Raw genomic sequence first — 57,671 nt, 5'->3', positions numbered from 1 at the left:
TATCTCCTAGAGAGATAAGCGTTTTTTTATCTTTTATCCAAACTATATTCTGTATACCTTATATGTAAGTGCCCGTAGCGATTATCGCAGTAATAACTTGGGCAGACTCAGCAAGTTTAACTTGAATGATACTTGAATATGATCTTGTGCAAATTCCATTTGATTCACATTGACGATAGCTGGGAAGTATTTGGTCAATGATATGGTAATCGGTTCGATCCAAGCTCCACTAAAATCTCCATGTCGAACATGAGTGGCTTGATGATCTAGAACTAAGCGATTTTCTTCACGTTTAATATGAAAGTCTAGCAAGGCTCCAAAAGGAATTCCCCAATATGTCCCTCTTAGATCAGCAGTGACGTTCTGGTTATGCAATGTAAATTGTGCACCGGTCAGTTTGAGTCCCAAAGGAAATTCATGTTGGCGATCTAGCAATTCTTGCTTTGCCAATTGATTGAATTCATCTTGTGAAATAGTGGTTTCTAGCTTTTTCGTTTCGACCATACTGATGATTTTGGCTGTGGTATCTACATCCGTATACTCCAAATTCAATGGACGCTCAGGTGCCGCAATCCAGTATAACGTTCCTGCTCCAATGATTAGTAATGCTATAATTCCACTTAATATGCAAATGATCCACAAACGGATACGAACCGCTTTAGAACGTGTAATGGACATATAAGCTGCCCCTTTATCCAATATAATGGTGTAATTCTGGTAGGATGTATTTATTTTATATTTTTGGGTTCCACATGAACATGAACATAGCGAATATTATGAACCTGTTCCATTTTGGCTTCAATTTCATCGGTAATATCATGACTTTCAATAATGGTTAAGTCCGGTTGTACCTCAATAACGACATCAAGCAACGTCTGACTTCCATTTACACGAGCTTTGATATCTTTGATATGTTCTACCCCGTCGATTGATTCAATCGTTTGACGTAAACCGGGCAATTCTTTTTCATCAAAGCCATCTGTTAAACGGTGCATCGATTCACTTAGAATTTCCCATGCTGTTTTGCAAATAATCAATCCTACTGCCAGAGCAGCCACAATATCTAACCACGGCATCCCAAATTGAGACCCAATAATTCCTACTGCTGCTCCTATACTAACCAGAGCATCGGATAGATTGTCTTTAGCCGCCGCTTTGAGCGCTTGACTGCCTGTCTGCCGGGAAAGCTTGATATTATAACGATACACAAAATACATCACTACAGCACATAGTACAGCGACTCCTGCTGTCCATAATGCAGGGGATTCTTCTCGACCTGCAAATAAAGATTGTACTCCATCTACTAACACCTGCACTCCAACCATCGCCATAATAAATGAAGCGATCAGCGCGGCTACTGTCTCTGCACGAAAATGTCCATACGCATGATCAGAATCAGGCGGTTTTCTCGAAATCTTCAGCCCGATCAGTACAGCTAATGAAGCTACAATATCAGTTAAATTGTTAAGACCATCTGCTTTGAGTGCGCTGGATAGAAAAAGATAGCCAATGGTCAATTTGAAAGAGGATAAGATGAGATAACTGATAATGCTAACCCATGCCCCGCGTTCCCCTGCTTTAATATTCTGATATACATCAACCATTTTGTTCCCCCTGCTATAAAAGTAAGCATTTGAAAATGCTGAGATTACACTGATCACAAATTTTACCTAGCTAGCCACATTGAGCGTCCGTTCATCTTATCAAATGAATGTATAGTGGGTCTAGAGAAACGTTGTAGGTTAGATCAAACGTTGTGAGACCAAGCAAATGTTGTATGACTGACGAAATCTTGTAATGATTGTCCAACATTTTTGCCCACAGGAAAAATAAGCCGAATCATTTCGCATCTTTATCTACCTTTGCGAAATCATTCTGCTCTGGGCACAAATAAAAAACGGCTCTCCGTAAAGAGCCGCTGTTTCACTCTAATCTTATATTTACACTTGTACTGGATACATACGTTCGCGCATTTCTTTAACTTCTTTATTTTCCAAATATTCATCATAGCTCATCATACGATCAATCAGACCTGTTGGTGTGATCTCAATAATACGATTTGCAATCGTTTGGATAAACTGATGGTCATGAGAAGTAAGCATAATCGTACCATCGAAATCAGTCAAACCATTGTTCAATGCTGTAATAGATTCCAAGTCCAAGTGATTGGTAGGCTCGTCTAATAGTAGAACGTTACCGCCCATCAACATCATACGAGATAGCATACAACGTACTTTTTCTCCTCCAGACAAGACGTTTGCTTTTTTAAGCGCTTCGTCGCCTGAGAATAACATACGTCCTAAGAATCCACGTAGGAAAGATTCGTCTGGATCTTTAGAATACTGACGCAACCAGTCTACAAGTGAATCTTCTACGCCATCAAAGTAAGATGAGTTATCATTCGGGAAATACGCTTGAGACGTTGTAATTCCCCATTGGAATGTACCAGCATCTGGCTCGATTTCACCCATTAACAATTGGAATAATGTTGTTTTTGGCAATCCGTTTGGACCTACCAAAGCAATTTTATCGCCTTTGTTTACAGTGAAAGTCAAGTTGTCGATGATTTTTTCACCATCAATTGATTTCGTCAAACCGTCAACTAACAATAACTGTTTACCTGCTTCACGTTCACCTTTGAAGTTGATAAATGGATATTTACGGTTCGATGGACGAATATCATCCAAAGTGATTTTATCAAGCATTTTTTTACGAGAAGTCGCTTGTTTGGACTTCGATTTGTTCGCACTAAAGCGTAAGATAAAGGCTTGTAGTTCTTTAACTTTGTCTTCTTTTTTCTTATTCTGTTCACGACCCAATTGTAGCGCAAGCTGACTGGATTCGTACCAGAAGTCATAGTTACCTACATACATTTGGATTTTACCAAAGTCGATATCGGCAATATGCGTACATACAGTATTCAAGAAGTGACGATCATGACTGACTACGATAACAGTACCATCATAATCGGCCAAGAAATTTTCTAACCAGTGAATCGATTCGATATCCAAATGGTTGGTAGGCTCATCCAGTAACAGAATATTCGGATGACCGAACAATGCTTGCGCCAGCAATACGCGAACTTTCTCGTTACCGCCAAGCTCTTTCATTAATTTGGATTGCATTTCAGTGTTGATATCCAGACCGTTTAGCATTTCTGCTGCTTCAGATTCTGCTTCCCAACCGTTCATTTCAGCGAATTCAGCTTCCAATTCGCCTGCACGCATACCATCTTCATCTGTGAAATCAGCTTTGGCATACAATGCATCTTTTTCTTTCATAATATCGTACAGACGCTTGTGACCCATCATTACAGTCTCTAGCACCGGAAATTCATCATACTCAGATTGGTTCTGTTTTAGAATAGCTAAACGTTCGCCCGGTGTAATATGGATTTCGCCTTGGTTAGGCTCAATCTCACCAGAAAGAATTTTTAAAAATGTAGACTTACCTGCACCATTCGCACCGATTAGACCATAGCAGTTACCCGGCGTGAACTTGATATTTACATCTTCAAAAAGCGCGCGCTTACCATAGCGAAGCGTGACACCTGTTGTATTGATCATGTATTCATTACCATCCTTATCGTTAGTGAAGTATTTGTTGTAGAACATGTTGACCTTCATGAAAATAAGCATCGCTGTTTTCATAAAATTGCCGATGGCAATAGTATACCACACAACACCATCTAATCGAACAGCAGTATTGAGGAAACTGGAAAAAAATATGATCAACATTTTGGGATTGGATATATGATTTGAAATATCAAGTAAAGATAAGTTGTGATCTAGCAAAGTAAAAAACCGTTTAACTTTGGGTACGTTAAACGGTTGAATGTGTAGATTTAGCGTATTGAAATAGATCCATGTATCATTTAGTAGTATCAGCATTCCCATGAACGATTAAAGTCTCACCGTGAGCCAGAACACGAATACGCTCTTCAGCAATCTCAAGACGTTGGCGTTCCGCTTCTAAGCGATCCAATGCTTCACGGGCAGTATCGTCAGCAAGGCGGAATGTACCATAGTGCATCGGAATCATCGTCTCTGCATTCACATCGCAAAAGGCGCGAAGCGCTTCTTCAGGAGTGGTATGTTGCGAACTCATAAACCATTCCGGTTCATACGCTCCAATCGGCATCAACGTGATATGAATCTTGTATCGTTTACCAATTTCAGTGAAGCCCGGGAAATAACCACTATCTCCAGCAAAATAGATCGTTGGTGGTACTTTTTCTTCAGTGGAATGATCTGTTGGATGTTCTACCTCTTGTAACGTGACAGGATGATGAACAGGTTCGATAATATAACCGCCCCAATGTGATGTGTTGGTATCTAATAAGGTACGCCGACTCCAGTGTTGAGTAGGAACAAAAGTAATATGGATATCGCCTACTTTGAATGTTTCCCACCACTGCATTTCATGACAACGTGCAAATCCTTTACGTTTCATTTTGGCTTTGAGTCCTTGGGGAACAATAATAATCGTCGAACTACGGTAAAGCTGACGAATCGAACTGATATGCATATGATCGTAATGAGCATGAGACAGTAGAATAACATCAATAGGAGGCACATCTACAATCGGGATGCCCGGCTGTCCTATCCTTTTTTGAAAACCCATTCGGCTTGCCCACACCGGATCTGTGACGATATTCAATCCTTCATATTGGATAAAAAAGGTTGAATGCCCTACCCATGTAATCGAAGCATCTTCACGATTATTATGTAAATAATCGATCTCAGGGGGTTGATTAGGAACGATATAAGAATGATCTTTATTTTTGAGTCGTCGTTCTTCACGCCATTGCCGTAATTGCTTAAGCGTCTTATCTGTACTTATATTATCCATATTGTTATAACGAATTTTCGGCATGTGCTACTCACTCTCCTCAACGCTTTTCTTCTCCCATTATTACCCTATTTTCAAAAAAGCGTATCAATCTACGTCTGTTCAGTAATAGATAGAATAGACCAAATAAGCGCATCAGAGAACGATTCTTTTACAGACCTACACCTATTGGAATGAGATGTAATCCTGCTTCAGCATCATGCCGTACAAGCACTTCTACTCCATAGATATCCCGAATAAGATCGTGAGTAATCATATCGCCCGGTACTCCGCTGGCGATAATCGCACCTGCTTTCATCGCAATCAGACGATGACTGTAACGAATCGCTTGATTAATATCATGAAGCACCATCACGATCGTCAATTGATGTTCTTTATTCAGGCGATCGATCAATTCCATAATCTCTAACTGATAATACATATCGAGATACGTCGTCGGTTCATCAAGAAAAAGAATCGGAGTCCGTTGCGCAAGTGCCATAGCAATCCAGACCCGTTGCTGTTCTCCACCAGACAATTGATCTAATGTGCTGAATCTTTTTTCGTGTAAATTAGTACAATCTAACGCCCACTCTATCGCTTGCTCATCTTCTGCTTGTAGTGAACTAAATAGTGTACGGTGCGGTAATCGACCAAAGCTAACTAACTTTTCAATCGTCAGATCCGCAGGTGCCTCATTTTGCTGATGCACAACCGCTAATTTGCGTGCTAATTCTTTCGGTTTATATTGAGCAATGATTTTGCCATCTAATATCACCTGTCCAAGACGAGGTACCGCATTATTAGACATCACATGCAGTAAGGTGGACTTGCCGCATCCATTGGGACCGATAATTGTTGTAATTTTCCCTGGCTGAATCTGTGCATTGACTTGATGAAGACGATCAATACGACGATCATATGAAAAAGTAATATCGTTAACGTCCATAGATACGGTCACTCCTTGTAATAAGGAAAATAAGAAAAGGTCCACCAATAACCGCCATAATAATCGAAGCTGGAATTTCATTAGGAGCCAGTACCGTTCTTCCAAGCGTATCAGCAAGCAACAATAATAAAGCTCCTGCGACTGCGGAAAAAGGAATTAACCACTTATGATCCGATCCAACAAGTTGGCGTGCAATATGAGGGATCAATAATCCGATAAATACAATCACTCCTGCGATTGCAGTAGCTGTAGCCGCCAAAATAACCGCAATCACAGAGATCAACAATCGAGCACGGGTAACATGGAGACCTAGATTTTTGGCTGTTTTTTCTTGTAAGGCTAGAAAGTTACACCATGAATACACTAATATCGCAAGAATTAATCCTATTCCGCCATATATTAAAATGATCTCTACATCGACCCACTTTTTCATAGCTAATGTTGAAGTGGTGACTTGGTTAATACTGGTGACTGCATAACTTCCTCGATAATTAAACGATTGCCCCAGCCCTGAAAAAATAGCGTTCACCGCAACACCGATTAAAATCAATCGAATCGGATGCAGTCCCGATTTCCATGAAAACCCGTATACCATGAAACAAGCCAAAGCCCCACCAAAAAACGAAAATAAAGGCATCCAAAAATATAAGGTTGGAAATAGAGTCACTGCAATAAGTGACACGAATGCGGCTCCAGAAGATATGCCAATCACTCCTGAATCGGCTAATGGATTCTTCATCACTGCTTGCAATAATACACCAGCTACGGCTAGTGCTGCGCCTGCCATCATGGCTACAATAATACGAGGCAATCGTAAGTCTCGTACAACATTGACCTGATTATCAGTGCCTGTCCATAATCCTTGTATTAGTTGCCATATCCCTACTTTGAGACTGCCCGTCATCGCTGAATACAGCACAACTCCGATCAGTAGCGCACAGACAACTATAAAGCTCCATAGTCGCTTACGATTCTGATGAGTATACGCAGTCTGCTCACTTTTAGAAGAAGATGGATTTGAATATTCTGTAGATGGTTTAGCTATCATTTATAACATCCTTCTTGTCATAGATTAGGAAGAGGGATACATCATTTGCAGTAATTCATCTAATGCTTGAGGAGCAGACAGGCTGGCTGTAGTTCCAAACAAAGGTTCTGGCAGATCATAGACTTGTCCTGTTTTAACCGCATTAAAATGTTTCCAAATATCATTCGTCTTGAAATCTTCATCGAACATTTTTACCACTTCTTCAGGCATCCCATGAGCCGCTCGCAAAATAATATCTGGATTCGACTTTTGCAAATATTCTGTATTGGACGCTAAGTATTCAACACTTTCTCCTTGGACTACATTGGTTCCACCTGCAATCTTCACAAGATCACCGATATACGAATGTTCAGTAGCCACAAGATAACTTCCCGGTACACCTAGCAAAATCAATACTTTAGGAGAAGGTTTGTCTGCTACGGTCTTTTTCACTTCAGCTACTTTGGTCTTTAATGTATCTGTGACTGCTTTTGCTTTGGTTGTGCGATCAAATTGTGTTCCCATTTTCAAAATTTCATTTTCCATTTTTTCCAGACTTTCAAAATTCAAAAATTCAGCATTCATATTCAAATCTTTGAATTTGGGTTCCAGATCATATTGTAGCGTTGTGACCGACAATACATCTGTAGGTTGTAACGATAATACTTTCTCCATATCAGGGCTCATCGGGTTACCCACATCAGGAATATCTTTATATTGTGGAGGTAATGTCTTGGTACTGGTTGGTTTGCCGACTAATGGAAGATCCAGTGCAGCAGTAATCTCAGTAATAGCTACAGTTGTTGCTACAATTCGTGCAGACGAAGCGGTATTCATAGACGTATCGTGGGTAGCTGTAGATGGCCCTGCTTGAGCGCCTGTCGAACATCCTGCTAATACAAGAACAAGCATCCATAACCAAGCTAAACGTTTCACTTATTTCCCCTCTTTCTATGGTTACTGCCTTAAATGCCTACAAGTCCTGGCACAATTGCGCCAAGACTCACAGACTTTATTGCTTATCTTTATGAATTTACAGCTCTTTTTTACTGGATAGATCAAATTGGAATTGAACGCTATACCAGTGATCATAAGCCACACCACCGATAACTAAGCCCGGTACAATGACATGGGTGTATGCACTGATTTTTTGAGATAAATCATTCACTTCAAATTGCACCACACGCTGATCACCCGATGTTGAGATCACTTCTACATCTTGCAAAGTGCCATTTTGCTTCACTTGTAGAACAGGCATCCAGCTACTTTTATCCAGTGTAATTTGAGCAAATGTTTTACCGTCTTTTTGGATCAAAGTCGCTTGTTTGTTCACATAGTCATTCATAACGGATAATTCGTTGCTTTGATCTTTGTATACTTTATAAGCTATTTTGTATTTTTGTTCTGTTGGTTCTGCTGGTTGTGTTTCTTGAACAGGTGCGGTTACTGTGGGCTCCATTCCGTTTTCTTTGAGCGTATTGCGATCAAAGAGGATTTGCCCGCCCATTTTCTCATCGTTCAAATAACGATCCGGCATAGACACTTGACTGAAGATACTTAATTTTTGATCCAGATTAGGCACTTCAAATGTAACGGTACGTGCGTTACTTGTTGTTGTATTGGCTACAATCGTTGGATCGGTATATTTTCCTTCAAAATCAGTCTGGAATGTAGGTACAGCCTGACTATTTTCGATTGTAATTGTAGCGTAGACTTTGCCATTTTTTGCAGTCAGATGTGCCGTCTGATCTACATAATCAGCAAGGATAGAATCTTGTTCACTACCATTTTGTAAAATACGATATTGAGCGGTATACTCACCATCTTCGATAGTATTGGTTCCTTTTTCTACTGTGGTTGTCGTCTCGGTTGTATCTTTGGTGACCTTAGCCGTATCAAATTTAAATTCAAAATCATAGACTGTCTCATTGTTACTATCAGTAGGAGTACTTGCTATACTAACTCCACTGTTTGTCACTAACTGTGCAGCAATATTCTTTTTGAAATCTGCTACACTAAAACGCACCGTTTTGGTATTCGCTTGTTCATCTGTTGCTGTCACTTCTGCATCGGTATAGATGCCGTTGTTGCTAACACGTAATGCTTTGACTTCTTTGGCATCTTGAAGAGTTACGACCGCATAACGTTGATCTCCTTCAACCACGAATTGAGCTGGCTGATCTTTGGATATATAACGTTGTACAGGAGATACCTCATCCGAAGATGAGTTAGGTACAAGAACCTGGAATGGCATATTGTACTTCCCGTTGCTTAATTTATCGTAATCAAGCGGGATCAAAGGTGTAGATGTCGCCGAAGCTTTGGGTTCTTCATACGGCCCCAGTGAACCGAATTTGAAATCGACATTGTACGTATGATCGTATACCCCTAAACCTGCAACTTCACCTAATGGAATCACCACATGGGTATTGACTACGATTGTCTCTGACAAGTCTTTAACCGCAAATTGAACAACACGTTGATTGCCACTGGTCGAAATGACTTGTGCATCGCTACCGCCTACTTTAAATGTTTTGATCCAATCGCTTTCTTTTAAAGTAATCTGGACATACAGCTTGCCTGAACGCTTGATCACTGTAGCTGGTTTGAGTGTATATTCATCCATTACGGATAACGTTTTTTCTTTAAACTTATAAGCGGTAAAACCAGCACTATATTTCCCGTCTGCCATTTCATTCGGGTTGGTTGGTACTGTTGGTGTAGTTGGCTCTTCTGGTGTAGTCGGAACCAACGTCATATTAGCAAGATCGAACTTGAGGCGAATCGGATAATCGGCTTCGTATACGGAACCTGCATATGATGTTTTGATATGCACTTGAGCATTCAATGGACGACTCGGATCGGTCACAGGGAATGTAACAACTCTTGTATTTGCTGTTGTGTCTTCGCTGATCACCTCGGTATCCGTCAGTGTGCCATTTTGCTCTGTTTTGAACGCAGTAATCACCGAACTATCTTTGATCACATTGAGAGATGCCTGATATTTACCATCGACTGCGGTCAACGTGACTTTGGAATCAAAATAACTACCCATTGTCGATACAGCATCTGTGGTGGATTTTAATGTAGACATCGGGATCGTGTAGGTTCCATTGTCGATGAACACCGGTGTTGGTACTGTTGGTGTTGTCGGTTCTGGCAATTGAGTACTATCAAATTTGAATTGAATCGTATAGTAATGATCATAATCAGGTACAACTTCAGGTGGGATCACCACATGAGTATAGGCGTTTAACACAGGATTCGTTTTGGATAAATGACTGGCTTCAAATTGAATGACTCTTGTGTTCGCTGCTGAATCAGTCGAAATGACCGTGACATCGGTATAATTCTTGCCACCATTACCATCGACTTGTAACGATTTGATCCAAGCACTATTTTTCAGTGTGAGCTGGATATACTTTTTCTCACCTTTGGTAATCAATGTAGCTGGTTTTGTCACATATCCATCCATTACCGATATTTCGCTACTATTATCTTTAAATACTTGATAATTCAGTGTCGTTGAACTATCCGGTATAGGCGTGATCACTGGAGCAATCTTCGTTGTATCCCATTTGAATCGAATAGGATAATCCGATTCGTATACTGAACCTGCATATGATGTTTTGATATGCACTTTAGCATTCACTATACTTTCTAGATTGGCGATAGGGAATGTAACTACTCTTGTATTCGCTGTTGTATCTGCACTTACTATACTTGTTTCGGTGAATATTCCATTTTGCTCTGTTTGGAGTGATGTGATCACAGAACTATCTTTGATAATATTCAAAATCACTTCGTACTTACCGTTTTTGGAGACTAATGTAGCCGGACTACCAAAATAATTAGCCATAGAAGACGCATCATCTGTTTTTTCTTTTAGTGTCGCAAAAGTCAGACTGTATTGCCCATCTGCTAACGATAATGGAATCGAAGCTGGGTCAAAGCTCAATTGAACCGTATGCCATTCATCATAAGCACCCATATTCGGAATCGTGCCCGCTGGAATCACCACATGCACTTTGGCATTGATCACAGGATTGGTTTTGGATAATGAATTGGCTGCAAATTGTATCAATCTTGTATTCGTTACTGTGTCTGAAGAAATGAGATCAACATCCGTATAGTTGCTGTCTTTATCTACATCCGTCTGTAAAGCTTGAATCCAATTGCTATTTTTCAACGTCAGTTGAACATATTTTTGGGAGCCATTTGTGATTAGTTTAGCTGGTTTTTGCAAATAGCTATCCATCATCGATGTTGTAGTTGTTCCATCTTTTAATACCGTATATGCAATAGCAGTCTCCGTTCCTGTAGCCGGTTCAACCGGGATCACAGGCGGTGTCTTGTCTATAACTTTCAAAGTGGAAGGATTCAGAGTGAGACGTTCATTGTTAGACATTTCGTTAAATGTGTAGTTAATATTGATTTCTTTGGTTAGATCGTATACGTCAAATGCAACTGTACCTTTCGTTGTACTTCCAGATGCTAATGTGATCTGAGCATCATGAGTTTGCTCATTTTGAGTGGCTTTGAATTGGGTAAATAAATAAGCATTATTACTCTCGAAGGAGAAATGATAATGGCCGTTGTCTATCGTTAATTGACCCGGATTGGTCGCATTTTCTGAAGATTTGAATACATTGGATGCTACTACTTTTCCAGAAGCATTCGTACGCATTACTTGATATGCAATCGTATATTCGCCATCTGCATACGTATCATAGGTAGCAGACGTCACTGAAGGATCATGAGATTGTACAGTAAATAATGGTTTTGCTGTTTCTGTTGTAGGGGTTGTTGCCTGAGTTGTAGTCGTGGACGTTGTGTCTGAAGAAGAATACGTATCGCTAGTTACACTTGATCCTGTTGCACTGCTTGATGATGAAGAATCTGTCTCTTCTGCAAATACAGCTGATAACGTCGGAGATACCAACGATAACATCATCAAAAATACAGTACATACGATCAAATAAGTTCTAAATTGCCTTTTCAATGTATATGATCCCCCTGTTAATAAAATAGACTTCTCTGGAACAAGATTGTCCCAGAGAAGCAATATCCTTTTTTTCTATACATGATTCGTTAAAATGAATACTTATACGCTATCTTCATCAAACAAGTATTGAACGGTATACGTATGGTCATACGCAACACCTGCAACAGATGCTGGAACGACGACATGAATTTGTGCGTTCAATTTAGTAGATAAATTGCTCACCGGGAATTCAAATGTTTTGGTATCGCCACTTGTTGTTGTCGTAGCTTCAACATACGTACCATTTTGCTGTGTTTTGAACGATTTGATCCAGTCTTTGTGCTTCAATGTGACTTTGACTTTAGCTACGCCATTTTTGACAATCAAAGTCGCTGGTTTGACAGAGTATTCACCATTATCCATATAAGAAGCATTGTTCGTTCCATCCGCATATACGGTGTAATCAATACCATACGTACCATCTGGAATCGCTGCATGTGCCGATTTAGCAGATAACGGAGCTAGTACTGCGAATACTAGAGCCACCATCATTACCATCGTGATTACTTTTTTCAAAGAAAACTTCTCGACTGTATTTATCATCATATTCATAGTTCCATCCTCTTTTCTATCCATAATGTGATGTGAAAATAAATCCATATTTCGAACTATTCATGTTCATCTATGCTTATCTACTGCACCTTATATGCCAATAGAATAGTATAGCGTGACGCATTAGATGCTGTCTGTGTCAAATTGCAGTTGTACGTTATATTTACCTGTGTAATTAATCACAGGAATTTTGATTTCTGCATAAGCATTCACTTTGCTGTCCAAGTCAGCTACAGGGAACTCCACTACTCTTGTGTTCGCAGACGTATTCGTGCTTACTACAGTAGCATCTACCAATTGACCATTTTGTTCTACTTTAAAAGCTGTAATTAAGTTACTGCTTGTGATGGTCAAACGCGCTGTATTCACACCATTAACAACAGTGACTGTAGCAGGCTTCACTACATAGCTATCCAGACGAGACGTATTTTCTGTACCATCTGCTAATACTTTGTAATCTACGCTGTACGTGCCATTGGCTAGAGCTGCATGTGCCGATTTAGCAGATAATGGAGCCAATACTGCGAATACTAAAGCCACCAAGATGATCATCATAAATACCTTTTTAAAATCCATTTTTTCCATACGGTTCATAACTGCGTTCATTCTTCAACACTCTCCTATAGGTTTAATTTTATTTTTTGATCGCTTTCAGACTTTTTTGATCTAAAGCTAAGCGAATCGTATAGTCATGATCATAGTTGTACGAACTCACTGTTACATGAATTTTAGATACAATCGGATTTTTGATATCTGCAATCGGAAATTGCACAATCCGTGTATCTTTTTTACTGTTACTTTGAATGACTTTCGTATCCATTATTTTACCTTTGTATTTCACTTTGAATTGCGTTGTCCACTCACTATGATTGAGCTGCACTTGCATCGTCATTTTCCCATTTTTAACATATAACTTGGCAGGTTTTTCAAAGTAATCATTTGCCATCGACACCGAGTTATTCTCCGCCTTTAACACATCATACTTGAGGGTATATGTACCATTCGCCAGTCCTGAAGAAGAAGCTGCTTGTGTGATTGATACAGGCTTCATCCCTATCATAAACAGACTCACCATCAAGATTGAAAGTACAAGTACGGAATATCGTTTATACATATGGACAGCATTCCTCCTAATTATTTTAAATTTAATTGATTATCATTCTCAATTGAGAATTAAAAAAGAAGCTCGCTATGAGCTGTCGTCTCTCTCCTTTCACGATACAGAATCGCAAAACAAAGTGGATACAACTCCGATATTAGAGCAACCTTCCAGTGCTTGTCAATACGTTAATATCATCATAAAATGTGTGATATATGAATTTTAAGTATCTATTCTCAAAAAGCTTTTCCTATATATGCGATCAAATCAAGTCTGTATTTCATTTCAAAAATGTGGAAAAAAATTATATTTTACGTTGACAAGTTAATTGATATTCATTATCATTTAGTTAAAGTTTAATTGAAAATGATTATCATTTGCAGTGCGAATGGTAATTAGGAGGATACTCATGAAATCATCTTTACTCTGGTCATCTGCTGTTCTTCTACTGGCAGTAACCGGGTGTAGTTCATCTGCATCAACAAATGTCGCTACTCCTTCTGCTATTGCCGCTACTACACAGACGACTCAATTTACTATAACTGACTTTGCTCAACGACAGATTCCATTTGCTCAGTCACCACAACGTATTATTGCACTTAGTAATGGGGATATGGATATTATCTATGCGTTAGGTGGTCAAGTGGTCGGTCGACCCAATTCCAATGGCCCTGCGGTTGTTCCTACTGCTGAAGAAGTCGAACAAATTGGTTCCACTCATGAAGTCGATCTGGAAAAGATTACTTTTTTACAACCTGATGTAGTGCTTGGAAATCATCCAATGAATGAAAAAGATATTCCTGCCATCGAAGGAATCGGTTCTAAGCTTATCTTAACAGGTGCCAACTCGATTCAAGACATTCAGTCCCAAATTACATTGTTTGGACAACTATTACAACAAGAAGCAAAAGCCAAACAGCTCAATCAACAGATACAAGATCATATCCAAACATTAAGTCAGTCTGATTCTACTATTAAGCCTAAAGTATTGCTGGTCTATGGAGCACCTGGAACCTATATGGCGGCTCTACCCAATTCATTAAGTGGAAATATTCTTGAAGTGGCAGGTGGGAGCAATATTGCAGCCGATCTACCCGGTCTACAAAATTTCCCGCAATATGCACAGTTGAATACCGAACAGGTCGTTCAAAGTAATCCTGACTACATTATGATTATGACGCATGGGAATACAGATGAAGTTAAAGCAGGCTTTTTGAAAGAAATGCAAAACAATCCAGCATGGAGCAGTATCAAAGCCGTACAGAACAATCAGGTTGAAGTGCTTCCCTCTCATCTATTCGGGACAAATCCTGGCACCAAAGTAACAGAAGCACTGGATTTGATTCATCAAGCTTTGTATCCGGTATCTCCATAAGATGAACAAACAGCAACGTAATCGCAGGCGATGGCTTGTCGCTATCCTTTTGCCTATCTTATCGCTGATCGCTTGTCTGTACGGTGTCTTATATGGATCGATCTCTATTCCACTGCGTGAAGTAATGCCTATCTTATGGGGGCATGAACCATCGGCTTATCGCACCATCTTAATGGATCTACGTGTACCACGTGTCATCATTGGTTGGTTAGTCGGAGCTTGCCTGGCTACTGCTGGAGCACTGTTACAAGGTGTTATGAAAAATCCTTTAGCTGATCCAGGTATTATTGGTGTCTCTGCCGGTGGTGGAATCACAGCGATGATCACGATGGTCATGTTACCCCAATTAAGCTATCTACTTCCGATAACGGCTTTCTTAGGCGCTTTTGTCACTGCGGTACTGATCTATTTACTGGCTTGGGATCGCGGAGCTTCTCCGGTGAAAATTATTCTAGCAGGGGTAGCCGTCAATGCTCTGCTTGGTGCATTAACCAACGGTATCATGGTGATCTATAGTGATCGGGTACAAGCTGTTCTTCCGTGGTTATCCGGTGGACTGAATGGGCGAAGCTGGTATCACCTCGAATTTGTGGCTCCTTATGCTGTAGTCGGGTTGATCTTATCGTTATTCGCTATCAAGCCTGCCAATATACTATTGCTTGGTGATGATTCGGCTCAATTGTTAGGGCAACGTGTCGAAATGAATCGTTTGCTTATTATTTTGTTATCTGCATTTCTAGCTGGAGCTGCGGTAAGTGTAGCAGGATTGGTCGGATTCGTCGGACTGGTAGTTCCTCATATGATTCGGCTGATGATTGGTGAAGATTATCGTTTCCTTCTTCCCTTCTCGATGATCGGCGGTGGCACACTGGTTGTATTTGCAGATACTGTAGCACGTTCATGGTTCGGCTCTATTGAATTACCCGTTGGCATTTTACTCGCTGTTATCGGAGCACCCTTCTTTTTATTCCTTTTGAAACGCAAAGGGAGGTTCGGTCTATCATGATAGAGGCGATTCATCCTTCGACTATTACAGCAGCCATTGAAGGCAAACAACTTAGTCTTGAAAATGGTCATTTTCGATTAGATCAGATTGATATCTCGTTACCTAAAGGTCAATTAACAGCAATTGTAGGTCCCAATGGTTCTGGTAAATCGACTTTATTGCGATTGCTCACCAGACTGCTTAAACCTGATCGCGGACAGATTCAACTACTTAATCGTCCAATGAATACATATTCTCTGCGAGAATTATCGACAACGATTACGATGTTACCGCAAATGAAAGAAATGCTTCCGCAATTGACTGTTCGTGAACTGATTGCTTACGGCCGAATGCCTTATAAGCGAAGCTGGCAAAGATCTTATGATTCAGCAGATACAGACATGATCGATCAGGTGATGCACTGGACAGGGATTGAACATTATCAAGATCGCATGTTCCATACTTTATCAGGAGGTGAACAACAGCGTACACGAATAGCGATGGCACTGGCTCAACAGACTGAAATTTTGTTACTGGACGAACCGACTACGTTTCTCGATATTGCTCATCAATTTGAAGTGATGGATATGTTAAGACGGATCAATGTAGAATCCGGTCTAACCATCGTGATGGTACTGCATGATCTGCAACAAGCAGTCGCTTATTGTGATTATATGATTGCACTCAAGCAAGGCAAAGTCGCTACGTCGGGTATTCCAAAGCATATTCTCACCGCTCAATTCATCCAAGACATTTATCATATGCAAGCACAAATTAAATTTGAGGGTGGTTATCCGGTTATTTTACCTGTAATCCCCCATCATCAATCAGGAGGTCATTAAATATGATTATCGTAACGAACACTTCTAAATTAACTAAAGGTAGTGCGCACTTGTTGGTAGAACGTTTTGATAAAGTGGGTAAAGTGGAATATATGGATGGGTTTCTAGGGCTTGAAGTATTGGTCAATCAGAGTAGCAAAGAATTCGAAGAAGTCACAATCAGTACACGTTGGGAGTCCAAAGAAGCTTTTCAAGGGTGGACTAAAAGTGAAGCTTTCCGTGAATCCCATGCTCATGGCTCTACGCCAGATTATATGATCGAAAATAAAATCTCTTTTTATGACGTAAAGATAGTACGTAATCCGATTCAAGTTGAAAATGATCAAGCTGTCGTCTAAATTCAAATGATCCTTTTTGCACAACTCAAATAGGTATAGTTGATTTACTCCAAACAACCCTTGCTATCATCGAAGGGTTGTTTTTGATTTGTTTTCATTAGAGGCATTACGTTATATTTAAGATAATCTACGGATAAGATACATACTCGATATCCTAAAGGAGCATGATATGAATGAGTTCAGAGATTCTAGATTATTTGAAACCGTATAATGCATTATCTATAGAAGCAAAAAATAGCTCTTTACCGATTCAAGCACAAAGTAGCCCTTATTCTTTGCTTGTTATTCCTGATGACAATATCGCGGAAATCATGGAAGATACGCTGGATGAGTACGATTCATTAACCGATTATGTCGATCAACAGTTAGCACAGGTTGAGCAGATGAATGTACTGGATACATTTCGAACATTAGTCAGTCATCAATTACTTTATACCGATATCTCTGACCAGAGTGAACAGGTACAAAGTATGGATTGGGCATCCTTGTACCATACCTACAGCAGTCTATGGGAAATGCCTTTAATAGATGAGTCATTGATTCCAAGTAAAGTAACTTCTTTATTACCTGATCTACAGGCAAAAAGTGAACATACAGATGAATGGATCCAGTTGCCTTTACCTGCGGGCAAAGAATATACAGCTCCACTGATGGTTCCGATGGGTGGATTCAATGAATGCCCTGCTCCTCTTTTGCAAGCGTCTTTATTTCAATACTGGCAAACCAAATATGAGGCTATCCCGATCGTTGTCGATGAAAGTATGTGGATTCTGCAAGCACATAGCCGACCACAAACCGATCAAGAAGCACTACAACTGGCTCAAGAGCATTTTATCTTCTGCTCTTATGTACTGGAATCCTTTGATTCGATTGGAGAATATGCTAGTTATTTGCAACAGCAAGAGTTCTGGTATTTCTGGTGGGATTAACAAAGAGTCAATCATAAGTACCCTTTTTGGGGTACAATATGAAGATGGTATTATATTAAATTTAAAACAAATGGCACGTTACTTGATGTCATTTGATTCCTAAGGAGGGTATCTACAGTATTATGAAAATCACTTCGATTGAACCTACGCCAAGTCCGAATACGATGATGTTGCATCTGGATGAGCAATTACCTCATGGTATCCGTAAAACATATACATTAACTAATGAACGCTCTGCGCCTTTATTTATTCAGCAAATGCTTCATATTGCAGGAGTCAAAAGTGTATTCCATACTTCTGATTTCGTTGCTTTAGATCGCAAAGCAAGTGCAGATTGGTCTGATATTCTAAATGAAGTCCAAGCACAGATGGGTCAAGAAGGAATTGAAAATAAATTCGAAGTGCCTACAGATCTTTCCGGTGAGCACTTTGGAGAAGCAGAAGTATTTGTACAATTTTTCCGTGGGATTCCGATGCAGATTCGAGTGAAATCGGGAACCAAAGAAGAACGTATTGGTCTAGCGGATCGGTTTGTTCAGGCTGTTACCGAAGTAGCTGTAGCGACAATGATCAAAGAACGCAAATTAACCGACTATGGTGTGCGCTATGGTGAACTTGCTGATATTGCGCGTGAAGTTGAACAAGAAATCGAAGCCGCTTTTCCAGAAGATCGATTGAAAAAAATTATTGAGCAAGCGATCTCTCATGGAGCCAGTCAGGAAGAATTTGTAGAACAACGTCGTGAAATGAAAGCAGATGATATCGCTATAGCTCTTGAAAATCCAGACTGGCGTGTTCGTTATGCGGCTTTTGATCTGTTGCAACCAGACGAGCATAGCTTACCCTTGATCGAAAAAGCGTTATTCGATGAGAAAATGCAATTGCGTCGTCTAGCCGTTGTCTATCTTGGAGATCTCAAAACACCTGAAGCAATGGAGCTACTATACAAAGCACTACAAGATAAATCGGCGGCAGTTCGTCGTACAGCTGGGGATACTTTATCTGATATTGGTGATCCTGCGGCAACACCTGCCATGCTCACTACACTGAAAGATAGCAGCAAATTAGTACGCTGGCGTGCTGCACGCTTCTTGTATGAAGTCGGAACCGAAGAAGCACGTAATGAATTAGAATTAGCTGTAGAAGATCCTGAATTTGAAGTGAGTCTACAAGCCAAAATGGCGCTTGAACGGATAGAGTCAGGTGAACAAGCCGCAGGTACGATCTGGCAACAAATGGCGAAAAGTCGTGCCAAAGATAACGTATAATTATTGTGATTACTTGTTCTTCATAAGAGCTTCATGATATAAGTGGTTGTCAAAAACAAAGACTAGACGTATACTGGAAAACAGTCATCTTATTAATGACACTAATTGCATAATAATTGCCTCATCACACAATATCCGATGAGGTAGAGGTCGCAACTATAATGAGTCTATTTGGAGAAAGCGTTAGAGCCGCTGTTGATCCCAAATAAAAAGGTATCGTTGCCGAAGTATACGTAACGCTCTTCTGTTACTTATGCTGGGACTGTATCCGAAAGGAACAGGACTGTCACAGTGAACCATCTTCGGATGTGTCCTGTGTTGAGCTATCTTTACAAAGGAAAAGTATGGTGCGGATCATAATTAAAGGATCACGTATATATACGTGGTCTTTTTTGTTGTGTTCTTGCGTTTGTCTGCTTCCTTTATCTATTCTCAGCATGCGTTGACATGCTTAATTCAGTAAGGAGTGTATCTAACTATTATGGCATCTTCATCTTCTCCATCCTCACCACCGCGTGAACTCAAAGCAGGTTTACGTGCAAGACATATGACGATGATCGCTTTGGGCGGTTCGATCGGTACCGGTCTATTTCTCGCCAGTGGTGGCGCCGTCGCTCAAGCAGGACCCGGTGGTGCACTACTCGCTTATGCTTGTGTCGGAATTATGGTGTATTTCTTAATGACCAGTCTGGGTGAAATGGCAACCTATCGTCCTGAATCGGGTTCATTCAATACGTATGCCGCTCGTTATGTCGATCCTGCATTTGGATTCGCCATGGGTTGGAATTTCTGGTACAACTGGGCGGTCACGATTGCAGCTGAATTATCTGCGGCAACAATTATTATCAAGTATTGGTTTCCGGAGAGTTCTTCTTTTATCTGGAGTCTGTTATTTCTAGCTGTCATCTTTTTGCTTAATATTTTATCAGTCAAAGGGTATGGAGAATCAGAATACTGGTTTGCGATGATTAAGATTGTCGTTGTTATTCTGTTTCTTGTGGTCGGTGTGTTGATGATCTTCGGGATTCTAGGTGGCAAAGCTGTAGGATTCAGTAACTTTACGATGGGCGATGCCCCTTTTAATGGAGGATTGTTAGCCTTTATTGGTGTATTTATGGCGGCAGGGTTCTCTTTCCAAGGGACAGAGTTAATCGGAGTTGCGGCGGGTGAAAGTGAAAATCCACGTGAACATGTACCAAAAGCGATTCGTCAGGTATTCTGGCGTATTCTGATCTTTTATATTTTAGCGATTCTAGTGATTGGATTAATTATTCCATATACAACACCTTCTTTATTACAACGTGATTTAACCGATATCGGAGTGAGTCCGTTTACACTTGTTTTTGAAAAAGCAGGTTTGGCTTTTGCAGCAGCAGTCATGAATGCGGTTATTCTATCTTCGGTTCTATCCGCAGGTAATTCAGGTATGTATGCTTCAACCCGTGTCTTATATGCGCTGGCTAAAGAAGGCAAAGCACCACGAATGTTCGGTCGATTAAATCGTCGCGGAATTCCGCAAAATGCGTTGTTGTTAACGACTGCTGTAGGTATGCTGGCATTTCTAGCTTCGTTGTTCGGTGATGGTATTGTGTATCAATGGTTACTCAATGCTTCAGGGATGTGTGGCTTTATTACATGGCTGGGCATTGCAATCAGTCATTATCGCTTCCGCCGTGCTTTTTACGCTCAAGGTAAAAGTATAGATGATTTACCTTTCAAAGCAAAATGGTTCCCGTTCGGTCCGTTATTTGCATTTATCTTATGTGCAATTGTTATTCTCGGTCAAAGTCTGTCGTATATTACACCAGAAGCGATTGACTGGAAATCTATTTTTGCTTCTTATATTAGTGTTCCATTGTTCTTGATCTTATGGCTTGGATATAAGTTAATCAAAAAAACAAAAGTGGTGCCTTTAACCGAATGTGACCTGAATAGTGGGTCTCATTTAGATAAAAAGTAATCTTATCGCATATACTGTGATTGAATAAAAAAACACCTTCCACTCTCTAATGAAAAAATCGCTAGAGAAGTAGGAAGGTGTTTTTTTGATGTGTGCTTCTGAAATTCTTTTTTAACCTAGTGTATGTTCAGAACCATCGTATGACATCATTTACAATTACGTTATTGGTATAAACTATTTTGATATGATAGCGTGATCTGTTCTTTTATTTTACATTTAAATCATAAAGTTAATACGTAGGCCAACCGCTGGAATCCCAATTGAGATCACTGATTAACAGCTTCGGTGCACCATTATCATTGGCATCATAAGCATGACGAGCAATAATATTGTTACCGACGATGTCTTCACCGCCTGGACCTTTCCATTGAGCGTTACCACTATCTAGAATTGTACCACCACCATTAAGCATATTCACACCATTTTTATCAACATAAGGCCCTGTAATATTGGCGGAACGACCATAGACGATTTTGTACGTACTGTTTACACCTTTACAGCAGTTGTCGATAGAAGCGAACAAATAGTAGTATCCATTACGGTACGTGATCGATGGCGCTTCGATAGCACCACCATTGTTAGGACGTGCGGCAATAGAAGTAATGCTACCTGTTGGTTTCATCGTGTTTTTGTCGAGCTTGGTTAATTTAAGACCACTCCAGAATGAACCGAAAGCTAACCAGGGATTACCAGAAGCATCAATAACCAATTCAGGATCAATGGCATTGTAATCATTAGAACCTTCAGTCGTGCGTAACACTAGACCATCATCACGCCAGCTACCTGCACCAATACTGCTAGCCGAAGCAAGTCCAATTGCAGATGTATTCGAACCAAATGACGAAATCGAATAGTACAACCATGTGCGACCGTTATATGTTTTTACATCTGGAGCCCAGACATCATTTGCTGCTTGCTTAGGTACGTATGTTTTCCACCAAGCTGGAGGAGATAAAAATACTTGAGGCACACGGTACCAGTTCGTGCCATTGTCGGATTTCAATACTTGAATGCCTTTTCCGGTAGAAAAGGTATACCAGCTATTGCCTTCTTTAATTAGGGATGGATCATGTACCCCTACATCACCAGATAATGCCCATGGTGCTGCAAAAATTTTACCATTGGGTGCAAAAGAAAAAAGAAGTGCTGTTAAGGTCAACATTAAAACTAATTTGCTTTTCAGCTTCATATTAATGATGTTCGCCTCCTGCTTCCGAAGTCCGCCAAATGCTGTATTGACAACGTTTAGCGCCTACATTTAATTATAAAGCGCTTTCAATTATGTACAATATAATATTAAAGCAACTTTAAACCTATCCATTTATTTGTATTTTTATGTATATTTAGTTAATGTATTTGTTAATTAAATAGCTTTTATATTAATAAATAAACAAAAGAATATAGGACTCAAAAAGTATATTCATTGTTCAAATTTTATAGACATTCTACAAAGTATAACAATACCGAATTAACATTTAGCTTTTTATATCGGATACCGTCCCTTATTTTTCTAGAAATGGAGTGCTTTCTATACCTAGTATGCTCCTTGCTATCTAACCTTATAAATCATACAAAAAAAGGATCGGTTACTTGCTCCGATCCTTGCTTGTGTTTATATTTTTATTTCCAAGATAAATTTACTTTAAGATCATTTGAACTACCTAGCGATTGTACCGTGTACGAGATAGACTTGATTCCTACAGCAGATAGGCGACTTAGATCGCTTTTCAAACTAGTGATATTGCCATTGTAACGAAACACCAATGACGATTGTCCGCTTGCTTTAGCATTTTTCACTTGCTCTTTAAGGTCTACTGCTGAATTCACAGCTGCTGGTGAATTATCTACAGCATAATTCAAGTTTTGCTCCAATTGCTTGTAAAATCCTGAAGTATCCCCACCGGATGCAATCAATGTGTTCAACGTATCTTTGTAGGCAACAGTTGCCGCAGGATATGTTTTGGTCCAGTTATGATCTTGTTTCATCTGAGCATCTGTACGTAGATAGTAATTGGTATCGACGCCATCGCCTTGATCCGGTAATGGATCATCCCATGTCGTATCCATGTGGTACCAGTTCCCATCAATATTGACAAGGTTCCAAGCATGAAGTTCCCCGCCTGCTGTACCTTCAACGATTTTGTTTTCTACACCTGCTTGTTTGAGCAATGCGTAACTAAGTAATGCATAGCCCTGACATACAGCTGTACCATCGTATAATGCTTCATAAGCCGTATAACGAGTATACGTTTCATCATATTTCAGATGTTGTACTACCCAGTCATGAATAGCTTTGACTTTTTGGTGATCATTCATACCCGGTGTGATGATCTGAGCCACGGTTTGAACGACTTTTTCATTCACATATTTGGTCTGAGTTACTGTTTCCCGATACTTCATATCTACAGTCACTAAGGCTGAATACGCATTACTGCGCCATGTCAGACCATAGCTATCTAAGATATACATTGTATATGGATCTTTTTCCAATGCTGTCTCAAATGAGTCTTGTAACATTGCTTTTAATTTGGCTGTACTGCCTTTGTACGTAAATGTTACTTGTGCACTACGGTTCATTAATCCTTTGTACAATTGATCAACGATATCTGATGTGCTGTTTACAGTGATCTGTGAAGTAGCCGCGTATGCAGTATTACCACTAAACGAAATCGCTGGAACTGTAGAAAATACTAATGTTCCGGCTAAAAGGGTCTTCACCCAAAGTTGACTTGATCTATTCATGCAGACGTAACCGCCCTTCATCGTGTAGGTAATAGGTAAACATAACTATAGTGAGTGAGCAACTTAGCAATGATAAGCGTTATAATCTGTAGGACGATCTGTCGATTATATTTACTTATTTATAGAGTATAAGCTTAATTATAGTCGTTATAAACTGGATTGTACACAACCGCATATTTTCATGAGATATATGTATCCATTTTGATATTACTAACGAATAATATTACTTTATCACTATATTTTAATTATCGGTTGCAGATGCTTTTTCATTTACTGATTTGAGCCAACTTATTGGACTTTTCCATACACGAATATTCATTTTTTTGGCGGTCGTCTTATTTACGATAGGCGATTGAGTAATCGCTTTGGTTCTAGGTTGAGCATGCTTTACATGTTCATCCAAAAACGGCAACACTTTCGCCCAGAAATGAGGATCTTTTTGTGAAGAACTATGTCCATTCGTATCTACAAATAATGTCTCAATCGGTGGTGTGACTTGCCCCATAACAAATTCTAATTCAGTCGGTGGAATAAAAGCGTCTCCGCGCGAATGGATCATCAGAATCGGCAAATCGGCTTCTTTACGTGCTTCATTGATCGAGAATACGGTATTTTTCTGTTGATATTCTTTGAGCGAAATATGAGAACGATAAAACCAGATTCTTGGAATAATATTAGCCATCGGAAATAGTGGTAGCCCCCGACGCTTAAATTCAGCTTCAAGTACACTCTCAAATTGAGCAGGCATTGAATCGGTAATAACAGCTCGTACAGGCAATCCATAAGGAAGCGACAAAATAGTACCCAGTCCACCCATAGAATGCCCTAACACTCCGATCCGCTGAGGATCAATCTCTGGAATATGTACAGCATAATCCAGTGCCGCCAAAATATCATCCCGAAATGTATATGCAGAAGGTGCTTCGATCGGTTCACTATGTCCATGACTACGCGCATCGTACATCAAAAGGGCATATCCTGCTTCCCATAATGGCTCAATATAGCGCAGTACCCGGGAACGATTAGAACCCCAACCATGAGCAATAATCATCAGTGGTGCAGATGTTGTAGAATTCATATGAGCTGTTGGATCTTTGATCGTGTTGTGATCTGTAGGATGTTGTTGATCTTCTTGTATTTTAGAAGGAATAAACCACCCTTGAATACGTAGACCGTCACTCACAAATTCAATATCTTGATAAGGCATCGCAGGCTTACGCTCTACCGGAATACGTTTGGGTGTTTGCGCTTTGACTGCTGTATTCCACACCATTCTTGTTCCTGCAAGTGCTAATACTGCTCCACTTACGCCACCAATTAACCAATACCGTTTATCCATCAGGGTTCCTCCTTTTTTTAATGTAAAAATCATGTATCTTATATTTGAAATGTATAATAGAATCCATTCCGCCGACACTTATTTAAACATATGTCTATTATTACACATTTGGTCTGAGATACTAAACCTTTATAAGAAAATAAGCCTAAGAAGTACACTTTGAAGTGTCTTTTAGGCTTATTTCTTGAAAAATTATATTATTATATATTTTTTTCCTAATAATTCCATATCTAGCAAACCATAAATTTAAATTCTAGAATTGGTTTATAAATAATTCCAAATATCATCACAGATTAGTTTATCAAATGTATTAATATGTTCTTTTAAAAAAAGATCTTTTTCCATTATGGGTCTTTTATCAAAATAGTAAACTCCATCTAAGGGGTTTAATTTGAGTGTATAACCCTTGAAACTTCCTGTTAAAAAAGTTTGACCTATTTTATATTCTCCCTCTTTTTTACTTGTTTTTCTTTGTACATCGTGAAGAAAAATAGCTATATGAGGAACTATTGTTTCTGTAAGCTTATTATACAAAAACTTGTCTACAAATACTTTTGCCAACCTGTCTTTGCTCGTAGTTTTAACAGAACCTATTAATTTGGGCTGATCTTCTTTTAAGGATTTCACAATTAAATCATGTTGATAATTCATGTCTATAACTTTTTTATTACCATCCATAATAGGAACCTTTACGGTTCCAGTTTTAGCATTAATACCAACTTGAATGAATAAAAGAAGAATCAAACGTTCAAATAAATCTCCAGTTATTTTTCTAGCAGTATTAGATTTACTTGCTGGTAAAGCATCTAGACCAAATCCTATAGATTGTTGGATTGTATACACAGAACGATTAATTATAGAACGATCTTCAATAACAGATTTTTCTCTATACAATTTTAAATTTGTTAAATCTTTTAAAAGTATATTTTTTGCAAATTCAAACTCTTCAATTGAATACAAAATTTTTGAGTTGAATGGTCGTGTAACTCTATAATCGACTTCTTTATTATATTGATAAAAATTATAATGATTCTCATTTTGAGAAACAATAGTAGCCTGTTTGTTTTTTTGAATATATTCTAAAAAATATGATGCATAATCAATAAAATCTTGAACGGTAGTAAAATTATTCTTATTCGTAACTTTATCAAGCATATCACTTAACAACTATATTCCTCCTGAGATATAAACCCACAAAATGTTTACTAGCTTTAATATCATCTTATTTTTTTCTTCTTTCTTCATTTTTCCTGTCGAACCAAAACCATTCTTGATCGCTTAATTTTTTAGCTTTTCTAATTCTATCAATTGCCCAAGTATTATATTCACTACTAAGATCACAGGCCATCCACTTTCTCCCTAGTTGTTCTGCTACTACAGCTGTAGTTCCTGACCCAGAAAAAGGATCAATTACTAAATCTCCACGGTTAGAAGACGCTAAAATAAATTTTCTTACAAGTTCTTCTGGTTTCTGAGTTTTATGAGGAGTCTTCTCATTCATACCATTACAAGTTGTTGGAACTTCTATCACATCTTTACCTTTCGCTCCCATTACATGTGGAATCCAATCGCTTTGTTTTTCACCTTTCCCATATTGGCTACTTAATGCTTGAGGATGAGTTGGGTACTTTAAAGTATGGTTTCCATAAGGAATACGAACAAAATCTTGATTCATTGTAAACTTAGTAGATTTACGAAAGTGAAGTAAACTCTCATGAGATCTACCAAAATCTTTTCCTAAGTTAGCCTTATTCTTATAATGCCACACTAACCACTTACAACCTTTAAAGTATTTTGATGCAGGATGTTTTAAATCAGCTAAAATTTCTGAAAATCCACAAATGTATAAACTACCATTACTCTTTAAAACCCTGGATGCTTCGACAATCCATTCCAGCGACCAATCAATATAAGCTTGTTGACTTTCAAACGTATCCCACTCTGCTTTCTTTATATTATAGGGAGGATCAGCAAATATTAAATCTACACTTTCATCATTTAAGCTTTTCAACCACTTTATAGAATCTCCTACGTACAACTGTCCATTTTCGTGTGAATAATGCAACAAGGGTTCAATGATAGCGTTACTGGGTATAAAATTAACTTTATCATTATTTTCTCTTAAATTTTTATTTATATGAACTGGAAAATTATTCATATTTTCAAAAATTATTTGTTCTGGTTCTTTTCTCAATTTAATCAACTCCTCTTAAGCACTTCAATAATAGCATAAAAAGAATAATTTTATGAAGTCGATTTTAATTTTAATACTTAACTAATATTGAAATTATTAGTTAAGTATGTCTTAGATTTTATCTATCCGCGAAAAGCCGCCAAACGTTTATTCAATTCAGCAGTCTGTCCATAAATATCCTGATAAATCGCAAACAACTGATCATACTTTTCAGCACGTTCCGGATCAGGTTGGTAAGACTTCGCGTGACGTAAAAATGCCGCTGCACAGTCTTGCAAAGACGGGAACCACCCGCTACCATAAGCCGCTAACATAGCCGCTCCCATAGCAGGCCCTTGTTCATTTTCTAAACGAACAATCTCGGCGTTAAAAATATCTGCTTGCATTTGTAACCAGGTCTCATTCTTCGCTCCGCCACCGATCGAGACGACAGAAGTGATACTTTTGCCTGATTCGCGTAAAATATCAATCGATTCCCTTAAAGAGAATGTAATTCCTTCCAATACAGCACGCGCAAAATGCGGTAACTTGTGCGCGGCATCAATACCGATAAAGCTTCCACGAATATCTGCATCCGGATGAGGTGTACGTTCACCTACGATATAAGGTGTAAATAACAGCCCTTCTGCACCTGCCGCCACATTGTTCACGCCATGCAATAACTGGTCAAATGAAAGGTCTTTGCCAAATGCACTGCGGAACCATTCTAGACTGTACCCTGCCGCAAGGGTAACACCCATAATATAAAAAGCATCTTGCTCGCTATGATTAAAGAAATGAACTTTCCCTGCAAAATCCAAATCTTTGCGTTCTTCATAAGACAGCACGACACCGGATGTACCGATACTGCACATCGTCTGTCCTTCACTTAGAATCCCTGCACCGATCGCACCACACGCATTATCTGCTCCACCACCATAGACGCGTGTATTTACACTCAATCCTGTCTGTTCAGCGACTTCCGGCAACAATCCACCTACATCATCAAATGATTCGATCAGACGCGGAAGCAACGACATAGGCAAATCAAAAGCTGAAGCGATCTTCTCACTCCACTGCTTACCGGTTACATCGAGTAACAATGTGCCTGCCGCATCAGAATAATCCATCGCTAGATCACCTGTTAACTGGTAACGCACATAATCTTTCGGTAGCAAAACTAATCGTGCCGCTTCCATATGCTCTGGCTCATTTTCCTGCACCCATAAGATTTTGGGCAATGTAAATCCTTCCAACGCTCGATTACGAGCAATCTGTAATAATTCATCACCTAACGTCTCTTCAATCCGGCGACACTGCTTACTGGTACGTGTATCATTCCACAAAATCGCTGGACGAATCACATGGTTGTCTTCATCCAATAACACCAATCCATGCATTTGCCCCGAAAAGCTTAACCCTTCAATTTCATCAGGCGATACTCCTGAAATCTCGACCAACCGACGGAGCGACGTTAGTGTCCCTTTGACCCAATCTTCAGGACTTTGCTCGCTATACCCTGCTTTGGGCTGAGATAACGGATACGATTCAGATGTCTCATAAGCAATATTCCCCTGCTTATCCACCAACACCGTCTTCATCGCACTCGTCCCCAAATCGACCCCAATTACATAACTCATCCTTACCCCTCCTTGTACATGTGTTTATGTTATATAGATTTCAAAATTCATAATTCTATTCACGTATCATTACAACAACAACTTTATTCTTACCATACTCATCTTGCCCTTCTACCCAAATCAAACCAAAAGCATTTTCCCAAAATGCTCACCTCATCAAAAAATGCCTCCCTCCCCACAAGGGAATAAGGGAGACATGCCTTTGACCTTATCTTTTGCTCTAATCTTATATCTTAATCCACAGTGACCACACGCTCAAGCGAAGAGAATCTATTCTTCTGAAAGAGCGAAGCGCTCGCCTTTAAGGTTGGATATCGACTGCCCAGCAGTCTACCCAAGATATCCAACCTTAAAGGCGACGACAAGAAGAATAAATTCTCGGAGCGCCTTAACTCCATCTCACTGCACCTACTATTTTCACAAACTAATCCTTAAAGTGTATCCGTTATTCCGTAACTAAATACTGATTAAGAACCGATTTCAACCACTCTTCACGACCGGATTCATTTGCACGAGGCGTTTCGTTATTGAGCGCATATTCTGCAAGCGAAGATAATGTTGCTTTACCACTCAACACATCTGCTCCAATACCTTCTTGGAAACTGCTGTACCGTTTGTCGATAAAGTCTTCGAATACACGATCTTCGATCAAGCGAGCTGCTGTTGTTAATCCTTTAGCAAAAGTATCCATACCAGCGATATGAGCTAAGAACAGATCTTCTGGCTCAAAGGAAGGACGACGGACTTTTGCATCAAAGTTAACGCCACCTTTGCCTAGACCGCCATTTTGCAACACTTCATACATCGTTAACGTCGCCGCATACAGATCTACCGGGAATTCATCCGTATCCCATCCGATTAATAGATCGCCCTGATTAGCATCCAGTGATCCCAACATGCCGTTGGTACGAGCAACACGTAGTTCATGTTGGAAATTATGACCTGCAAGCGTGGCATGGTTTGCTTCCAAGTTCAATTTGAAATGTTTATCCAGGCCATTTTTTTGCAAGAATGCAATCGTTGTGGCTGCATCAAAATCATATTGGTGTTTTGTTGGCTCTTTTGGTTTGGGTTCGATCAAGAATTGAGCATCGAACTGAATTTCTTTGGCATAATCAATTGCCATATGGAACATACGCGAGATATTATCTTGCTCTAGCGCATAGTCTGTATTAAGTAGTGTCTCATACCCTTCACGACCGCCCCAGAACACATAGTTTTCTGCTCCTAGACGTTTACCCACTTCAAGACCTTTTTTGATCTGAGCAGCTGCATGAGCGTACACATCTGCATTACTTGTAGAAGCTGCACCATGCATAAAGCGCGGGTTACTGAACATATTTGCGGTATTCCAAAGCAATTTTTTACCGGATTGCTTCATATATCCTTCTAAAAGGTCGACAATCGTATCAATATTGCTGTAAAATTCTCGCAAGCTATCTCCTTCAGGAGCGATATCCACATCATGGAAGCAGAAGTAAGGCATATCTAGCTTATCCATCAATTCAAATAGAGCTTCTGCACGAGCTTTGGCAAGATCAAGACCTGTATACGAATCCCAAGGACGCACTGCTGTATTCACACCAAACGGATCAGCTCCACCTGCAACCATCGTATGCCAGTAAGCCATACCAAAGCGCAAATGTTCTTCCATCGTTTTACCAGCGATCACTTGAGTCGGGTTATAAAATTTAAAAGCATATGGATTTTTGGATTGAACACCTTCGTAAGTAATTTTCTCAATATTTGCAAAGTAAGCCATCAATAAAATCCTCCTCTTATCATTCGTATGGAGATTGTTACAAAAATCTCTTTTAGAGCGACTTAACAAGCAGAGAAGGTGCGCCTAAAGTAGATCATCTAACAATCATTGGGCAGAACCATATTACTATTATGACCAAAAAGAAATCGTTTACATCGCTATCCTAACATATATGATATACTTTGTCTATCGGTTAAACAAAGTTAGTGAATAGTCATCTGAAAGGAAGAAAACCATGAAAATCACAGGTGATCAAGCACTGGTCAAAAAAATAAATAAATCGCTCGTGCTCGATAATATTCGCCAATATGCTCCACTCTCACGTACCCAAGTATCGCAATCTACAGGTCTTAACAAAGCGACCGTTTCCAATCTAGTACAGGAGCTAATCGATGATCAACTGGTGCTAGAATCCGGTCAAGGACAATCCAGTGGCGGACGTAAGCCACTCATTTTACTATTTAACAAAAATGCAGGCTATGCCGCAGGCGTCGAGATTACAGTGAATGAACTTATATTGATTTTGACTAATCTGGAAGGTGAAATTATTGCCAAATCGACAGCCTCTCTAGTCAGTCATCAAGTCTCAGATGTGATTGCGCAATTACAAGCAGAGGTAAATATATTATTGCAGCATCTACCTGATTCGATCCACGGAATTGTAGGTATGGGTGTAGGCGTACCGGGTATGGTGGATGAACAGGGAAATGTATTGTTTGCGCCCAATCTAGGATGGGAAGGTGTGGCTTTGCGGGAGCAATTAGAGCATCTTTTTCAGATTCCGGTGATTGTCGATAATGAAGCGAATGCGGGTGCACTCGGGGAATTGCAATTTGGCGCAGGCAGACAAGCACAACATCTGGTCTATGTCAGTGTAGGCACAGGAATAGGATCAGGAATTATTATTGAAGGCGAATTGTACAAAGGCTCGCGCGGTTATGCTGGGGAAACAGGGCATATGTCTGTGGAATCTTACGGTCTTCCCTGCTCTTGCGGTAGTCAGGGATGTTGGGAGTTGTATGCTTCTGAGCTTGCTTATGATCATGCGATCAAAGAACCGATTCCGGGTAGTACGACAGCCGATTGGGTCAGACGTGCTGAATTCGATGAACCGGAAGCCCGAGATTTATTTCAGAAAATAGGGGAGTATCTTGGTATCGGGATAACGAATCTGGTCAATGGGTTCAATCCTGAATTAGTCATTATCGGTGGACATATGAGACAAGCAGAACCTTGGATCGATCCTTACCTACAAGAAGTAGTGTCCAGACGCACTTTGCCTTATCACCGACAAAAATTAATGATTCAATATTCTGAATTAGGCGATCAATCGACTGTAATTGGTACAGCGTATATGGCAGTTTCGCAATTTCTAGGTCGGGTCAAAGTATCGATTTAATAGAGGTCAGACACATTTTTGATTAATTTTGGTATCAATTGTGAATTATTTATCTTAAATTTGACGTAAATTTGCCTTATTTTAGTGTAAAATCAGTTGCTCTTTCGGTCTATAATTTCGTTATGTGTTATGCAACACGAACGAATGTGAAACGGAGAGAGCTACCATGAATCTGTTGGGAACTGCCGACATTTCGCTGCCTTTTTACGTAATGTTGTTTTTATTTTCTTTTATTATCGTGCCATTAGTCAGCCTGAGTGTGTTTAACTTCTCACAAGCAAGACGCAAACAGGGCGTTTCCTTTTTGATTGCCGGTTTTGGATTCTTTATGATTTTTCGTGCGGTGACCCAGTTTTTGTTTTAGATACCACCTTAGTACTTGAATGAAAAAAACTTGAATAAAAAAACGTGATATCTGCTCAAGCAACTAGAGCTCATTTTTTGCACAGTATGATATCTTTCCTTTGTTATTATTGTTGCAGTCAACATCAAAAAAACGGCAACCCTTTATCCGGGCTACCGTTTATTTTTTTGCTTATTTTATGATTCTGCTAAAGCTTTGTTGAATTGAGTCATATTCATACCCATGATTTTGTATTCGCCGATCAATGTGACTGGAACTGCGCGTACACCCATGTTCCAAGCTTCTTCTGCATATTTTTCTTCCAATTCGATATTACGCTCTTCGAACTCAATACCTTTATCATTCAAAAAACTTTTCACCTGCTTGCAATGTGGGCAGTTTGTACTTGTATAAACGATCGCTTTTTCCATAATAATGTAACACTCCTTTGATTAAATTAGATTATGTAGATAGCAGAACATGAAGCGATTCTGCTATCTGTATACGTTATATATGTGAAGTTAGTGTAGATATTAACCCATAACGACTTCTTGATGTTCCAAAGCTTCGATAAATTTCTCACAGTCCATTGCAGCCATACATCCACTACCTGCTGCTGTAATCGCTTGGCGGTAACGAGTATCTTGCACATCACCACAAGCGAACACGCCTGGAATATTCGTTTCTGAAGTACCTGGATTCGATACGATATAACCATTGGCATCTGTCGTCAATTGATTATTTAAGAAACCTGTATTCGGATGGTGACCAATCGCTACGAACACGCCATGTGCAGGAATGATTTCTTCTTGTCCTGTGTTGTTGTTCATCACTTTAAGTCCTGTTACACCGCTATCGCCAGCAACGACTTCAAGTGGGTTTTGGTTCAAAGCCCATTCGATTTTGTCATTAGAACGAGCACGATCTTGCATGATTTTGGAAGCACGCAATTCTTCGCGACGGTGAACCAGCGTTACTTTAGAAGCAAAACGAGTTAAGAAGCTAGCTTCTTCTAGAGCAGAGTCTCCTCCACCCACAACTACAATTTCTTTACCACGGAAAAAGAATCCATCACACGTTGCGCAAGTACTTACACCGCGTCCGATATTATCTTGTTCGTTAGGAATACCCAAATATTTAGCTGTAGCTCCTGTGGAAATGATCAATGTCTCCGTTACCAATTCGCCCATGCCTTCGACTTGCAATTTGAACGGACGATCTGCCAAATCTACACTATTGACCCAACCTGTACGGAACTCTGCTCCAAAACGCTCTGCTTGTTTGCGCATGTTGTCCATCAATTCAGGACCCATAATTCCATCAGGGAAGCCCGGGAAATTTTCAACTTCTGTAGTTGTTGTTAATTGTCCACCCGGTTGTGGTCCTTCGATAATGAGTGGGCTAAGATTAGCACGAGCAAGATAGATAGCGGCTGTAAGTCCAGCAGGACCTGTTCCAACAATAATTGATTTATACATATTGAATTCCTCCATATTTTAAGATGAGTATGATCTCCACACTCAAATGATTGAGTATATGATAATAAAATTAGACATTATAGATAATTTTTACAATTAATTGCATACAATTTATAATCATTCTAAACTACTACCAATTATGAGGAAAATGGAGCTTATAGTCAAATGAAGTTTTCATGAAGGATACTTTCATTTATAACAAAAATATAACAAAAAGCCTGCATACTTCAACAATAGAAGTCTGCAAGCTTCGTGTATTAAACCTATAAAATGAGGATTAATCTTTATCTAAATGATGATGAATCGTTCCCCAGCCATAGCCTGCCTCTGGAGACATATCTTCAGGCATACCGGGCAAAATCAGACCGCCATCTACACGCAAATTAATACCTGTGATATAAGAAGCTTCTTCTGAAGATAACCATGCTACGGCTTCGCCAATATCAGCCGGTGTGCCCATACGACCCAGTGGAATTTTGCGACCTAGAGGTTCTTTAATCGCATCTTGTTCAAGTCGATTGACTGTAGCCCCCGGGCCGACACAATTGACTCGTATCCCGTAAGGAGCAAATTCAAGCGCAAATGAAGAGGCTGATCGAATAAGAGCTGCTTTCATCCCTCCATAGATACTATCTGTAGGGTACGCTCGTTCAGCACGAGAAGAAGTAATAAAGATAATATTGCCTGCAATTTCTTGATCAATCATCGCTTGAGCTGCAAATTTGGAAGCCAGTATTGGTGCACGATAATTCAAATGAATCGAGTGATCCAGATTCTTCATTTCCAAATCAAGCAAGGCTGAACCGATCCCTCCACCTGCATTGTTCACCAGTAGATCAATACGTCCGAAATGCTCTAACGTCTGCTTCACAATCGATTCCGGCTGATCCGGTTGAGTCAGATCGGTCTGAATGGCAAATGGCTGTGCTCCATAAATATGGGATAATTCTTGAGTAACGTTATCAATATCATCCGAGTCTGAATGATAGGTAAGTGCAATGCGATATCCTTTATGAGCAAGTACTTTGGCAATGCCTCGTCCAAGCCCGATCCCTGCTCCAGTAATCAATGCTACTTTCCGATTGCGATGATGTAGTAATTGAGTCATGATATCCTCCTTCTTGGTATTCCTATCTGCTTCTTCATATAGCTGTTAAGAAGAATTAAACATGAACTTAAAGTATGAAGCTTATCTATGACGATAGCAATCATTTAATATTTTGCCACATTCTACAAAAAAAACAGCCTTAGGATCAAGGCTGTTCTTCAAAATATATTTAAAGATGGTAAATAAGATCTCTATAACTGTTTAGATAACCCTCTCATAATATAAGGGCGAACAATATCTAACAATAAGTCGGCATGGCTATTCTTCTCCAACCTAAACCATTGATAAGTAGCACTATAAATTGCTGAACTTGTGATCGCTGCTAGAATCTCTATATACTGATGATTTTCCTTTTCTTTTGATAATATATCTTCAATTGTTTTTTGTAGCATACCTTTGATTTGGCTATCTACTAGAGTAGCAATTGATTTGGAATCCAGCCTGCATGTCTGATGAAAATCTACAATGTAACGATAAGTAAGCAAGATGATCTGGTCTCCTATTTCTTCTGTCAATGCCTCTGCATGTATTACCTGTTCAGGAATCATCTCTTTGAAAGCTTGCTCTATAACCTCATCCAGTAGTGCATATTTATCTTCATAATGAGTATAGAATGTAGCACGATTAATCGTAGCTTTTTGAGCAATATCTTTTATCGTTATCGACTCAAATTGAATACTCTGCAACAACTCTATGAAAGACTCTCGAATTAACTGTCTTGTACGCAAAACTCTCGGATCTTGTTGTTTTTCCATATCATGAACACCTTCTTAGACATCAGACTTCAGAATATGTTGTTTATACAACTTTTCACTGCATCTGTCGATTGAAATCATCATTAGACAACACTATTATTTTATCAGACAGATATGGCATGAGCAATCTGTAACTATGATTTGCAGAGAGGGAGAATGTAATTGAATATAGCTAAAGATAGAATCTTGATATTTGGCGCTGGCGTGGTTGGCAGTATATATGCACTTCGATTGGCTCAGTATGGAGTAGATGTTACTGTATTAGCCAGAGGCGAAAGGTTAAAAGATTTACAACACCATGGCTTGCGATACAATGACAGCGGAACGATCAAGCACATTTCTATCCCAACGATTGAACAGCTTGCTGACGATGATATTTATGATTTTATCCTTGTTCCTGTACGTTATGATCAAGCCGAGTCTGCTCTTGCTGTGCTTAAAAACAACCAGAGCCAAACTATTGTTACCCTGACTAACACTGTTGGATATGATGCGTGGCTTGATCTTGTTGGTGATCGATTACTGCCGGGGTTCCCGGGTGCAGGCGGAGATCTCAAAAATGGTGTTTTATATGCCCAATTTAGCACTGAAAAGCATCAAGGAACTATTTTTGGTGAAATAGATGGAACACAAACTGAAAGAGTAACCCAGCTTGCTCAACTTTTCAAATTAGTAGATTTACATTACGATATCCAGTCAAATATTCAGGCTTTCCATATTTCGCATACTGCCATAGCTATTGCTAATAAGCATTTCTACACCAAGGATGGAATCGTAGATATCGACACTGCAAGAAATGAACAGACATTACTCCAGATAGCTACAGCAATCAAACAAAATCTTCGTTTGGTTGAACAAGCTCATATTCCGATTATTCCAGCCGAAACAAAGATATTAACAGAATGGTCAGATAGCCAAATTATTTCCTTGTACCAGCAGATGCTAAATGATGCTTTTATTATGGATGCTATACTTGGCGATCATGCAGTCAATCAGAAAGCAGAAACCTTATTATTGCAGGAAGCGTTTAACCAGACATTAGCTAGACAAGTCTATTAACTCAATAGATTTTCGCCATTTATTTTACATTTATACAAAAAGAACAGCCCTTGATATACGGCTGTTCTTTCAGAGGAGGAAATCGAAAAATGGTAGTCGATCACCTATTAAGATTGTACGTTTTGCCAGATTTGACGCATATATAATGAAGCTTGTGGAAGGTCTTCTAACGGTACACCTTCCAGTGAAATATCGATATGTGGCTTATACTGCTTAAGCAAGCGGAAAAATAACGGATAATCCAGTATACCGGTGCCTGCTGTACGATAAGGCTTACTACCATCTGGTGCAAAATCAAAATCTTTCGCATGGATTAACAACATACGATCTGCTAATTGTTCAAATGTATCCCGCAGAAAAGCTTCTTGATTCTCCAGATGCTCTATTTTCATCATATTACAAGGATCAAAAAGCATTCCAATCGCTGTTGTAGGAATATCTTCTATTAATTGAGTCATTAGCTCAGTCGAGTGAAGCGTATGATCAGCAACAGGTTCTATTGCCATATGTACGCCCCATTTATCTGCTTCTTCTGCTAGTTCAGACATGGTTTCTTGTAGAACACGCCAACCCACTTCAGCATAACGTTCTGGCTCGGATGCTTGATATGTCGTATATCCGCCTGTTTCCGTAGCGACCATACTACAGCCAAAGTCACGTGCATATCGTAAATGTTCTTTGAATCGTTCGATGCCATGACGACGTTCACTAAGATCAGGATGAACAGGATCAATATAACAACCCAGTACAGCAATCCGTACACCCTGACGATCAAACTGTTCAGCAATATGATTCGCAAGCCCCGGGCTTAATCGACCATTAGACGTATCGATATCTGAGATCGCTTTGGCAAGTGCTAACTGAACCGAAGTGAATCCACCTTCAGATACTTTAGCAGCTAGTTCGGTGAGCGGTAATTGTCCATAGATATGTGCAAGTACTCCTTGTTTCATCATCACACTGCCTTTCTTGGGTTCATTCTAGCATCTACATTCTGCTGAAATTAATGATGATAAAGTTCCAATTAACGCGCCATCCATCCGCCATCTACACAAATAACATGCCCGTTCAGATAATCAGACGCTTTGGATGCCAAAAAGACGACCGGCCCTTGCATATCTGCGGCAGTTCCCCAACGACCGGCTGGTATACGATCTGTAATCGCATCGAATCGTGCAGGATCAGCAACAATCGGTGCTGTGTTATCAGTCAACATATAGCCCGGTGCAATCGCATTAATCTGAATCCCTTTGCTTGCCCATTCATTGGCTAAGGCTTTGGTAATGCCTGCTACACCATGCTTACTTGCGGTATAACCCGGTACATTAATACCACCTTGATACGATAACATCGAAGCTACACTGATAATTTTACCGCTTCCTTGCTCAATCATATGGCGACCAACCAATTGAGATAGATAGAACACCGTCTCCAAGTTGATATCAATCACATCTGCAAAATCTTTCCACGGATGTTCAACCGCTGGAGCACGTCGGATAATCCCTGCGTTGTTAACCAGAATATCGATTTTGCCTTTAAAAGCTAACGCTTGATGGACTACATCTTCTAACGTATCATGCTTGCTCAGATCCGCTTCGATCTCAAGCGCTTCACGTCCTAAAGCTTGTACTTTATCAACCGTATCTTTACTACTCGAATACGAGACCGAGATAATATCTGCGCCTGCTTGAGCAAGCCCTAGTGCCATTCCTTGTCCTAGACCCCCGCTTGATCCCGTCACTAGAGCTACTTTACCCGTCAAATCAAAACTATTCATGAATATAATCATCCTCTCTTCACAAGCGAATTACTTTAAGCGATATCCAGTGGAATATTAGATTGTTGGAAATGAGCTACTTGCTCGGTAGACAAACCGCTATCGGTAATAATCATATCGAGCTGTTGGCAAGTCGCAAATGTCCACAATGCAAATTGTCCGAACTTTTGATGATCGACCACACCATAGACGTGTTGCGCTGTTTCGACCAATGCTTTTTTGAAAGGAACCAGATCACCGGTATAGATCGACAATCCAAATTCAGGATGAAGAGCTGTCGATGATACAAATGCTTTGTGAATATTAAGCCCCCGTACATACTCTACCGCTTGCGAACTGATCAACATATTTCGTGTCCGTTCTCCGCCCGGTACAACCAACCGTACTTGTTCACGCTTCGCCAGTTCACTTAAGATAAATAGATCATTAGTGACTACGGTTAATGGAAAAGAAGGCAGTCTTTTGGCGATCTCAAGCGTGGTACTGCCTCCATCTAACGCAATAATATCGTTCGGTTGAATATAGCGAAGGGCTCGCTCTGCGATTTCTTTTTTTTCAGGCATATGCTTAGTATTCGTCCCTTGACCGGATAGAATACCATATTGATCATTCTGTGCCAGAACCGCTCCGCCATGAACACGAGTTAATAATCCCATATCTTCAAGCTTGGCTAAATCTTCACGAATCGTTTTACCAGTTACATTCATCATCTCACTCAATTGACTAACCGTTACTTCTTGATGAGATATTAATATTTCCATAATGCGTTCATGACGCTTTAATGCACTCATAATTCCCCCGTCCCTTCCAGTATCATTCCGGAATGGTTTTGGGTTTATTTTAAATCTTTCATAGCAACCGCGTCCATATCATCGAACGTTTGATTTTCTCCAGCCATTGCCCAGCAGAATGTATAATTGCTTGTACCGACACCACTGTGGATCGACCAGCTTGGAGAAATCGCTACTTGTCCATCACGTACAACAAGGTGTTTGGTATTTTGCGGTTCGCCCATAAAGTGGAACACAGTCGCATTCTCATCCAAGTTGAAATACAGATACACTTCTGAACGACGGTTATGAGTATGACAAGGCATTGTATTCCACATATTACCGGGAGCAAGTTCTGTAATCCCCATCACTAACTGACAGCTTTTGATACCGCCTTGATGAATATATTTATAAATGGTACGCTCGTTCGATGTTTTGATATCTCCCAGATGACTAGGTGTAGCATCTTCTTGCGTTGATTTTACGGTTGGATATTGATGATGAGCTGGTGTGGATACAAAGTAAAATTTAGCAGGTTCATTACCACTACCTGAAAAAGTAACTTCTTTGGTACCCAGTCCAATATACAGACATTCTTTAGCAGCTACTTCATATTCCTGACCATCTGCGGTTACTTTACCGGGAGCTCCAATATTGATAATCCCAATCTCACGACGCTCTAAAAAAAAGTCTGTTCCAATATCTTTAAGATTTACTTCTAATTTGATCTCTTTGGACGCAGGAACAGCCGAACCTACAATATAACGATCCACATGGCTGTAAACGGTTACAAGTTCATCGGTTTGAAATAAAGATTCGATCAAAAATTCTTCACGTAGTCGATTGGTATCAAAAGATTTCACATCGTTCGGGTGAGACACATAGCGGTTTTCCATTAGTAGTCATCCTCTCAATAAGTGCAATTTTTTATACTTTACGTTCATATAAGTTCATTTTAGTTCATATCGTTCATTTTGTGAAGAGATTAATCTTACTTTTTGGATTTTTTTTCAAATTCGTTTATATAATCCTAATTCCGTTGATGGTAAGATCGACGAGAGATGAACGATTTGCTGTTCATCTATTCTTCATATTGATCTGATATGATAGTTTAAGCACTTGGCATACTATTTCTAATTACATTTAAAGGAGCGTTACAATATGGTACGTATTTTGATCGCTGATGATGATCCTTCCATTTTGGAATTAATTCATATGTATTTAAGCCGTGAAGGATATAGTGTGCATACCGCACGAGACGGCAAAGAAGCATTCGATATGCTTGGCAATGGCAAATGGGATCTGATTATTCTCGATGTGATGATGCCTCATATGGATGGGTGGCAACTGACTCAAGATATTCGTCGTTATTATGGAGATGTACCGATTCTACTGGTCACGGCTAAAGGGGAATCTGAAGATAAGATTAAAGGATTCCGCTTAGGAACAGACGATTATTTAGCGAAGCCTTTTGTCGCAGAAGAATTGGTGATGCGTGTCAAAGCATTATTGCGACGCTATCGTATTTTTTCAGGAGAATCGCTGTCGATAGGCAATGTAAGACTGGATGCTTCGACCAAAGAAGCCGATACGAATGGCAGTCTACAAGCCTTACCTGCCAAAGAATTTGATCTATTGTATACACTTGCTGGATTCCCAGGGCAAATCTTTACACGTGATCAATTGATCGAGAAGATCTGGGGACATGATTACGATGGGGATGAGCGTACGGTCGATGTGCATATCAAGCGTCTACGTGATCGTTTTACAGAAGCAAATGGATTTGCGATCCAGACAATTCGGGGTATTGGTTACCGGATTGAGGTGAAATAAGTTTGAAAAATATATACAGTCAACTTGTGCTTACCTTTATCGCAGTCGTCGTCGCTAGCTTTGTGATTACGTTACTGATGTCAGATTGGGTATTTCAAAGGCAACAAGTTAACTTTGTAGAAGATCGCATTTTGACAGATGCCAAGTCTATGGCTGAGATTCAATCTTCTATTCCCAAAAATATGATTCAGAAATATCTGGATAGTCAAGGCGGACAGATGCAGATTGTCGTTATAGGAGCAGATGGAACGACCTACCGTTCAATTGGTGATGGCCCCGGAGGTCCACCTGGTCTTTCTCCACCTCCTGTACCTCCGACGCCTCCGGATTCAACAGCAGATACAGATACATCAGATCATTCGAGCAAACCCAAGCCAAAACTTCCAGCAGATCCTTTGAATCAATGGAATATTCCAGAAACGATCAAGCAAGAAGTATTAAATGGTCAAATCTATCATCCTACAGCTATACCGACTACCAATACCGAAGTGCCTAGTTTTAATCTCTCACTGTTTAATACTAAAGATGAAAAAGAACCTCGTTATGTAGGTGTACCGTTCGAACGTGATGGTCAAAACTATGCTCTTTTTGCTCGCCCAGCACCCGGTCATTTTGTCAATCAGTTTAATCGGTGGATGATTCTGGTCTTGTCTGTCATGTTAGTAATTGGTGTGGTGTTGTTTTTATTTGCAGCACGCTTAATTGCCAAACCTATTGCCAAATTATCTGAAGCGACCCGGCGTGTAGCCAAAGGTGATTATCAAGTTCGTGTGAATCTACGGCGCAAAGATGAGATTGGTGAATTAAGTCGTAACTTTAACCGGATGATCGGAGAACTATCTAAGATTGAAGCGATGCGCCAAGAATTTGTATCCAATGTATCACATGAGATTCAGACCCCGCTTACCTCTATTCGTGGTTTTGCAGGTGCTTTGCGAGATAGTGCTTCGCCTGAACAAGTTCGGCATTTAACGATTATCGAACAGGAAAGTGAACGTTTATCGAAGCTCAGTAGTAATCTGTTGAAATTAGCTTCGTTAGATGTCGTGAAGCTACACATGGTGCCTTTCCGCCTTGATGAACAGATACGGATGTCTGTTGCTTCTTGTGTGCCTCTTTGGACAGAGAAAAATATCGATCTTTCGGCGGATCTCGATAAGATCACATTTAACGGTGATGAAGATTTACTCAGTCAGGTCTGGATTAATTTGCTGTCTAATGCGATTAAGTTTACACCTGAACAAGGCAATATTTATATGACGCTTACTCAAGATCAACAATGGATCAAAGTATCGGTGCAAGATACCGGTTGTGGGATCACTCCTGAGCATTTAGAACATATTTTCGATCGCTTTTACAAAGTCGATACTTCGCGTACTTCTGTGACAGGAGGGAACGGATTAGGGCTATCGATTGTGCAGAAAATTATTGGCTTACATGGCGGACGCATCGAAGGAAACAGTGAAGATGGACAAGGTACTACAATGACTGTCTTTTTACCGCTAACCCATACATGAGGATACAAATGTATCTATCTTTTTGAGATCATTATACTTTCATGAAATTCAAAAAATCTTTTTACCGATTCAGGCTCTACTCATCTGCTATTCATCAAGCGAGAAATTCCTTGTTCCTTAAGGGTTTCTCGCTTTTTTATATGGAATTATAGCAATCTTTAACCGCCTTTAAGGGAACGTTCATTTTTTGTTCATAAAGCCTTGTTATATTTTTTACATAAAGTTGCACAGACGTGATTCACAAAGGAGGATATACAGGTGAAAGAATCCCGCATTCGAAGGATAGATCCCATACTAGCTATACTGGTTATACTAGCTGCGGGTCTTTCGCTATATAACATTAATCAAGCAGGTGATCTGAACAGTTACTATACTGCTGCTATAACAAGCATGGTGCAGAGCTGGCATAATTTCTTTTTCAATGCTTATGATCCAGGTGGATTTATTACGATTGATAAGCCTCCTGTCGCTTTTTGGCTTCAAGCAATGAGCGCCAAACTATTTGGGATTCATAGTTGGAGCTTGGCTTTACCTTCAGCACTTGGATTGGCTGGATCGGTCATTTTACTATATCTGATCATCAAGCCTCACTTTGGAGTTACCGCAGCACGAATAGCGGCTTTGATCTTAGCTTTAACTCCGATAGCTGTAGCTGTCAGTCGCACCAACAATGCAGATAGTACCCTTGTATTCTTCCTAATGCTAGCCTCTTATTTTTTATTCAAAAGTGTACGTAGTGGGAAATTACTCACCTTATGTATAGCATTTGGACTGGTGGGTGTAGGGTTCAATACAAAAATGCTTCAAGCGTTTATGGTTCTTCCTGCTTTCTATCTGCTTTACTGGTTCGCTCGCAAAGGGCAATGGAAGCAAAAAGGGCTTCATTTACTAACTGCCAGTATATTACTGGGAGTGATCTCGTTATCGTGGGCAGTCATTGTGGATGTCACTCCTGCGGATCAACGTCCTTATGTAGGTAGTAGCGGCACATCCAATTCTGTACTTGAATTGGCTCTCGGGTACAACGGTATTAGTCGTTTAACTGGAGAATCTGGTGGTGGTGGCAATATGCCTGCTGGTACACCTGATAGTCGTCGTAACAGTAGTACTGCCAGTGCTGTAAATAGTAAAGATGCATCGTCGACAGCGAAAGCTTCAGCAGGCACATCTCAGTCTACAACAGCTACAACACTATCTGATCAGGCAACACAGACAACCGCTTCGAATACAGCATCTACTCCAACCAACGCTATAAGCGGAACTGCTCCACCACAAAGTGGTTTTGGTGGCGGTAATGATGGAGGAAACGGACGATCTGGTGGTGGTGGCATGGGTAGTTCTGGAGGTAGTAATGATGCTGGTGATGCTGGTGTTTTTCGACTTTTCAGTACAGCCAATGCTGGACAAATCGCATGGTTCCTTCCTTTAGCTTTATTAAGCGCGTTGATGTTATGGATTCAATGGCGTGAGCAACGACATATCATTTTATTCTGGGCAGCATGGTTAGCGCCAATGATTCTCTTTTTTAGTATTGCAGGGCATATACATCGATATTACTTTATTATGATAGCTCCTGCGATTGCGGCTCTGACAGGTGCAGCGATCGCTCATCTATGGCAAAATATACACAAGCGCTGGTTGACGATATTTATGTTTGTCGGTATCGCCACTGGATTATATATTACTATTTCTTTAGATCAAATGCTTCTCGGGATCATAACTGCTGTGATCGGCGTTATCGCTTGGGTGATTGCACTTCGTACTCATCGCATGACATCAACCTTATCTTTGGCACTTACTCTGGTTGCTTTATTGGTAGCTCCTGCTTACTGGTCGATGACTCCAGCACTTTATGGTGGCAATTCTACACAACCTTCTGCTGGACCCGAACTATCAACATCCAGTGGACGCAGTAACAGTAGCAGTGTTGATGAAGGTTTGATTACTTATTTGCAACAACATAACACAGGTGAAAAATATCTAGTTGCTACTTCTTCTTCTCAGACAGCAACGCCTATGATTCTAGCTACAGGCTCTCCTGTTATCGCATGGGGTGGGTTCAAAGGCTCTGATACTGCACTGACTACTACTCAATTAGAGGCTCTAGTAGCCGATGGCGAACTCAAATATGTAGTTCTGGGTGGTGGTATGGGCAGCGGAAGTTCAGACTTAACCACATGGGTGCAAACACATGGTACTGTTATTTCACAAAGTGAATGGAGTGCTGAGGCTACAACAGCAGTAGATACAGTATCTTCAAGTTCTCAGCGTGGTAGCAGTGGAAGAAGTTCTCAACTTACATTATATGAATTACATCAATCTTAACTTTATGGTCTGTCCCTATGAGATCAAGGTTTATCTATAAGGAGGAATGAACTATGCGCTATTCAATCGTTGTACCTGTATATAATGAGGAAGCTGTTGTTCTGGAATGTTATCGTCGTCTGACTGAAGTGATGCAACAGACTCATGAATCGTATGAATTAATTTTTGTAAATGATGGAAGCCGTGATCAGACCGCTTCGATTGTTAATCAACTTTGTGCAAGTGATGCTTCTGTGAAATGGATCGACTTTTCCCGTAACTTTGGTCATCAGATTGCGATCACCGCCGGAATGGATCATGCTCAAGGCGAAGCGATTGTAGTGATAGATGCCGATCTTCAAGATCCACCCGAGTTAATTTTGCAAATGATTGAGAAATGGAAAGAAGGCTTCGATGTTGTCTATGCCACTCGGGCAGAACGTAAAGGTGAAACAGGCTTCAAAAAATGGTCAGCTTCGATGTTCTACCGCACACTGAACAAATTAAGCGATATTGATATTCCATTAGATACAGGTGATTTTCGCTTAATTGATCGTAAAGTATGTGAAGCAATGAAAACAATGAAAGAAAACAATCGCTTTGTTCGTGGTCTTGTGAGCTGGGTCGGATTCCGTCAGACTTCGATCAGTTATGTACGTGAAGAACGGTTTGCAGGTGAAACTAAATATCCACTCAAGAAAATGATCCGCTTTGCATCGGATGCACTGGTTGCCTTCTCGCTCAAGCCTTTAAAATTAGCCAGTATTCTAGGTAGTGTTGTATCGCTATTCAGCTTCTTTTATCTGATTTTTGTACTTGCTCAGAAATTATTACACTTCTCCACAACACCCGGTTGGGCTTCGATTGTGGCAACGATTTTATTTTTAAATGGAATCACGCTAGTTATTCTTGGTCTTATCGGTGAATATATTGGTCGGATCTATGATGAGGTGAAGCAACGTCCTTTGTATCTGATACAACAGACTCGAAATTTTGCGCAAGAACAACCGCTACCTGCCCATGAATCCTTACCAGAACAACGTCGTGTGGTGAGCGAACAACGTCATGCTGGTTTCTAAATGGTTTGCGAATCAAGCGGTTCGCTTTGCTACCGTCGGCGTCTCCAATACAGTAATCGACTTTATCGTATTTATGCTATTACAGAGTTTTACTGGTGTTGTAGCTGCTCAATTTATCGGATATGGCGCTGGCACACTCAACAGTTATCTATGGAATCGACGTTGGACATTTGCACAGGGTACTGGTTGGGATATCCGTGAAATGATTCGCTTTTTACTGGTCAATATAGCAGTAGCTACGGTTACAGCGTGTGCGATTAGTCTGGTTGCTGATCATATTCCTGTCTGGATCGCCAAAATAGTAGTGACTATATTCGGTCTCGGTATCAATTATACTGTCAGTAAATTATGGGTATTTCGTTGAAAAAATCGATCTATACAGCAATAAATTATAATATCTATCGTATTCATTTATTTTTCTTTATTGATAGCAAAGAGACGAATTCTACTTTTTATCACAGTAGAATCCGTCTCTTTTTGCTATACTGCCTGTATTGCATCAATCTATAAGAAAAGTGTTGAATTTGCTATGGTGTGATTAGCTAAATATGTACATGTTTGATTAGATTTTTCACCTTTGAAATAGAACAAATTAATCTTCTATTACAATCAAGCATATAAAAAAAGCTTTCTTGCTCTTTCTTCTACAGATCAATAACATCTGTATCCGATTAAACAAGAAAGCTCTTATTGTACTATCATACCGCTAAGTCTTTTATCTGTAGATTAGTATCCTACGCCGTTGTAAGCCATGATCCATACAGAACCAGATACAACAACCAGTACAATCGCTAGACCAAAGATCAAAGCCATAACGTTCCAACGAGGCTGGTTACCCGTACGATCGCGTACATGCATGAAGAAGAATAACTGTACAACGAACTGCAATACTGCAGTAATCATAATGATTAGAATCGTTGCTGTTGCTTGGAACATATGGTTCATAACAACAACCAACGGAATAATCGTTAAGATGATCGAAAGGATAAAACCAATGATATAAGATTTAAGCGAGCCATGAGCATGATCTTCACCATGTGCATGTGAATCTGTTGAATGCTGCGCCATATTACATCACCCCCAACAAGTAGACGACGGATAGCAAGAAGATCCATACCGCGTCCAAAAAGTGCCAGTACAAGCTGATGACGTTAATTTTACCGCGTGTCACATCAGTGATTCCACGACGTGACAATTGAATAATTAATAACAACATCCAGACGAGACCAACTGAAACGTGAAGTCCGTGAGTCCCGACAAGCGTGAAGAATGCACTTAGGAATGCACTTGCAGAGATTCCGTGTCCTTCACCAATCAATTTCACGAACTCAGTGACTTCAAGCCCGATAAATGCCGCACCTAGAACAAAAGTAACGATCAACCAAGAAATCAGTTGTTTAACATTTCCTCTGTTCATAGCAAGTACAGCAAGTCCACTTGTGAAACTACTTGTTAACAAGATAAATGTCTCAGCAATAACGCCTGGCATTTCGAATATTTCTGCACCACCGGGACCACCGGCAGTGTTTTTATGAAGAACCACATACGTTGCAAATAAAGTACCGAACAAGATAACGTCGGTAATTAGGAAGATCCAGAAACCAAGAAGTTTCATTTCTTGCGGATCGTGATGCCCGTGGTCATGACTATGATCATGGTCGTGACCATGCTGTGATACAGCTTGTGCCATTAGACCGTCCCCCTTATCGATGCTTCCGTCTTCTCAATTTCTTCAACTGGAATGTAATAGTCGGTGTCGTATTGGAACGAGCGAGCAATCATACAACCTGCTACACCAATCAGACCAAGAACCGCCATCCATGTCCATAAGAAGACAAAGCCGAATCCGGCAATAAAGAAGAATGTTGACATTATAATTGGAATAGAAGAGTTTTTCGGCATATGAATTGGTGCATATACAGGTTTCGGCGGATTTTTCGGAAGCTTACCAGCCGCACGACGCTGTTTCTCAACCCATAGCGGATCTCTACTATCCACAACTGGAACCACTGCAAAGTTATACTCTGGTGCAGGAGAAGGAATACTCCATTCCAAAGTATGAGCGTCCCAGATATCGCCAGTCGTATCGACTTCACGATGTTTGATACTGTAAGCAATTTGTAGAACTTGGAACAAGAACGCAACACCCATCAAGTATGCACCCATAGTGGATACAACGTTTAATGGACCCCAGCCAGTGTCCCAATCAAATGTACTAATACGACGAGTCATACCCATTAGACCAAGCAAGTATTGAGGCATGAAACATACATAGAAACCAATGTTCCAGAACCAGAATGCCCATCTACCTAATGTTTCGTTCAGTTTGAAACCGAACATTTTTGGCCACCAGTAGTACATACCAGCAAAGTAACCGAATACTACACCACCGATAAGAACTTGGTGGAAGTGAGCAATAAGGAAGTAACTGTTATGATACTGGAAGTCAGCAGGAGCTACAGACAATAGAACCCCTGTCATACCACCGATAATAAAACATGGGATAAATCCGATCGTCCAGAGCATCGGTAGATCGAACCTGATTCGACCGCGATACATCGTAAACAACCAGTTAAAGATTTTAACCCCTGTTGGAATAGCGATAAGCATCGTAGATAATGCGAAGAACGCATTAACATCTGCGCCGGAACCCATCGTGAAGAAGTGATGCGCCCAGGTAAAGAAGGATACGAATGCAATAATCAACATGGCGAATACCATGGATGTGTAACCAAATAGCTTTTTACGTGAGAATACGCTGACGATTTCGGAGAAAATACCGAACGCCGGTAATATAACAATGTATACCTCAGGGTGACCCCACATCCAGATCAAGTTGATATACATCATCGGGTTACCGCCACCATCGAGTGTAAAGAAGTGAGCCCCCGCAAACCTATCAATAAACAATAGTGCTAGTGTAACAGTCAAAATTGGGAAAGCGAAAATGATAATGACACATGTTGCAAATACAGACCATGTAAACATAGGCATCTTCATAAATGTCATGCCTGGAGCACGCATTTTGATAATCGTTACTATGAAGTTAATACCTGTTGCAAGTGAACCAATACCTGAGATCTGAATACCCCAGATGTAGAAGTTCTGTCCAGGTCCTGGATTAAATTGTAGTTCTGATAGCGGTGGATAACTTAACCATCCTGCATCCGGTGAACCACCGATAACGAAAGATAAGTTAAATAACATTGCGCCCAAGAAGAACAACCAGAAACTTAGTGCGTTCAAGAATGGATAAGCTACATCGCGTGCTCCTAATTGAAGAGGCACCACGATATTAAAGAGACCGAACATAAATGGCATCGCCATAAACAGGATCATAACTACGCCATGCGTGGTAAAGACCTGATTATAATGTTCAGGATGTAAAAATTCGAGATTTGGGAATGCGAGTTGAGTACGCATCATAATGGCATCCACGCCGCCACGGAACAACATCAAAATCGAAGCAAGAATATACATGATACCGATTTTTTTGTGGTCAACTGTTGTTAAATAATTACGCCACAACCAGCCCCATTTTTTGAAATAGGTGAGTCCCACAACGATAGCAATCATCGCAAGTCCGATAGATACATCTGCACCGTAAATTAGTGGGTCGCCGGTGACGAAAAAGTCAGATGCAAAATCTTTAATTTTCTCGAGCATCGGGGAGCTCCTTTCCCTGTCTTTTATGTCACACGCTACGGTACAACTAATTTCAAATAACTTTGAACTTAATTGCTAGTATTCGTGTCCGTGCTTTCTTGATCGTTCATTTCCATACCATCATGCTCATTGGTTCCCATATCACTTTGTCCTTCTTCACTTTCTTTCTCATTGATCTGAGTTGAAGGAGTGGTATGAGTAGCACGATCTTTACCGCCTGCCAAACCACCTGGCAAGTATTTGGTTACGAGTTGTTGGAACAATCCTTCTGGGAATGCAGAGAACGTCTGTTTGTCAGCTGTTCCTGGAACCGTTAGTGATTGGTATGTTTCCATACTCATAGGTTTAGACTCGGTTTTAACTTTATTCACCCAAGTCTGGTATTGCTCGTCAGATACAGCATTCACATCGAATCTCATTTGGGCAAAGTGCTCACCACTGAAGTTAGCACCTGATCCAAAGAATGTTCCTTGATGATCAGCTTGTAGATACAATGTCATAGCCATACCCGACATCGTATAAATTTGTCCACCAAGTTCTGGAACCCAGAATGAGTTCATAGGTGCATCAGAAGTCAGTTCAAATCGTACAGGTGTATCTTCTGGAATCGTAATCGAGTTCACAGAAGCGATACCTTCTTCCGGGTACATAAATAACCATTTCCAGTCCATAGATGCTACTTGGATTGTAATAGGTTGCTTCTGTGATTGAATCGCTACAGAAGGTTCTAATGCATAGGTGTAACGAACAGTTACAATACCAAGTACAGCAATAACGATGATTGGAATCCCCCACCAGATGGTTTCAAGTTTGGTGCTGTGGTTGAAATCCGGATCGTATTTTGCCTTTCTACCTGGTTTGTCACGGTATCTCCACACTATAACAAAAGTGAGTATTGTTACCGGAACAATAACAATGGCAGTTAGAATCGTTGAAATCACGATTAGATCTCTTTGTCCTGCTGCAATAGGTCCTTTCGGATCGAGAACAAAGTAATTGTGGCTACCTGCATAAAGCGCCCATACTGTCAAAGCCAGTGACAGAACCGACACAATAATCATAACCCACATCATAAGACGAGAACCCGGTTTTTTGTTCATCTTAATCCCCTTTCTCACATAACGTTTAAGACGTTCATAATATTGAAACCACACATTTCTATGTTAACACTAAGTGTGCTATTTGCGTATCCATAGAAGGTGTAAATTCCACATTTTTTTGACTTGTTAACAAATCTGTCAATTTATTAACAGGTTATCGTGAATCTTTTCACATTATTTATATATTATCATATTGTGATTCCGTAAAAAAGCCCCTTTAAGAACTAATTCTTAAAGGAGCATGTATTTAATTGAAAAAGTTAACGTTCTGTTACAAAAGATATGTTTAATCGTCGTTGATACTTTCTTTTCCTTCTTCATTACGCACTTGCATTGAACCGATCGATTTACCAATAAAGTAGATAAACACGCTACCTACTACACATCCGATCCCCATCATCAGTCCAGCATTGTTATCGTTAAAAGGTTGGATATTCAAAATAATCGTTACTACACCCACAGCAAAAGCGATCCAACCGATGATCGTTAGCAAACGAGTTAATCCACGAGCATTTTTTCCGGGTGAATTTGAACGGCCTTTTGTATTTGTCGCCATGATTAAAGCACTCCCCTCTTCATGTTAGTAGCCATAGTGACTCCAAATGTAGGAGCACTTTACCAATTACGTTGCTAGGTTATAGTATCTATTACCACAATTCACCCTTTTTGATTCGGTATTCATTCATATTCTTTTAATTTCTCTTTTATTTCTTTGAAAATATAAACAAATCGTGAATATTCTTATAGAAAAAAGCCATATTCTCTGCTTTGAACAGAAAGTATGGCTTTTTTCCTCGATCTCATTATTATAATAATAGTTTCATATTTAATAAGAATATATTTATATATAGAAGGAAAAAGATAAATAAGCGTCATATTCATTGATTTTGACAACGAATAAGTTGCGATATTTAGCTATTTGCTATCAATCTATAACTTCTGCCCGCTTCAGCAGTAAACTCCAGTACAAAGTCATGTTGTGAATGATTCGGTTCAGTAACCGTACAAGCAGTCAACGGATCATCTAATTGCAAAGCCGTAGAACTCACTAATCGACATGTTCCATGAAACGGTGATTCTAATGTAACTTCAAGCAATTCTCCTTGATTCCAGCTCATATCAACAATATATCCACCACGCGCACGCAGCCCTTTGACTTTACCTTTATTCCATACTTTTGGCAAAGCAGGGAGTAGATGCAGTTCTTGTAAATGGCTTTGTAGCAACATTTCAGCAATACCTGCTGTTCCACCAAAATTACCATCTATCTGAAATGGAGGATGAGCATCAAATAGATTGGGATATGTAGAACGTGCCAGTAATGTACTTACAAATTCATGAGCCGTCTCTCCATCTAATAGACGGGCATAGAGATTAATTAACCATGCACAACTCCAACCTGTATGTCCGCCACCATGCTGAATACGACGTTCAAGCGAGACACGCACAGCTTCTACAAGCTCAGGAGTCTGATAACGGTTGATCTCATTGCCGGGATAAAGACCATACAAATGAGATACATGGCGATGCCCTGGCTCGTGCTCTTCATAATCACGATACCATTCTTGCAACTGACCATGACGACCAATATGAAAAGGATATAGGCGCTCAGAAGCCTTTTGGAGTGTGATTGCCCACTCTTGATCGATTTCTAGCAATGCTGTACTGGTAATACAATGCTGAAATAATTCACGGATCAGAGTCATATCCATAGTTGATGCCGCTGATGTACTGCATGGTTCACCTGTTGCGGTCAGAAATTTATTTTCAGGTGAAGTGGACGGAATCGTCACGAGATAGCCTTGACGATCTTCTACTAACCAATCAAGCGCAAATTGTGCAGCTTCTTTGAGAATGGGATAAGCAGAATCACGTAAAAAGTCCAAATCTCGATTGTATTCATAATGCTCCCACAAATGGGCACATAGCCAGATACCCCCTAATGGCCAGAATGCCCAGCTTGCATCGCCTTGAGTGGGTACAGCTAGTCGCCAGAGATCACTATTGTGATGTGTCGTCCAACCTTTAGCCCCATAGTGTACTTTCGCCACTTCTTGACCACTCTGACTCAGATCTTCAATCATTCGGAATAACGGCTGATGACATTCAGACAACTGACATACTTCAGCAGGCCAATAATTCATCTGGGTATTGATATTGGTTGTATAATCACTATTCCACGGTGCTTGGACATGTTCATTCCATATCCCTTGTAGATTAGCAGGCTCACTTCCCGGACGCGAAGACGCAATTAACAAATATCTTCCATAATGGAAATAAAGTGCTTCTAATGTTGGATCATGACGATGTTGTTGATACTGCTGTAGTCGTTGATCCGTCGGTAATTCATGATTGACAACAGAAGTGGAGGTCTCCTGAGCTTGTTCATCGCCTAGTTCTAACTCTACACGGTTAAATAGACGGCTGTAATCATCGACATGCTGTTGTAACAATAATTCGTATCCGATACTTCCTGCTTCATTGATAAACGCTAGACTTTCTTCGGACAAGATACGTCCACTGCTTCCAGAGGGCTTATCGTACCCTTCAAAATCAGTTACTATCGACAATACAATCATGATTTCATGAGCATCTTGAATCCATAATTGCTCCTCCTGAGCCTGAATATGACCGTGATCCAGATATACTTTGACCCCCATATGAAAATGAATACCATGTTCCGTTTCGGCATCATAGTTATACGGTGGTTCATACTGGCGATAATCTTCAATACTTGGTAAGCAATATCCACTTAAAGATAATTCATGATCTTGTGTATAGATTCGATAAGGTTGCACACTATCTAAGCGCACACGGATATTCAGTGGCTGCTCTCCATGAGTACGCAAGCGGTAGACCATAACTTGCTGCGGATGACTGACAAATACTTCTTTTTCTATATACTGGCCATCTGCTTGCCATGAAGTACGAGTTAGAGCTTGATCTAATAGTAGCTCACGTCGGTAATCTGTAATCACAGGTTCATCGAAAGAATACTCGAGATCCACCCACAGATCACCAGCCGGTTGATACCCTTCTGTATCTTGCCCTAACATTTGAGTATTAATGATCGACTGTGCTTCTTCTAATTGCTCATCCAGAATAAGTTCTCGTACTTTGGACAGTTGAGTTAGGCTACTTCTGTTGACTGTCTCACGAGGCTTACCTGACCATAATGTATCTTCATTTAATTGAATACGATCATGCTCGATTCCTCCGAATACCATTCCACCCAGACGACCATTTCCAATAGGCAACGCTTCTTCCCAGAGTTGTGCAGGTTGGTTGTACCATAGTTGCCATGATGGCTTGCTCTGTTGATCGATCATATTTTTGACCTCCCTATTCAATTCATACATAAAGGGGCTTCGTGAATCCGAAGCCCCTCTTGTTATAGTGTTACCTTTTTTGTGATGTGTAGTTCCTGTTTATTTGGCAGCTACAGGTTTGCTCCACAATTCAACCGTATCTTTGATTAATTGTGTATACGATGCTTCCATTTTTTTCATCGGTTCTGTACTTAGCTCAGCAACCATTTCATCATAAACAGTATCAAACTCTTCTGGAGAAGCTAAGATCGCTTCAGGAATACGTTTGCGAACAATATCTTGTCCTTTTTGGAAGTTTACTGTGTACTCTTGATCATCTGGTGCTGGTAAGTTATAAGCCGCACCCCATGGTTTAACAGGGAATTCATCTTTTTGCGGGAAGATATCTTTCCATGTTGTTGCACCATAAGCTTTTAATGTTTCTTTTTCAGCAGCAGTGTAACCAGCAATGATTTGTTCAGGGAAGTTGGTAGTGTAGTAGTTACCTGTTGAATCTTTTACTCCATCTCCATAATGAACACCAAATGCAGTATATCCACTGACACCCGTTGTTTTAACAAAGTTCGTGTTGTCGTTAGTTTTTTTATCTTGAACATCCGCAGGAATAACGCGTTTGCCATCTTTCATTTCATAGTGCTTACCTTCGATACCCCATTGATTCAAGATTTGAGCTTCATCAGAAGACATCCAATCTAAGAATTTGATGATACGAATAGGATCTTTAGCAGATGTTGTAATCCCTACACCATAACCTACAGGTGCTCCGATATCTTGGAAAGAACGATCTTTTGTTTCTGTATTTAACTGTACAGGATAGTGACCGTATGTGCGTTCAGGCATACCTGAAGATTTCAAAGCATTTTCAGCTTGTTGGTAATCCCAATCCTGATCGATTAGACCTAGAACACGTCCACTCGCAATTTTAGAATTGTATTGATCTGTTTTTTGTGTGAACGTCTCAGGATCTAACAAACCTTCGTTATACATATGGTTTAACCAGCGGAAGTATTCTTTTTCTTCTGGACGTTTGTAATGAAGTTGTGCTTCATACGTTTCAGGATTGATATAGAATTCTCCATCATCCGGTGCACCTGTCGCTAAGAAACCAGGGTTTGTAACCGTAATCATAATTTTCCAATCATCAGCATTTAATGACAACGGAATCGTTGGTTGTCCATTGATTGTTGGATGTTTTTCTTTGTAATCTTTTAATACTTTTTCGAAATCTTTAACAGTTTCGATTTTAGGATAGCCCATTTCTTTCATCACAGCATGTTGAACTTCAAATCCACCACCTGCGTCAAAGCTTGTTTGCCCTACACCAGCATTGGTTGGCAATACATAGATCGAAGGATCTTCTTTGCTGTATTGTAGACGAGCAAGGTCATCTCCATATACTTTTTTGATATTTGGGCCATATTTATTAATAAGGTCAGTTAGGTCAATCAATGCCCCTGCTTCGACTAATTTGGTAATTGAACCTTTAGGGAAGATCATATCTGGATACGTACCTGAAGCCGTCATCAAAGCAATTTTCTGTGTACCGCCGCCACTTACATCATACTCGGCATTGATTGTAACATTGGTTGCTTTTGTGATTTCTTTACCGACTTCGTCTTGCATACCATTCCACGTTGGGTTCGCATCAGAACCAAAAAATGAAATCGTCATCGGTGTAGATACATCAGATGTTTCTGTTTCTACTGGATCTGAACTTCCACATGCAGTGACACTCGCAAGTGCAACCACTAATAGTGGAGCTAAAGCATATCTGAATAATTTTCTCGGCATTAAAATTGCCTCCCTTTTGAATATAGATATTACTTTGATCATAGAGCAGGTTAGAAAACACTATATGCTAAGGTGGTGAGACACCACCCGATAGCCAACATTAAGCTTTAACAGCACCCAGTGTCATACCGCTTACAAAATACTTTTGCAAGAACGGATACACAGCCAAGATCGGTAACGTTACTACAATCGTGATCGCCATACGAATCGATTCTGGTGAAATACTTGCCATCTGTTTTGCCATATCGTTTGCGTTGACTGCACCACTTTGTTGTGTACTTTGTTGCAATACTTTCATCAACTCGTACTGTAGGGTAGTCCATTCTGGACTGCTTGCATTATACAGATACGTATCAAACCATGAGTTCCATTGTCCAACAGCTAGGAACAAGGCAATCGTAGCTAGTACTGGCTTACATAGCGGCAAAATAACTTTCCAATAGATTGTAAAATCATTCGCTCCGTCTAGCTTCGCTGATTCTTGTAATGCGTACGGTAAGCCATCGATAAAGGAGCGGATAATAAATACGTTAAATGCACTGACGATACCAGGTAATACATAGACCCAGAATGTTCCGATCAAGTGCAAATCTCTCATTAACAAGAACGTAGGCACAAGACCAGCAGTTACATACATCGTTAACGCTAGAAACGTAGAAATGAATTTACGAGCTTGAAAATCGACCCGACTTAGTGTAAATGCCAGCATCGAAGCACTAAGCAATCCAAGTATAGTCCCTACAATTGTTCTCAGTACCGAGATCCATGCCCCTGTTAACAATCCTTGATACTGGAAAATAGTTGCATAGTTCTCTAAAGTGAACGCTCTCGGGAAAATATGAATACCGCCTCGAACCGTATCTGTCGATTGATTTAACGAAATCGCAAGTACGTTCAAGAAAGGATATAACGTGACTATAAGTACCATTAACATCACTATCGTGTTACAAATATCAAATATTTTATCGCCTCTGGTCGCATTAAATGCTTTGTTTGCTGCCATGGTCGCTCGCCTCCTTTTGAATACGAATTATTTACATAATGCTTTCTTTGGTTGTTTTCTTGAAAATTCCATTAGCTGTAAACAACAAGATAATACTAATCACCGAGTTGAAAATACTAATAGCTGTACCGTAAGAATAACGGTTCATTTCCAATCCATATTTCAACGCGTATAAATCAAGCACTTGTGAATAATCCTGTACCAAATTGTTACCGAGCAAGAATTGCTTCTCAAAACCGATACTCACCAAATGTCCGATCGACATAATCAACAGCACGGTAATCGTGGTGCGCATACCTGGAAGTGTAATATGCCACATCTGACGGAAGCGTCCTGCTCCATCTACACGAGAAGCTTCATACTGTTCCTGGTCAATACCCGTGATAGCTGCAAGATAGATAATGGTGTTCCAACCCATCTCTTTCCAAATATCTGAAGCGGTTACAATTCCCCAGAACCATTTGCCCTGAGCCATAAATTGAATCGGTTGATCTATAATATGCATC

General features: G+C 40.0%; 50 protein-coding genes and 1 riboswitch (1 of these 51 only partly in view). Of the genes, 15 read left to right on the top strand and 35 right to left on the bottom strand.

Features of this window, described 5'->3' with window-relative positions; all coding sequences use genetic code 11:
• Positions 1 to 81: 81 nt before the first annotated feature.
• The 11 genes from RCP16_RS00545 to isdC all read right to left on the bottom strand — a co-directional run bounded on the left by RCP16_RS00545 (position 82) and on the right by isdC (position 13,516).
• On the bottom strand, positions 82 to 678 hold the full coding sequence (locus RCP16_RS00545; protein ID WP_308641427.1) for a hypothetical protein: 597 nt from the start codon (positions 676 to 678) through the stop codon (positions 82 to 84).
• Positions 679 to 728: 50 nt separating this feature from the next.
• Positions 729 to 1,604 (bottom strand): cation diffusion facilitator family transporter, encoded by an 876-nt coding sequence (locus tag RCP16_RS00540; RefSeq protein ID WP_069325611.1) that lies wholly within the window; start codon positions 1,602 to 1,604, stop codon positions 729 to 731.
• 336 nt (positions 1,605 to 1,940) lie between these two features.
• Positions 1,941 to 3,566 (bottom strand): ABC-F family ATP-binding cassette domain-containing protein, encoded by a 1,626-nt coding sequence (locus RCP16_RS00535; protein WP_069325612.1) that lies wholly within the window; start codon positions 3,564 to 3,566, stop codon positions 1,941 to 1,943.
• 304 nt (positions 3,567 to 3,870) lie between these two features.
• The gene (locus RCP16_RS00530; RefSeq protein WP_308641426.1) at positions 3,871 to 4,875 is read right to left on the bottom strand and encodes an MBL fold metallo-hydrolase; all 1,005 of its coding nucleotides are present in this window, start codon (positions 4,873 to 4,875) and stop codon (positions 3,871 to 3,873) included.
• 127 nt (positions 4,876 to 5,002) lie between these two features.
• Positions 5,003 to 5,779: an ABC transporter ATP-binding protein gene (locus tag RCP16_RS00525; protein ID WP_308641425.1), complete on the bottom strand. Its 777-nt coding sequence runs from the start codon at positions 5,777 to 5,779 to the stop codon at positions 5,003 to 5,005.
• A complete protein-coding gene (locus RCP16_RS00520; protein ID WP_308641424.1) occupies positions 5,769 to 6,827 on the bottom strand; it encodes a FecCD family ABC transporter permease in 1,059 nt (352 codons plus the stop codon). The genes RCP16_RS00525 and RCP16_RS00520 overlap by 11 nt, the downstream gene beginning before the upstream one ends.
• 24 nt (positions 6,828 to 6,851) lie before the next feature.
• Positions 6,852 to 7,718, bottom strand: a complete 867-nt coding sequence (gene isdE, locus RCP16_RS00515) for a heme ABC transporter substrate-binding protein IsdE (RefSeq protein WP_371748219.1) — start codon at positions 7,716 to 7,718, stop codon at positions 6,852 to 6,854.
• 121 nt (positions 7,719 to 7,839) lie between these two features.
• A complete protein-coding gene (locus RCP16_RS00510) occupies positions 7,840 to 11,808 on the bottom strand; it encodes an NEAT domain-containing protein (protein ID WP_308641422.1) in 3,969 nt (1,322 codons plus the stop codon).
• Between the two features lie 102 nt (positions 11,809 to 11,910).
• Entirely contained in the window at positions 11,911 to 12,402 is a 492-nt protein-coding gene (locus RCP16_RS00505; RefSeq protein WP_069325615.1) for an NEAT domain-containing protein, read from the bottom strand.
• A 123-nt stretch (positions 12,403 to 12,525) separates the two neighbouring features.
• Positions 12,526 to 13,008, bottom strand: a complete 483-nt coding sequence (locus RCP16_RS00500; protein WP_069325616.1) for an NEAT domain-containing protein — start codon at positions 13,006 to 13,008, stop codon at positions 12,526 to 12,528.
• Positions 13,009 to 13,036: 28 nt separating this feature from the next.
• Positions 13,037 to 13,516, bottom strand: a complete 480-nt coding sequence (isdC, locus tag RCP16_RS00495) for a heme uptake protein IsdC (RefSeq protein WP_308641421.1) — start codon at positions 13,514 to 13,516, stop codon at positions 13,037 to 13,039.
• A 394-nt stretch (positions 13,517 to 13,910) separates the two neighbouring features.
• Between isdC and RCP16_RS00490 the strand changes: the two genes are divergently transcribed.
• From RCP16_RS00490 to RCP16_RS00460, 7 genes are all read left to right on the top strand, one after another.
• On the top strand, positions 13,911 to 14,876 hold the full coding sequence (locus RCP16_RS00490) for an ABC transporter substrate-binding protein (RefSeq protein ID WP_308641420.1): 966 nt from the start codon (positions 13,911 to 13,913) through the stop codon (positions 14,874 to 14,876).
• A 1-nt stretch (position 14,877) separates the two neighbouring features.
• Entirely contained in the window at positions 14,878 to 15,882 is a 1,005-nt protein-coding gene (locus tag RCP16_RS00485; protein ID WP_137225311.1) for a FecCD family ABC transporter permease, read from the top strand.
• Complete coding sequence (locus tag RCP16_RS00480) at positions 15,879 to 16,703, top strand: ABC transporter ATP-binding protein (RefSeq protein WP_308641419.1); 825 nt, start codon at positions 15,879 to 15,881, stop codon at positions 16,701 to 16,703. Before RCP16_RS00485 ends, RCP16_RS00480 begins: the two co-directional genes overlap by 4 nt.
• A gap of 2 nt (positions 16,704 to 16,705) precedes the next feature.
• Positions 16,706 to 17,041, top strand: a complete 336-nt coding sequence (gene isdG, locus RCP16_RS00475) for a heme oxygenase (protein ID WP_069325621.1) — start codon at positions 16,706 to 16,708, stop codon at positions 17,039 to 17,041.
• 173 nt (positions 17,042 to 17,214) lie between these two features.
• The gene (locus RCP16_RS00470) at positions 17,215 to 17,970 is read left to right on the top strand and encodes a DUF4253 domain-containing protein (RefSeq protein ID WP_308641418.1); all 756 of its coding nucleotides are present in this window, start codon (positions 17,215 to 17,217) and stop codon (positions 17,968 to 17,970) included.
• Positions 17,971 to 18,092: 122 nt separating this feature from the next.
• Positions 18,093 to 19,238 carry a virulence factor gene (locus RCP16_RS00465; RefSeq protein WP_308641417.1) on the top strand — a complete coding sequence of 382 codons (1,146 nt, stop codon included), beginning with the start codon at positions 18,093 to 18,095 and terminating at the stop codon, positions 19,236 to 19,238.
• Positions 19,239 to 19,374: 136 nt separating this feature from the next.
• Positions 19,375 to 19,572, top strand: a riboswitch (Lysine riboswitch).
• A gap of 147 nt (positions 19,573 to 19,719) precedes the next feature.
• Positions 19,720 to 21,198 (top strand): amino acid permease, encoded by a 1,479-nt coding sequence (locus RCP16_RS00460; protein ID WP_308641416.1) that lies wholly within the window; start codon positions 19,720 to 19,722, stop codon positions 21,196 to 21,198.
• Positions 21,199 to 21,427: 229 nt separating this feature from the next.
• On the opposite strand, the gene abnA is transcribed toward RCP16_RS00460, so the two are convergent.
• From abnA to xylA, 7 genes are all read right to left on the bottom strand, one after another.
• Positions 21,428 to 22,360, bottom strand: a complete 933-nt coding sequence (abnA, locus tag RCP16_RS00455; protein ID WP_245703385.1) for an arabinan endo-1,5-alpha-L-arabinosidase AbnA — start codon at positions 22,358 to 22,360, stop codon at positions 21,428 to 21,430.
• Positions 22,361 to 22,818: 458 nt separating this feature from the next.
• Positions 22,819 to 23,940, bottom strand: a complete 1,122-nt coding sequence (locus RCP16_RS00450; protein WP_308641415.1) for a transglutaminase domain-containing protein — start codon at positions 23,938 to 23,940, stop codon at positions 22,819 to 22,821.
• A 241-nt stretch (positions 23,941 to 24,181) separates the two neighbouring features.
• A complete protein-coding gene (locus RCP16_RS00445; RefSeq protein ID WP_308641414.1) occupies positions 24,182 to 25,279 on the bottom strand; it encodes an alpha/beta hydrolase in 1,098 nt (365 codons plus the stop codon).
• A 264-nt stretch (positions 25,280 to 25,543) separates the two neighbouring features.
• Positions 25,544 to 26,446, bottom strand: coding sequence for a hypothetical protein (locus RCP16_RS00440; RefSeq protein ID WP_308641413.1), 903 nt, complete (start codon positions 26,444 to 26,446; stop codon positions 25,544 to 25,546).
• A gap of 55 nt (positions 26,447 to 26,501) precedes the next feature.
• Positions 26,502 to 27,473 (bottom strand): DNA-methyltransferase, encoded by a 972-nt coding sequence (locus tag RCP16_RS00435; RefSeq protein ID WP_308641412.1) that lies wholly within the window; start codon positions 27,471 to 27,473, stop codon positions 26,502 to 26,504.
• A 122-nt stretch (positions 27,474 to 27,595) separates the two neighbouring features.
• The gene (xylB, locus tag RCP16_RS00430; RefSeq protein ID WP_308641411.1) at positions 27,596 to 29,092 is read right to left on the bottom strand and encodes a xylulokinase; all 1,497 of its coding nucleotides are present in this window, start codon (positions 29,090 to 29,092) and stop codon (positions 27,596 to 27,598) included.
• A gap of 445 nt (positions 29,093 to 29,537) precedes the next feature.
• Positions 29,538 to 30,854, bottom strand: a complete 1,317-nt coding sequence (xylA, locus tag RCP16_RS00425; protein ID WP_069325632.1) for a xylose isomerase — start codon at positions 30,852 to 30,854, stop codon at positions 29,538 to 29,540.
• A 235-nt stretch (positions 30,855 to 31,089) separates the two neighbouring features.
• Between xylA and RCP16_RS00420 the strand changes: the two genes are divergently transcribed.
• Both RCP16_RS00420 and RCP16_RS00415 read left to right on the top strand, forming a co-directional pair.
• The gene (locus RCP16_RS00420) at positions 31,090 to 32,253 is read left to right on the top strand and encodes an ROK family protein (RefSeq protein ID WP_308641410.1); all 1,164 of its coding nucleotides are present in this window, start codon (positions 31,090 to 31,092) and stop codon (positions 32,251 to 32,253) included.
• Between the two features lie 166 nt (positions 32,254 to 32,419).
• Positions 32,420 to 32,617, top strand: a complete 198-nt coding sequence (locus tag RCP16_RS00415; RefSeq protein ID WP_069325634.1) for a hypothetical protein — start codon at positions 32,420 to 32,422, stop codon at positions 32,615 to 32,617.
• A gap of 176 nt (positions 32,618 to 32,793) precedes the next feature.
• Here RCP16_RS00415 and RCP16_RS00410 read toward each other — a convergent pair whose 3' ends face one another.
• From RCP16_RS00410 to RCP16_RS00395, 4 genes are all read right to left on the bottom strand, one after another.
• A complete protein-coding gene (locus RCP16_RS00410) occupies positions 32,794 to 33,027 on the bottom strand; it encodes a glutaredoxin family protein (protein ID WP_308641409.1) in 234 nt (77 codons plus the stop codon).
• A 102-nt stretch (positions 33,028 to 33,129) separates the two neighbouring features.
• Complete coding sequence (gene trxB / locus RCP16_RS00405; RefSeq protein WP_069325636.1) at positions 33,130 to 34,074, bottom strand: thioredoxin-disulfide reductase; 945 nt, start codon at positions 34,072 to 34,074, stop codon at positions 33,130 to 33,132.
• Positions 34,075 to 34,351: 277 nt separating this feature from the next.
• Positions 34,352 to 35,182 carry an SDR family NAD(P)-dependent oxidoreductase gene (locus tag RCP16_RS00400; protein WP_069325637.1) on the bottom strand — a complete coding sequence of 277 codons (831 nt, stop codon included), beginning with the start codon at positions 35,180 to 35,182 and terminating at the stop codon, positions 34,352 to 34,354.
• Positions 35,183 to 35,373: 191 nt separating this feature from the next.
• Positions 35,374 to 35,937 (bottom strand): TetR/AcrR family transcriptional regulator, encoded by a 564-nt coding sequence (locus RCP16_RS00395; RefSeq protein WP_069325638.1) that lies wholly within the window; start codon positions 35,935 to 35,937, stop codon positions 35,374 to 35,376.
• Positions 35,938 to 36,099: 162 nt separating this feature from the next.
• Here RCP16_RS00395 and RCP16_RS00390 point away from each other — a divergent pair, with 162 nt between their 5' ends.
• Positions 36,100 to 36,996, top strand: coding sequence for a ketopantoate reductase family protein (locus tag RCP16_RS00390; RefSeq protein WP_069325639.1), 897 nt, complete (start codon positions 36,100 to 36,102; stop codon positions 36,994 to 36,996).
• 107 nt (positions 36,997 to 37,103) lie between these two features.
• Here RCP16_RS00390 and RCP16_RS00385 read toward each other — a convergent pair whose 3' ends face one another.
• The 4 genes from RCP16_RS00385 to kduI all read right to left on the bottom strand — a co-directional run bounded on the left by RCP16_RS00385 (position 37,104) and on the right by kduI (position 40,439).
• Positions 37,104 to 37,952, bottom strand: a complete 849-nt coding sequence (locus tag RCP16_RS00385; RefSeq protein ID WP_137225287.1) for a sugar phosphate isomerase/epimerase family protein — start codon at positions 37,950 to 37,952, stop codon at positions 37,104 to 37,106.
• Positions 37,953 to 38,020: 68 nt separating this feature from the next.
• Positions 38,021 to 38,773, bottom strand: coding sequence for a 2-dehydro-3-deoxy-D-gluconate 5-dehydrogenase KduD (kduD, locus tag RCP16_RS00380; protein WP_137225285.1), 753 nt, complete (start codon positions 38,771 to 38,773; stop codon positions 38,021 to 38,023).
• Between the two features lie 35 nt (positions 38,774 to 38,808).
• Positions 38,809 to 39,564 carry a DeoR/GlpR family DNA-binding transcription regulator gene (locus RCP16_RS00375; RefSeq protein WP_308641408.1) on the bottom strand — a complete coding sequence of 252 codons (756 nt, stop codon included), beginning with the start codon at positions 39,562 to 39,564 and terminating at the stop codon, positions 38,809 to 38,811.
• 44 nt (positions 39,565 to 39,608) lie between these two features.
• The gene (kduI, locus tag RCP16_RS00370) at positions 39,609 to 40,439 is read right to left on the bottom strand and encodes a 5-dehydro-4-deoxy-D-glucuronate isomerase (protein WP_069325643.1); all 831 of its coding nucleotides are present in this window, start codon (positions 40,437 to 40,439) and stop codon (positions 39,609 to 39,611) included.
• A 265-nt stretch (positions 40,440 to 40,704) separates the two neighbouring features.
• Between kduI and RCP16_RS00365 the strand changes: the two genes are divergently transcribed.
• From RCP16_RS00365 to RCP16_RS00345, 5 genes are all read left to right on the top strand, one after another.
• The gene (locus RCP16_RS00365) at positions 40,705 to 41,376 is read left to right on the top strand and encodes a response regulator transcription factor (RefSeq protein ID WP_273592432.1); all 672 of its coding nucleotides are present in this window, start codon (positions 40,705 to 40,707) and stop codon (positions 41,374 to 41,376) included.
• Between the two features lie 2 nt (positions 41,377 to 41,378).
• Positions 41,379 to 42,893 carry a sensor histidine kinase gene (locus RCP16_RS00360; protein WP_308641407.1) on the top strand — a complete coding sequence of 505 codons (1,515 nt, stop codon included), beginning with the start codon at positions 41,379 to 41,381 and terminating at the stop codon, positions 42,891 to 42,893.
• Positions 42,894 to 43,151: 258 nt separating this feature from the next.
• Entirely contained in the window at positions 43,152 to 45,218 is a 2,067-nt protein-coding gene (locus RCP16_RS00355; RefSeq protein WP_308641406.1) for a glycosyltransferase family 39 protein, read from the top strand.
• A 53-nt stretch (positions 45,219 to 45,271) separates the two neighbouring features.
• Positions 45,272 to 46,276 carry a glycosyltransferase family 2 protein gene (locus tag RCP16_RS00350; protein WP_308641405.1) on the top strand — a complete coding sequence of 335 codons (1,005 nt, stop codon included), beginning with the start codon at positions 45,272 to 45,274 and terminating at the stop codon, positions 46,274 to 46,276.
• Positions 46,263 to 46,640, top strand: a complete 378-nt coding sequence (locus tag RCP16_RS00345; protein WP_069325648.1) for a GtrA family protein — start codon at positions 46,263 to 46,265, stop codon at positions 46,638 to 46,640. The genes RCP16_RS00350 and RCP16_RS00345 overlap by 14 nt, the downstream gene beginning before the upstream one ends.
• Positions 46,641 to 47,002: 362 nt before the next feature.
• Here the strand turns inward: RCP16_RS00345 and cyoD are convergent, their stop codons facing one another.
• The 9 genes from cyoD to RCP16_RS00300 all read right to left on the bottom strand — a co-directional run.
• Positions 47,003 to 47,344, bottom strand: a complete 342-nt coding sequence (gene cyoD, locus RCP16_RS00340; RefSeq protein WP_069325649.1) for a cytochrome o ubiquinol oxidase subunit IV — start codon at positions 47,342 to 47,344, stop codon at positions 47,003 to 47,005.
• Position 47,345: 1 nt separating this feature from the next.
• Positions 47,346 to 47,966, bottom strand: a complete 621-nt coding sequence (cyoC, locus tag RCP16_RS00335; protein WP_069325650.1) for a cytochrome o ubiquinol oxidase subunit III — start codon at positions 47,964 to 47,966, stop codon at positions 47,346 to 47,348.
• Entirely contained in the window at positions 47,966 to 49,942 is a 1,977-nt protein-coding gene (locus tag RCP16_RS00330; protein WP_069325651.1) for a cbb3-type cytochrome c oxidase subunit I, read from the bottom strand. The genes cyoC and RCP16_RS00330 overlap by 1 nt, the downstream gene beginning before the upstream one ends.
• A 68-nt stretch (positions 49,943 to 50,010) precedes the next feature.
• Positions 50,011 to 51,042, bottom strand: a complete 1,032-nt coding sequence (qoxA, locus tag RCP16_RS00325; protein ID WP_069325652.1) for a cytochrome aa3 quinol oxidase subunit II — start codon at positions 51,040 to 51,042, stop codon at positions 50,011 to 50,013.
• A gap of 286 nt (positions 51,043 to 51,328) precedes the next feature.
• On the bottom strand, positions 51,329 to 51,598 hold the full coding sequence (locus RCP16_RS00320; RefSeq protein ID WP_069325653.1) for a hypothetical protein: 270 nt from the start codon (positions 51,596 to 51,598) through the stop codon (positions 51,329 to 51,331).
• Between the two features lie 355 nt (positions 51,599 to 51,953).
• On the bottom strand, positions 51,954 to 54,371 hold the full coding sequence (locus tag RCP16_RS00315) for a glycoside hydrolase family 95 protein (protein WP_308641404.1): 2,418 nt from the start codon (positions 54,369 to 54,371) through the stop codon (positions 51,954 to 51,956).
• Between the two features lie 99 nt (positions 54,372 to 54,470).
• Positions 54,471 to 56,162, bottom strand: a complete 1,692-nt coding sequence (locus RCP16_RS00310) for an ABC transporter substrate-binding protein (protein WP_137225580.1) — start codon at positions 56,160 to 56,162, stop codon at positions 54,471 to 54,473.
• A 100-nt stretch (positions 56,163 to 56,262) separates the two neighbouring features.
• On the bottom strand, positions 56,263 to 57,165 hold the full coding sequence (locus tag RCP16_RS00305; RefSeq protein WP_069325656.1) for a carbohydrate ABC transporter permease: 903 nt from the start codon (positions 57,163 to 57,165) through the stop codon (positions 56,263 to 56,265).
• 31 nt (positions 57,166 to 57,196) lie between these two features.
• Positions 57,197 to 57,671, bottom strand: partial view of an ABC transporter permease gene (locus RCP16_RS00300; RefSeq protein ID WP_137225582.1) — the 3' end only. 506 nt of this gene lie beyond the right edge of the window; only the last 475 of its 981 coding nucleotides appear in the window; the start codon falls outside the window, past its right edge; its stop codon occupies positions 57,197 to 57,199.

It is taken from the genome of Paenibacillus nuruki, from assembly GCF_963311185.1.
GTDB classification, from domain to species: domain Bacteria; phylum Bacillota; class Bacilli; order Paenibacillales; family Paenibacillaceae; genus Saccharibacillus; species Saccharibacillus nuruki.
Note: the sequence above shows the minus strand (reverse complement) of the source record. Positions and strands in the feature narration are given on the sequence as shown.

Bases quoted from the DNA above. Each gene is read 5' to 3' on its own strand.
- RCP16_RS00315 (WP_308641404.1), bottom strand. From the start codon at position 54,371: ATGATCGATCAACAGAGCAAGCCATCATGGCAACTATGGTACAACCAA.
- RCP16_RS00320 (WP_069325653.1), bottom strand. From the start codon at position 51,598: ATGGCGACAAATACAAAAGGCCGTTCAAATTCACCCGGAAAAAATGCT.
- RCP16_RS00375 (WP_308641408.1), bottom strand. From the start codon at position 39,564: ATGAGTGCATTAAAGCGTCATGAACGCATTATGGAAATATTAATATCT.
- trxB (WP_069325636.1), bottom strand. From the start codon at position 34,074: ATGTATAAATCAATTATTGTTGGAACAGGTCCTGCTGGACTTACAGCC.
- cyoD (WP_069325649.1), bottom strand. From the start codon at position 47,344: ATGGCGCAGCATTCAACAGATTCACATGCACATGGTGAAGATCATGCT.
- RCP16_RS00400 (WP_069325637.1), bottom strand. From the start codon at position 35,182: ATGACTCAATTACTACATCATCGCAATCGGAAAGTAGCATTGATTACT.
- cyoC (WP_069325650.1), bottom strand. From the start codon at position 47,966: ATGGCACAAGCTGTATCACAGCATGGTCACGACCATGATCATAGTCAT.
- RCP16_RS00310 (WP_137225580.1), bottom strand. From the start codon at position 56,162: ATGCCGAGAAAATTATTCAGATATGCTTTAGCTCCACTATTAGTGGTT.
- RCP16_RS00365 (WP_273592432.1), top strand. From the start codon at position 40,705: ATGGTACGTATTTTGATCGCTGATGATGATCCTTCCATTTTGGAATTA.
- RCP16_RS00480 (WP_308641419.1), top strand. From the start codon at position 15,879: ATGATAGAGGCGATTCATCCTTCGACTATTACAGCAGCCATTGAAGGC.
- RCP16_RS00445 (WP_308641414.1), bottom strand. From the start codon at position 25,279: ATGGATAAACGGTATTGGTTAATTGGTGGCGTAAGTGGAGCAGTATTA.
- RCP16_RS00395 (WP_069325638.1), bottom strand. From the start codon at position 35,937: ATGGAAAAACAACAAGATCCGAGAGTTTTGCGTACAAGACAGTTAATT.
- RCP16_RS00540 (WP_069325611.1), bottom strand. From the start codon at position 1,604: ATGGTTGATGTATATCAGAATATTAAAGCAGGGGAACGCGGGGCATGG.
- RCP16_RS00450 (WP_308641415.1), bottom strand. From the start codon at position 23,940: ATGAATAGATCAAGTCAACTTTGGGTGAAGACCCTTTTAGCCGGAACA.
- RCP16_RS00500 (WP_069325616.1), bottom strand. From the start codon at position 13,008: ATGAACGCAGTTATGAACCGTATGGAAAAAATGGATTTTAAAAAGGTA.
- RCP16_RS00505 (WP_069325615.1), bottom strand. From the start codon at position 12,402: ATGAATATGATGATAAATACAGTCGAGAAGTTTTCTTTGAAAAAAGTA.
- RCP16_RS00415 (WP_069325634.1), top strand. From the start codon at position 32,420: ATGAATCTGTTGGGAACTGCCGACATTTCGCTGCCTTTTTACGTAATG.
- RCP16_RS00525 (WP_308641425.1), bottom strand. From the start codon at position 5,779: ATGGACGTTAACGATATTACTTTTTCATATGATCGTCGTATTGATCGT.
- RCP16_RS00520 (WP_308641424.1), bottom strand. From the start codon at position 6,827: ATGATAGCTAAACCATCTACAGAATATTCAAATCCATCTTCTTCTAAA.
- RCP16_RS00330 (WP_069325651.1), bottom strand. From the start codon at position 49,942: ATGCTCGAGAAAATTAAAGATTTTGCATCTGACTTTTTCGTCACCGGC.
- RCP16_RS00485 (WP_137225311.1), top strand. From the start codon at position 14,878: ATGAACAAACAGCAACGTAATCGCAGGCGATGGCTTGTCGCTATCCTT.
- RCP16_RS00385 (WP_137225287.1), bottom strand. From the start codon at position 37,952: ATGATGAAACAAGGAGTACTTGCACATATCTATGGACAATTACCGCTC.
- RCP16_RS00470 (WP_308641418.1), top strand. From the start codon at position 17,215: ATGAGTTCAGAGATTCTAGATTATTTGAAACCGTATAATGCATTATCT.
- RCP16_RS00530 (WP_308641426.1), bottom strand. From the start codon at position 4,875: ATGCCGAAAATTCGTTATAACAATATGGATAATATAAGTACAGATAAG.
- isdE (WP_371748219.1), bottom strand. From the start codon at position 7,718: ATGCTTGTTCTTGTATTAGCAGGATGTTCGACAGGCGCTCAAGCAGGG.
- isdG (WP_069325621.1), top strand. From the start codon at position 16,706: ATGATTATCGTAACGAACACTTCTAAATTAACTAAAGGTAGTGCGCAC.
- RCP16_RS00410 (WP_308641409.1), bottom strand. From the start codon at position 33,027: ATGGAAAAAGCGATCGTTTATACAAGTACAAACTGCCCACATTGCAAG.
- xylA (WP_069325632.1), bottom strand. From the start codon at position 30,854: ATGGCTTACTTTGCAAATATTGAGAAAATTACTTACGAAGGTGTTCAA.
- RCP16_RS00460 (WP_308641416.1), top strand. From the start codon at position 19,720: ATGGCATCTTCATCTTCTCCATCCTCACCACCGCGTGAACTCAAAGCA.
- RCP16_RS00545 (WP_308641427.1), bottom strand. From the start codon at position 678: ATGTCCATTACACGTTCTAAAGCGGTTCGTATCCGTTTGTGGATCATT.
- abnA (WP_245703385.1), bottom strand. From the start codon at position 22,360: ATGTTGACCTTAACAGCACTTCTTTTTTCTTTTGCACCCAATGGTAAA.
- xylB (WP_308641411.1), bottom strand. From the start codon at position 29,092: ATGAGTTATGTAATTGGGGTCGATTTGGGGACGAGTGCGATGAAGACG.
- RCP16_RS00420 (WP_308641410.1), top strand. From the start codon at position 31,090: ATGAAAATCACAGGTGATCAAGCACTGGTCAAAAAAATAAATAAATCG.
- qoxA (WP_069325652.1), bottom strand. From the start codon at position 51,042: ATGAACAAAAAACCGGGTTCTCGTCTTATGATGTGGGTTATGATTATT.
- isdC (WP_308641421.1), bottom strand. From the start codon at position 13,516: ATGTATAAACGATATTCCGTACTTGTACTTTCAATCTTGATGGTGAGT.
- RCP16_RS00345 (WP_069325648.1), top strand. From the start codon at position 46,263: ATGCTGGTTTCTAAATGGTTTGCGAATCAAGCGGTTCGCTTTGCTACC.
- RCP16_RS00350 (WP_308641405.1), top strand. From the start codon at position 45,272: ATGCGCTATTCAATCGTTGTACCTGTATATAATGAGGAAGCTGTTGTT.
- RCP16_RS00490 (WP_308641420.1), top strand. From the start codon at position 13,911: ATGAAATCATCTTTACTCTGGTCATCTGCTGTTCTTCTACTGGCAGTA.
- RCP16_RS00535 (WP_069325612.1), bottom strand. From the start codon at position 3,566: ATGATCAATACAACAGGTGTCACGCTTCGCTATGGTAAGCGCGCGCTT.
- RCP16_RS00305 (WP_069325656.1), bottom strand. From the start codon at position 57,165: ATGGCAGCAAACAAAGCATTTAATGCGACCAGAGGCGATAAAATATTT.
- RCP16_RS00465 (WP_308641417.1), top strand. From the start codon at position 18,093: ATGAAAATCACTTCGATTGAACCTACGCCAAGTCCGAATACGATGATG.
- kduI (WP_069325643.1), bottom strand. From the start codon at position 40,439: ATGGAAAACCGCTATGTGTCTCACCCGAACGATGTGAAATCTTTTGAT.
- kduD (WP_137225285.1), bottom strand. From the start codon at position 38,773: ATGAATAGTTTTGATTTGACGGGTAAAGTAGCTCTAGTGACGGGATCA.